We start from the raw sequence: 56466 nt of genomic DNA on the forward strand, positions 1-56466 counted from the left end.
ATCGAGCAAACATGGATCGAATTGTCGATATCCAGATGAGTCGCTTACAAAAACTTCTGGCAGACCGGAAAATCAAGATTGAGCTGGATGATAATGCACGTGCGTGGCTTGGTGATCATGGCTATGATCCCGTTTATGGCGCGCGGCCGTTAAAACGGGTCATACAGAAAAAACTGCAGGACCCTTTGGCTGAATTGCTACTAGCGGGTGAGGTTGTCGATGGTGAGGCGCTTTCCGTTTCCGTAGATGAAAACGGATTGACGATTAATGGTCAGCCAGTCGGTGGGCGTGATACATTTTCACTTAATGACGACGGAAAGTCGGCACCACCACCGGGTGCACTTTTAAACTAGGGGCGGGCGCTATGAGTGCTAAAAAAACTGAATGGAAACCGGATGAGGACGCAGCGTTGAAGGCCCTCATCCGGGCGACAATAACAAATATTGGTCCAATCGATTCAGCTTCTTTACCGTCGAAAATTCGTGAACGAATTAAAGGGCAGGTTTCGGGTGATTTCGATATTGATGCTTATGTCCGTGAAGTCTTGAAAGAAACACGTAAAAAGTAGCTTCACAATGACGGCGTTTACTTACTGGGCGGCGAAGTAAATAGGTTGAGTTCAGCTAACGCATCATCGAGTCGTTTTAGAGCGCTGTCCCACCCGAAATTTGAAACAGCATGGGCGCGCGCAATTTTTCCTGTTTGTTGAACAATGGTGGGGTTGCCTAGAAGGCTGATGATTTTCTCCGCCATCATCTGATCAGTGTCGGTTATAAAAACGGCCTCCGCTGGTGCGTCAATGCCGGTCATTGCTTCCGGGCTTGCTACTACTGATTTTCCAGCGGCCATGGCTTCAAGGACCTTGTTTTGCACGCCGCGGGCAACGCGCAATGGAGCAACAATCAGTGACGCATTTGTCAGCCAAGGGCGAACATCGTCCACTCTGCCAGTGACATTGATACCGTGAGTACCCTGCAACGCCGTAATTTCATTTGTTGGGTTTGAACCGACAATATGAAAACGCGCGGATGGGTGTTGATCGCGAATATGTGGCCAAACATTTTTCGTGAACTGAGTTACGCCTTCTATATTGGCGCGATAATCCATTGCGCCGATAAATGCGACTTCGCATTGCTTATTTTTGTCCGGTAAGATTTGGCTAGGGTCGAAATAATCAAGATCGACACCATTTGTGTACCAATTGACTTGTCGTTCTACTTCTTTGCGACAGTTGAAAAGGCTGGCTTCTTCGTTCGATACTGCGAACGAATGATCGGTCCAATTGGCGATTGTGTTTTCGGCCTGTGCTAATGCGTGTCCCTCACGGCCATAAATCCATGAGATCGGCGGCGTCGCTTTTTCTGCATATTGAATCCATTTCTCTGAATCTGCGTCACAGAAATCGACTATGCGTTTACGTGTTTCGATTTGCGGTTCGAGATAAGGTGCCATTGTCGAGGAAAAGGCGATTTCTGCGACGAGTGGTCTTGCTCGTAGTTTTTTAATTTCGTGGCGCATTTTTGGATGGTCATAAAATCGAAAACTCTGCGGTTGGCTTGTAAAGAGTGCTGGAACACTTTTTAACTTTGATAAAAATGGGTTGAGCGCAACAAAATGTGCGGATTCGCAAAAATCGCTTAGAAATTCAGTGTGCGCAAAATCCTGTGGGTCATCTACAAAACAAGCGAGGTGGACGCGAAAACGTGTCGTTAGAAATTTGAGTAAGTTCCAAGATCGAATTTTATCCCCTTTGTTGGGCGGATACGGAATTCGATGAGTAAGTAGAAGGATTTCATCCATAATGTTTACGGAAAGTTTGGCGCAAGTGCCGGGCCAATGCGATTGGCCAATGTAAGCGGCATTTTCGGCCAAAGTTTTACGAACATGGCGAATTTCGGGTTGTTCGCACTGACGTCAGGGAGTGCCTTCGCCCTAATAGGTTTTATCTGATAGCTGATGGGTTCCGGTTTGAATCCCCACAGTTTTTTATATGCGAAAGGTCCACTTTCAACTTTGCTACGCCCGAAGTCGAAATGAGTGAATCCCCGCGCGAACGCGCGGCGCATCGTAATCCAGTATAAATAATCGAATGCCCGTGCTTCACGTGCCTGATCGTTCGCCCCTACATAATAGGGCAGCACAGTGTCATTGTGATAAAAATTGACTAACGATGCTACTGGCGCACCACGGTAATGCAGGGTCAGAATTTCCGCAGCATCCTGAAATTCTTCCATCAATGTATACAGGAATGATTTCGGGAAGACGGGCGTGCCAAGACGGTGAAGGGACTCTGCATATAGGCGGTAAAAAGAATCTAGATCGCGGCGCTGGTCTAAGACCAAATCGCCAGCTTCCGTTAACGCGATGGCCTTTCTTACTTCAGCGCGTCTTTTTCGAGGAATTGCGGCGAGGGCATCTTTTTCGTTTGCGATGATTGGGGCCTTGAACCCTGCGTGAGTGCCTGTTTTTTTTTGCCACCCATCATCCGAAAATTCGCTCCGAAGCTCAATGTAATCGACCTTGCGTGCCGTGCCGATTGTTTCTGCGGTGTCAAGCAAACAGCGAAGTGTTTCTGCGTTGTCGGCTAAGGGGCCACCCCCAACAGAAAAGGCTGTTGAGACTAAAGACCGCCCAGTGAGCGCCGCTTTGGCATCGGATAGAGCTAGAATGCCGACTAAATCTCCATCGCGGCGGGCTGATATATATATCGGATCATATTTATAAACTGACCTGGCTGTTTCGCTCCAGCCAGATAGGTGGAAGAATGTTCCATCATGGTGGGTACGGACAAAATTGTCCCATTCGTTTCTGTTAATGTTGTTTGTCGTTGAAACAATCGTGTGCTGACCGCTATCTGCTTGCGTGTTCATTAGGCAGACTCCAGTCCTAGGCATTGATCAATTCGTTGCCATGGGTGTTTGGCTAATGTCTTCGCGAGTTTTGGTCGCATGTGTTGTAAATTTATATAATGCCGCAGTTTTGATTTTGCTGAAGCCCTGTTCAATCGTGGTTGTTCAGGGTCAATTTCCCAAGGGTGGAAATAGAAGATTACCGGGCCGCAGAGCGTATTTGCAGCGCGTTGAATGAGTGCGTTTGATACGAAAAGTGGGCTTGCGCGAAACCATCCGCCACCAGCGGTACTGATGCGTTTTCCGAGTATGTTCACCGTCGCTACGGGTGCTTCAAGAAAATCGGAGCCCGCTATCGGATGAAATGGTGTCTGCGCTGCATTTGCATCGCCATAGTGATCATGGGCAATGGGATGGCTGCTGGACGAATATTGGTGACCGGCTTCTGCGAGGGCATCATGCGCCCACGGCGTATCTTTATCGATTGAAAAACCTGCGGCACGATATCCACGAACGGGCCGGCCAGCAATGTTTTCAAGTATAGCCTTCGTTTTCCGTATGTCAGCTTCGAACTCTAAGCGAGTTTGTTGATTTACCTTGGTGTGGTCGTAACCATGGCTGGCGAGTTCATGACCGCCATTGATGATGTCGCGGATGAGTGAGGGGTCGCGTTCTGCGACCCATCCTAGCGTGAAAAATGTAGCCTTGACGTTGTGCTCTTCGAACAGGTCGAGACAGCGACGAGTTGTTTCCCCAACGCGTAATTTGTAACCGTCCCAAGATTCTCGTGCCACAACATCTGAGAACGCCCAGACCTGAAAGTAGTCTTCGACATCGACCGACATGCCGAAGCTGCCTTTTGAAAAGGCGGGTGCGCTTTTGGTTTTTATTTGATCAGCATGGGCCATAATATTGGGTAACCACCCACGCGATGCGGGTTAGTTGCGAGTCTCGTTAAGGGCGCTCAACAGTTCTTCCGCGCGTGTTAGGCTTTCGACAATTTTGCGTCGGCGATCTTTGCGCCGCTCATCTATCGTCACGACTGAACGGGTGAGCTTCATGATATTCGTATTTGCTGCCTTGAGTTCTTCGCGTGTTTCGTCGATGGAACTCACAAGGGCTTTGCGCCATTGTGGTGTGTCGTGGTCTCCCGCAGCTTTGATTGCTTCGGCTTCTGCGGTGGGAACAACCGCATCCACGGCATCACCGGACGCGGCTGCGATTGCCGAGGCGACGTCTGTCAGCGTCGCTTCATGCCGGTCTTCCGACTGAGGGCTAGATTCCTTTTTCGCGCGAAGGCGATCAAATACGCTTGCCGAAGAGGCGGGCAGTTCCGGTTTCGCAGGTGTTTCTGTCGTTTGGGTTTCGATAGGTGTCTTTGGTTCTGGCTCTGTCGCCTTGATGTCTTCTTTGGGTGCCGTTTTCACTTCCACTTTCGTCGTATCCTCACTTTCGACCTTTGAAACAGGCGGCATTGCGGCTGCGTGTTTACGCGCTTCAAGCTTTTCTTCGCGCAATTCGGCGCAAACAGTTTCGACAATTTCGGGAGTGATTTCGTGCTTCTTTTCGAGCGAGCAATATAGCATCAAACGGTTAGCGAGTGTATTGATGCGGCGGGGTAGGCCGGTTGTTTCCTCAAAGATTGCGGTAAATGCACCGTCAGAAAATACCGGGTCTTCCTGCCACCCGGCGACTGACAAACGATGAAGAATGTAATCGCGTGTTTCTTCTTCGGACAGGCTTTCCAGATGATATGAAGCAATAACCCGCTGGCGTAGCTGTTCCATTTCGCTCGATTCAATAATCGCCCGAAATTCTGGTTGTCCGACAAGAAATACCTGAAAGAGGGGGGTGCCTTCATAATCAAGATTCGACAGCATGCGTAGTTCTTCGAGAGTTTTGAACGGCAAATTTTGCGCTTCGTCGATAATCAGAAGAACCCGGCGACTACGGTTTAGCTGATCAAACAGGTAATCTTCAAAAGCTTCTATTTCGCCTGTGCGTCCTTCGCCTTCGGCTTCGATGCGGAAGGCGGAAAGAATTTGGCTGAGCAGCTCGGTTGGCTCGACATTGGATGTCAAAAGATTAGCAGCGACAACATTGGAAGAGTTAAGCTGATCCAGAAGGTGCCCAATGACCATTGACTTACCTGCGCCGACGGGGCCGGTAATAACGATGAAACCTTCGGCTTGTTTTAAGCCATAATGCAAATACGCCATGGCTTTGTTGTGGCTTCGGCTTCCGTAGAAAAATCGCGGATCAGGGTTTAGCCGGAATGGGGCATCTGATAGCTTGAAATACTCTTCATACATACTAAAAGTCCAAGGTTATCCCCGCGAGAATATTAGTCTCTCCATATTCGAGAAGCGGGTTGGGCGCGAAACGTTCTGTACGAGACGCCTCGACAAAGACGGATGCATTCTCAACGATCTGATATGAAGCACCCAATCGACCGATCAATGTATTGGTAACTCCATTGTCGGCCGCGAGATCATTACAGCTAAGAACCGGATCGAAAAGCGGGTCAGTCGTATCAAAGCCGAATATGAGCGGGTTTGCCTGACATGTTGCCGGGTCAAACGCCGTATCAGCATAGCGATATGTCACAGAGCCATAACCAGTCAGACGGCGTGACATGCGGCGGCGCAAATCAAGTCCGCCACCAATGGTTTCGATTTGGCGGTAGCCAAAATTGTCGTCAGAATAAAAGCCGTTAATTGAAAGTTCTGTCCGGCCATATGTGCCGGTCAGGGCCGCCGACGCGTTATCGGTGACGGATACACCAGATGTCTGAGCTTGTCCGAAGTTCAGACTATTCGCATACCAATTTGCAGATTCGATAACAGATCGTGCCGAGAGTTCGTCCCCTTCACGAAGACGGTCAGCAAAGTCCAAAGTTTGGCGTTGGTTCGTTCTGTATTGAGTAGAAATTGATTGTGCACGGGTGCGGAAAGAGCGACTGGCAGCGGCAGAAAACATTAAGCGTTCTGATATCTGATAACGCGCATCTGCGTCGATAAAGTCGTCTCCGTACCGCTCGCCATATTCAATTCGGATTGAGGAACGAGGACCAGGCTGAGCGGTAAAACCCGCGCGCCAGAAAAACCCGGACAATACATCATCGTTAAAGAACAACGCCGTTGCTGCGTTGGTTTCTAACTCATCATAACCAACAGCCCCTGAAAGGGCGAAATTTGATGTAAGCGCAAATTGAGCATCGGCAGAAAGTGAGCCTTGGCGATATTCAAAGTCCGGAAAGATATCGACACCGTCTTCGGTTGTGTCACTGCCATAGGCAGTAAAACGCATCCGCAAGCGTTCGTTCATCCGGCCTGTATCGTATCGCGCAATCACTTCATGGGTGAGAGAATCATTCAGCGAGTTACCGCGAAATAACGATGATAATGATTGCTCCCCGTCAACAAAGACTTGCGAAAACCGATAACGCAATTCCAAAGAGGAATCATCTGCAAACTGATGGAAGATATAAGGGCTGGCATTGTATGAATGCACATTGACGCGTTGTGACCGGCCCGCGTTGATGTTTCCTGAAAAACGGGCGTTATCGCCGGCGAGTTGGCGCGATGTGGAGCCGGACAGATCGAAATATATCCAGTTGTCGAGGCCGGTAAATGTACTTGTTGCTCCGATATTTTGGTTTACGGCAAGGTCACCTTGGTCAACCAAATAAGAAAGGTCGAGATCGCCCAGAACCATCGCAGTGACGCGCGGGGTCGAGTAAATAGCGCCACCCGTCAGTAAGGTAGAAAAGATAATTTCGTCGTCCTCAAGACCCTTACGCGCGAGATTTATGTTGTCGGAATATGAAGTCCGCGCTGATACACCGGCGGCATAACCAAAATAGTCCGTTTTTAATTTAAGTGGCGCTGCGGGTGCGGCCACTTGGGCGATTGCGGCACCTGCGAAAACGCTGATGGCGATGCCGCCAAGCAAAGCTTTTTTGATGGTTGCATTAAGTTGTGGATTTCCGAGCTGCCCCATTTGGATCATCCTTTATTTGGCTGTTTTGACGTCGCGGGCGATGCTTCGCTCTCGCTACGTTCGTAATACTCATAGGAACCGTAATGCGCTCCACCGGCACCAATCTGACACCGATTAAGCATGACACTGATATTTGGATTGATTTCCATCAACTCGTCTATAGCTGCAGCGACCGCTGGCTCTGGCGTTGAATTGGCTTCGACCACAAAAACGATCTCATCAACGTATTTTGCCAAGACGACTGCGTCTGTTGCGGCCAATACCGGCGGAGCGTCAAGGATGATCAGTCGGTCAGACTTTTCCATCGCGATCTCAGTCCACAGACGCTGTGCTTCGGGCGATCCAAAAAGGTCAGTTGGCCGTTCGTGGCGCGAACCTTCGGGCAGGATACTCAAAGGCGCTTGATTTAGGCGCCACCCCAAACCGCCGACGCTTAGGCGCGGATTATTCAGACGATCTGAAAGCCCGGGAATGGATGGTAGGTCGAGCCGATCACGAACCTTAGGACGAGCGAGATCCGCGTCCACCAATAGTGTTTCGATGTTGTCCTCAAGAGCAAGACTCAGGGCGAGATTTATCGCCGTAAAGGTTTTCCCTTCGCCAGCTCGGGTCGAGGTCACTAGAATCAAATTTCGTTGCTTGCCAGGTGTGCGATAGGCTTGGCGCTCACCGCTTGCGCGTAAATACCCGATCCGTCGCAATAACCGTCGTTTTACTGCGCGGAGTTCTAGCGCCAACTGGGTTGAACGGTCGTTATTGTTATAAAAGCCATTGCGGGCCAGTTCGTCAAAGTCGAGATCAAGGATTTCGGGACCGGCATTGGCGACTTCCTGCGGTGCGTTGTGTTCGACAACCTGATCTTTGTCTTTGTTCTTCTTCTTGTTTTTTTTGCCAAACGTAGTTTTCAAAATATTACTTCCGGCTTTCTCGACAACGCTCATGACGACGCCTCCGCTTCTACTGGCGATAACGCAGCGTTCTCTTGGCTGCCGACAGGGGCCGAAGGTAAGCGGTAAACCGTTAGATAGCTGTAAATTCCGGCGACGATAAAAAGGCCGAAACAGGCGATTGCTAATCGGGAGAGGTCGCGTTTTCTGCCTACTATAACACTTTCCGAAGGAACCTCGCTTAATGCGCCAAGAACGGGAAGTCCGAATGCTTCCTGAAGTTCGCTGGCTTGGGTGTAGCTTTTGTCAATTAATGCCAAGACCAGTGCGGCCGCTGTTCCGGTCCCGGCGGCGACAATGATGACGCCTAGAATCAGAAGAAAACGAGGTGGGTCGCTCGGTATAATTGTTTCCGTAGGGTGTTCGAAGACCTGATACTCAACACCGCGGCCTGCCGCACCTAGGTTACGGGTTAAGTTCAGTCGGTCACGCCGCGCCAAGAGTTCCTCATAGGTTTTTTGCGTTTGCTCGTATTCGCGCACGATTTGACGCAACGCTGCTTCGACGGCCGGTGCTTGACCCTGTGCGGTATCCAGCGTGTTCAGCTCTGAGATTAGCCGTGCTTCACGTGCTTCAAGACCTTGAACAGAGTCCCGGGCCACGCGGAGTTCAGATTGCAAGCGAATAAACTCTGGGTTTGCGGAAAGTGATGTGCCGTCTCGTTCCAATTCTTCGATGCGCGCTAACACACCACGAATGTCAGGATGGTTTTCTTCGTACTGACTGCGCAGTCCTGCAAGTTCCACCTTTAGCCGGTCTAGCTCGCCGCCGGATGCCCGCTGTGGTGTCGCAGACAAAAGATTTTGTAACGTCAGGACACGTCCTTTTGTACGTTCAAGTTCATCACTAGTGCGGGTAAGCTCGTTTTCTTTTTGCTCGCGCTGGCGGTTCGCCCCTAGTGTGGCACCCAATTCCATTGCGTGTTCACTACGAAATGCAGCAACTTTTCGTTCGTTATCCGTGAGTTTTTCTTCGTATTCCTCGACCTGGAGGTCGAGGCGCCGACGTGCGGCTTCACTTTCTGTCAAACTAGCACCGAGATCTTGCTCGATAAGCATATTTAAGACTGCATCGACAACGGCCCGTGCAACCTTTGGGTCACCGTTTTTATACGAGATAATAAAGTACATATCGCGAGGGCTTTGAATGTCGATCTCGCCCGCAACCCAATCAACCATGCCCTGCAATTTTGCACGACGTTCGATTGGTGTTTTTGCCTCAATCGTTTTGTCGAGACCAGAACGAAAAATGATTTCTTCGACGTTTGGTCTCGTTAATAGTTGAAGGCGCATGACTTCGACACGCTGAGAATAATCAGGGCGTGCCGTAAAGCCATTGAGGACCGGTTCAAGTATGGTTTCCGTTTGCACAAAAACTTGCGCACGGGATTCATACTTGTCGGGGATAAGCCATACCGCAAACCATCCGGCTAATGCTGCCATCCACGTGATGGCAACAATTAACCAACGTCGCCGCCAAAGCCCGTTCAGGCTTCGGAGAACCGGTTGCGGCAGTTCAGAAAACTTAAACAACTCACTCATCCCTCAAAGCCGGTGGCGCGTTTCGTTAAAACGCGCTTTCCGGGATCAAAATAACATCACCTGGAAGAACAGGAACATTCGCCGAGATGTTCCCTTTACGGAGTAGATCATCAAGGCGTAGGCGATAGGATTGGCGGTCTTCACCCTGTCCACGAATAAGAACAGATCGATTGCCTGCGGCAAACTCTGTCAGCCCGCCAACAGCGACCATCACGTCAAGTGTTGTCATGCCGGCCTGATAGGGAAGGGCAATCGGCTTTTGAGCTTCCCCAAGAACGCGGACCTGCTGGTCAAAAGTGGAGGAGAAGTTACTAACAATAACAGTTACCTCAGGTGCACGAACAAACTCGCGCAATACACCCTCAAGATCGGTTGCCAGAACTGACGGTGTTTTGCCGGACGCGACCATGTCTTCAACCAGTGGTGTCGAAATGCGACCATCAGGGCGGACGGTTACGTTGGTTGAAAGCTCAGGTGCGCGCCAAACAAAAATCTCGAGTTGGTCTAGCGGTCCAATCAGGTAATCTGGCGCGGTTGCCGCAGCAGTGCTCGCGTTGTTCGGTGCCGCTTCGAGCTTTTCGCCACTGATCGAGGAGCAGGCGGCCAAAAAGACAAATGCCGCGAGGGCAGCGAAAAGTCGTGTCGTTTCAATAATCTTGTTCATGTTCATAACCTTTATGGCGTCCAATGGGCTGTGGGCCGGCGCTGTAGCCCTGTTTGTCGCACAATAGTCTAAAGGCAACGCAAATTCTTTGCCATGCCCCCAAATTTAGCGCCGTGCCAAGTCGAAATCTGACCAGATCTAATGATCGGGCCGTTTACATCTGCGAGGTGTCGGCTGATTCCGCCGCAACTCGCACCCGCAAAAAGTCAGTTTAGCGACTTCCTAAGCCAAATAATGCCACCCGGATCGTCATAAATACGATCATTAGGTCCATGATTGGGGAAAAATGGCGCATATAATAAAGGTCGTAGCGCAGCTTATTGCGGGCACCTTCAACTGAGGCGGAATATTCATATTTGACTTGTGCCCAACCGGTAATGCCGGGTTTGATCAGGTGCCGACAATGGTAAAGCGGTATTTCCTGTTCCAATTCGAGAACAAATTCAGGCCGTTCTGGGCGTGGACCGACGAAACTCATTTCACCTCGTAACACGTTGATCGCTTGCGGAATTTCATCAATTCGGAATTTACGAATGAAACGACCGACGCGGGTTACGCGATTATCTTTAAGAGCCGCATATTGAGGGCCATTGGCCTCTGCGTTTGAGATCATCGACCGGAATTTATAAACCTCGAATACACGACCGCCGAAACCAACGCGTTTTTGGCGGTATAAGATGGTGCCGGGGCTATCTATTTTGATAATTATTGCCGTGAGCAATAAAATTGGCGCGAGGAATATCAACAGGCCAAGACTAAAGCAGATGTCTAGAACACGCTTGGTTCCTGCACTGATGGGTGTATTCATGCGCGCAGCGGCTTTTATCAACTCTTCTGATTGCGCCATTTCGTCGGGGCGTACGTGGGGCACGTCGCTGCCACCGGCAGAAAGCTCTGTCGCTCCTTCGCGATGAAAAATAGTACCGTTTTTGGGTTTGTAATCACCCACGTGAAGCAAGCGTGTTGTGGCTACGACGCACAGCGTCGCTAGCACAATCGCAAGCGCATATAGAACAAACATCCCCCACTCCAACCTCGCCACTAACCAGAATTCACATATTTGAATCCGCTAATGGCACTTCCACTGTACGAAAATGCAACAATCGAAGCTCTCTACCGCATAATACATGCCTAACAGAAAGTTAAGAAGGTAAATGAGGCAAGTGTATGTTTTCGGGAGAATGAAAGTAAAAAACTGTGTTGTTTAGTGGGAATTAATCGACCAGAGCAAAAATAACAGCCCAAATACTTCCAGCAGTTGCAAACCATGCAAGAACACACGCTAATGCGGGAAGCCGTTCGGTATTGGTACCCGTTGAAGCGTGCTGTCGTGTCGTTTGAGCTGTCGCTGTGGGCATTGCGTCTCACTTTCGCTGCGAATGCGGGAAGTCTATGGCGCGTTCGTTCAAGAATCTCTTAACGAATGTTCTGTCTACGTGTTTTTGTTAACGCCCGCCCGTTAAGTTTGTTCCATCATTGCGCGATTGAGCGCCTAAAAAACGCCGAGCTCTATGCGTATCCTTTTGTTTTCAACGCTTTTTCCGAATGCAGTATCGCCTTCACACGGCGTGTTTGTGGAAAACCGTATGAATGCTTATCGGCAAAAATATGATGCTGACGTCAAAGTCGTTGCGCCAGTGCCGTGGTTTCCATTCCGCCACCAAGCCTTTGGGGCGTATGCGGTGTCGGCGAGTGTTCCATTTCGGGAGGTGCGAAATGGAATCGACATTCTTCACCCGCGCTACTTAATCCCACCCAAAATTGCGATGCATGTGGCACCGAGCGCATTGACGCGTTGTCTCGACAAGGCAGTGCGTGACCTTCGCGCCGAGGGTTGGGAATTTGATTTTATTGATGCGCATTACTTCTACCCTGATGGCGTGGCTGCATCACGTATTGCCGCGCGATATGACAAACCTTTTGTCATTACCGGAAGGGGAACGGACATTAATTTGTTGCCGTCCTATAGCGGACCACGTCGAGCGATTATTGAAGCGGCGAGCAGGGCGGATTCAATTATTACTGTTGCGAGCGCATTGAAAGATGAGCTTGAGCGGATTGGTGTTGCAAAACCGAAAGTAACAGTTTTGCGCAACGGTGTTGATCTGAAGAAATTTAGGCCAGCAGAACGTGAAGTTGAAAGGCGGGCATTGGGCCTAAGCGGGTTAGTGCTTGCAAGCGTCGGTCATTTAATTGACCGCAAGGGCCACGATCTCGTCATTGAGGCACTGCAAGATATAAAAGACGCTACCTTGCTGATTGCCGGAGAGGGGCCAGAGCGCGGTTCGTTAGAGGAAAAAGCGATACGATTGGGTGTTTTTTCACGAGTGAATTTTCTCGGTCGTATAGAGCACGACGAGCTTTATCGAATTTACAACGCGGCAGATATTCTGGTTCTCGCATCCTCCCGAGAGGGGTGGCCCAATGTTCTGCTCGAATCGTTGGCTTGCGGAACGCCGTGTGTTGCAACAAATGTATGGGGTTCAGGTGAAGTAATTACTGCGCCCGCTGCAGGTCAACTTGCGAAGGGTAGGTCCGCCAAGGAAATTGCCGAAGCGACAAATAATTTGCGCAAATCTATGCCAACCCGCCAAGAGACAAGGGCGTATGCAGAGCAATATTCGTGGGAAGAAACTGCGGATGGAATGCATAACATTTTTTCTGATTTATTGGAAAAATCCAAAAGTCGAGCGGCGCTTCAAATAACGCCGATAAAGTTAGCTTCCAGAACTGAAAAACCAAAACTGATCGTGACCGTCGATACGGAAGAGCAGTTTGATTGGAACGAGTTTGATAATACTACATATTTAGTAAACGAAACCAGCGGTATAGAGCGTTTTCAGAATATCTGCGAAAGCACAGGCGCGACACCGCTATATTTTCTGACTTGGCCGCTTTTAGACAATGCGGAAATGACGAAATATTTTCGGTCCTTAAAAAATACGGGCGTTGCTGATTGTGGTATTCACCTTCATCAATGGGCGACGCCTCCCGGTGATTTTTCAAGCGAATATTTTTCGTATCAACAGAATCTTCCGCGCGAAGCGCTTCGCCAGAAGTTAAAAACTATGGCGGAAAAATTCGAAGCAACTTTTGGTGAGAGAGCGACAAGCCATCGGGCTGGACGTTATGGGATTGGTCGCGAAGATTATGCGTATCTATCTGAGATCGGCATCACCCATGATTTTAGCCCCAGCGCGAGTTTCGACTTTCATTCATCTGGTGGGCCTGATTTTTCCCTGATGACGAATATGCCTTTTGAAATCACAGATCAGGCATGGAAGATAAATGTAACGCCGGTGTGTGGCGCGAGAGCGATCCTGAAGACGCGAAAATTTTTGCAGCAAAATGTGCATGAAAATGGTTTTGTGCATTCCGATGGTGGTCGACGGGCGACTTTTACACGGGCAATGAGATTGTCACCCGAAGGGGCAAGTCTCGCGGACCTAAAGGCGTTGGCCAATCATCTTATTGACGATCAAACGCCGGTACTGAGTTACAGCCTGCATTCGACTTCGTTAGTGGTTGGCGGAAATGACTATGCGCGAGATGCGGCGGCAGTCGATGAAATCCTGCTCCAAACAGAAGTGTTTTTGAGGTGGTTCAAGGATAGTCTGGGCGGGGAGATTCTCTCGCTTCAAGACCTTGAAAAACTCTACGAAAACGGTTCGCCCACTTAACACCCCGTTAATCATAAACCGCGTATTTTCATTATATTGTAGATGCGAGGGATGCCGACATGTTGGCCTCTGAAATTTTTCGGCTTGTTTTTGGGTTCGTAGCTGTGCTCGGCATGATTGGACTTGCAGCTCTCGCGGCACAAAAGGCTGGTCTTGCATCGATGAATGGGGCCGGTGGGCGCAAACGCCGGTTGGCGTTGCGCGAAGTTCTGCCGATTGACGCCCGTAGGCGGATTGCCATCGTCAAATGTGACGATACGGAATATTTGATCTTGCTTGGGCCGACCGGCGAGACAGTCGTTGACAGTAATCTGAAATCGGTTCCGGGCAACGAGGTCAGCGAACTGGATCATGTCAATCCTTTTGCAAACTCAATGGACAGCATCTCAAATTTTGCGACGAAATTACGGTCTGCTGGAAAAAATGCAGCCTGATTGTCTTGTGTGCGCCGCAATACAATCGTGCCCGTAAACCTGCCGCTTGGCTTGCCCCGCAAGAAAAGGTAAACTCCTTCGGGCAAGGGTAATGGTAATGACGGGGAACCTACAATGATAAGAATAATTCTGCCGCTGGCGATTGTCGCGGCAATGTTTTTAGGGCCAATGTATGCGTATCCATCGGACAACCCTGTTAGTGGACGATCGGAACAATCGATTGTAACGGGGGATAAATTCATTGGCGGCGTGATCGATTGCGTACGCAAGCTTGAAGTTCCTTTGGGCAAGGAATGCGCTTCTGAAGCGGTGATCAATAATTCAAAACTCCCAAGTCAGGTTATGTCGCTAGCGGCGGTTATGTCGCTTGCTGCGGCGGTAATTGGTATTTTTGGGGTGTTGCCCTTTGTTGGTCGTTTAACCAGTGTTGTAACGATGATCGCCGGGTTGTCCGTATTGGGAGCGATGGGACTGTTCTTGGTGACTATGATGGGTACCAAGACTGGTTTGCCTGCGGTTCAATGGGGGGCTTACCTTACGGCAGGTGTCGCGCTGATTACGACGATAAGTGGTCTGTCGGGTATGCGCGGCCGATAAGCGTCGAACACATTTCACAAAAAAGGCCGCTCAAAAGAGCGGCCTTTTTTTGATTATGTATGAATTTTAGCGAAGCGGCGAGCGACCTGCGTTTAAGAATGATGGTGTTTCATTCGCGGCTGCTGGCCGATCTGACATTTCCGCAACTTCGTCGTTCGACGATGTTACTGGCCGCGGCGCGGGCGCTGGTGATGATGGACGTGCGCGGCGGAAGTCTTTCGCAGATGTTTCAGACAGAGGATCGTCAGAATGACGACAATTGCCCTCGAAATGTGCACCAGTTTCTACGGAAAGTGAACTATGGAGGATGTCACCTTGAATATGTGCGGTTGATGCTAGCGAAACTGATTTAGCGCGAATGCCGCCTTCGACACGCCCACGAACAGTTACTGTTTCACAGATGACTTCGCCTTTGACGGAGGCTTTTTCACCAATGATTAGAGAGCCAGCCTTAACATCGCCTTCTAGCGCGCCATCGAACTGGATCTCACCGGCAGAATTGATATTGCCGCGCATGACCACATCAGATGAAATGATTGACGGGACTCCAGCTGATTTCATTACGCCTGATCCTTTTCTCGACGGTTGTTGAACATTCGCTTGCTGAGCAACTGCATCTTTAGGTGCATTACTCTGCGATTTTGAGTCGAGAGACTTATTCGGTTTAGCTTTCGAAAACATATCTACCTGCCTCAATAAAACGGCGAGGATTGAGTGGTTTTCCTTTGAACAGCACCTCGTAATGGACGTGCGGTCCAGTCGATCTCCCACTTGATCCCAATTCCCCTACCTTGTCGTGAAGACTGACCTTCTGCCCCGTCTTCACCGAAATGCGGTTCATATGCGCATAACGTGTAACAAACCCGTTTCCGTGGTTGATTTCAACAAGTCGCCCAAAACCAGAGCGTGTACCCGCAAATTTAACCACACCGTCTGCTGTCGCCGTGATTGGCGATGCCCAGGGTGCTGCGAAATCTATGCCGTTGTGGCGTGAATATTTTCCGTTAATCGGGTCACGACGTATACCAAACGAGCTTGTGTATCTGCGGCCAACGATCAAAGGGGAGGAAAGTGGCACATTTAACATGGCTTTTTGGAGCGCGGCCAACTCGTCAACGGCCCCCGATGCGCGATTAGCATGTTGATAGAATTTTGCCGCGGCTTCGTCGCCGACAGCAATATCAATGAACGGCCCACCTTGTGCCAAAGTGATATTCGATATTTTGGCCGGTGTTACGACTGATTCAATCGGCACACCAGTCGTTTGGAGGATCATCCGAAGTTGATCCCGCTTGTTATTGGCTTTTTCCTCTAGTGAAGCGAGCAACAGCATCTGCTCGGTATAAAGGTCGGCTGCGGCCTTATTCATGGAATTGATCGCTTCAGACGCGGTACCATTGGTCGGGCCACCATCGCGCACCTGTTCGGCCCCTTGGCGACGGGTGGCTTCTATCCGTGACTGTCGTGGTGTTGGCTCGCCCGGATTAACGTCAATCATAATGCGATTGCCGTTTGTTGGGTGCTGGCCACTTGGTCCGCCAGCCTCTGCCAATCCGGTTGCAAGCGTATCAAGCCCTTGATCGACTGATGTTTTCCGCTCGACCATATTTTGCAGTAATTGATGCCGAGCAGAGATATCGGCCATAGTCTCGTCAAAGTTCTGCTTGATGATCTGATTTAGTTCGCTGACATCGTCATAAGCGCGCTGAGCATCGTGAATACGCTTGGAATAGGTGGTCTCCATGATCCGGCTGTCGCGGTCTTTTGCGACAATAATCTGCTCTTTGAAGACCACGTTAACGGATGCGTAAGCGACCCAGAGGAGGGCAGCACCAACTATTGTCGCCAGAGCGATCTGGCTCTTGCTCGACATAGAGATAAAATGAACGACGCCATCACTACGGTGATATATCTGCCGCTCTTTGAAGATACGGCTCAGTACGCGTCTTACTTTGCCGGAACGACGGCTCATTAAACAAACGCCCCTTGGAAGCGCGAACTCACGCTACGATGCCACCCCTGTCGGTATAGCAACCCAAAACTGACCATTACGCAATACTTATGTGATCGTGTAACGCCATTTTCCGCATTCTTTAGCACAGAAATTCTATTTACGCGGGTTTTGGTTTCAAATGGGTTCATAAAAATATTTATCGAGACCCGCTTTTTCCCGAGCATCATGGTTAAAGGGCGGTTTCAACTCGCCTGCGAAGTAGGTTTTACGCAGTTTATGGAACGTTTCCGTGACATCTAGGTTTTGCTCGGCGCAAATCGTATCAAACCAGAGTTTTCCACAAGCCACATGCCCCACTTCCTCCGCGTAAATAACAGCGAGAACGTCTGCGCTTTCGTTATCGCCAGCTGAGCGAAGCCGCTTCATCATTTCCGGGGTCACATCAAGCCCTCTCGCTTCCAAAATGAGTGGGGCAATGGCTAGGCGCGCAAGCACGTCATGCTTTGTTTTTTCTGCACTTTCCCACAGCCCATTATGGGCGAGGTGGTCGCCATACTTTGCCCCCAGCGCATTGAGCCGCGCCTCAATCATCTGAAAATGCCGTGCCTCTTCTCCGCCAATTCTGACCCAATCGCGGGCAAATGCCTTGGCATCCAGTCCCATTTTGGCGATTTCACCCGTAAATCGGGCTGCCATGTCAAATGCGAGATCGATGGCGTTGAATTCGATATGGGCGACCGCATGAAGAAGCGAAACCCGCCCCTCGACTGAACCAAAGCGCCGTTTGGGCATATCGCCGGGGTTGGCCAAAGCCGGCAATTTGGGCCGGGCTGGCTGGTTGGGCGGGGGCTCTGCTGTGTTTTCAAACCCACTTTGGAGCGTCACGTGGCGCAGCGCATCTGCCTTCGCTGCGGCAGATACTTTCTCAAAAGGCGCAGCGCTGGAAAGAACGTCAATGGCAGCATTCAAAATCATGGATTGATTATAGCTCTTTAACTGCCGCTAAGACGTCTTCGGCATGCCGGGCGACTTTGACTTTGCGCCAGATTTTTTGGATGACGCCTTTTTCGTCGATCAGAAAGGTCGAGCGCTCGATCCCCATATATTTACGGCCATACATGTTCTTTTCGACCCATACGCCGAACTTTTCTGTGACGGTGCCGGCTTCATCGGATGCTAGAACGACTTTAAGGTCGTGTTTATCAATGAACTTTTGGTGTTTCGCGACTGTATCGCGTGATACGCCAATGACCACTGCACCGGCGCGCTTGAATTTGGCGATATCTTCCGAAAAAGCGATTGCTTCTTTGGTACAGCCGGGGGTGTCATCTTTCGGGTAGAAGTAGAAAACAACTTTTTTGCCCAAATAATCCTTGAGACGTGCTGCATCGCCGTTGTCGAGTGTGAACGTGACCGCAGGTGCTTTTTTCCCCTCGGAAAGAGTAGTCGCCATAATGTATCCCTAATCTCGTGTTCATATGGTCGCGCACCATATCGGGTGGATACAAAATCGCCAGCCTTCGGTATCAACTAATCCATCATATCTTGCGGATATACCCATTGCTCTTTACCGGTATAATATTGCGACGTCCAAAAGGGGCTGGCATTGTGCAGCAGTTGATTAGTGTCGCGGGGTATGCGGCTGCATGAAAAAACGGGCCTTGAGAACGGCTATCATCTTCTTTGAGGTAATCGCGATTGCGATTGCGATTCTCGCTGCCGGTCTGTTTTTTTTATATTGGCGACTGGGCCAAGGGCCAGTTTCGTTGGACGTTTTCAAACGCAGTATCGAATATACAATTGAACAACGTAGCCCGGATGATTTTGACGCACAGATATCGTCGATTGAATTGCTTCGTGCAGAAGCCCGCGATGAATATTTTTTGCGCTTAAATGACACCAAGATTCTCGACGCAGATGATGAGCTTGCCGCAGCAGCACCGGAAATTTTGCTGACGTTTTCTCTAGGCGATATTTTGAAAGGCGGGATCGGCCCAAAAACCGTGGTCGCCGATGGTGCAAGTTTTCGTATCGTCCGGCATGAAACGTTGAATGTTGACATCCCGATTGTCAGCAAGACGTCGAACCAAAAAACCGGGATGGGTTTATCAAAGCTCCTTGAGCTTCGGATTCTCAAAAGCGCCTTTTCGTCAGCAACGATCAGTAATGCACAAATCACATTTCTCGACGAGGCCTCTGGGCGGGCGTGGGCGACCCGCAATGCCGAAGTCAGTCTAAAACGTGATGATCGCGGTCTTTCCGCATTGGTTCTTGGTTCCATTGATATGGACGGCCAGCGCGCGACTATAGATGCAGTTGCGGATTACCGGTCTGATGACGGTGTTGTTAATGTCGTTGTCGATGGAGTGAATTTTCCTGTCGGCGATATTCTTAGCACATTTTATGGCGACGGTGCCGGTTTTATTGATGCACCGGCCAGTGGTCGGGCCATTATGAAATTTACGGCGGATGGTCGCGTTTTAGCATCGCAATTCGATGCTAGGCTGGGTGCTGGTTTTCTAGAGATCGGCGGTAAACGCCGCGCTGTTTCCGTCATTGAATGGGAAACTGGTTTTGATCCCATACAGAACATTTTCACGATTGATAGTCTGAACTATGATGTCGAAGGCATGCGGGGGAAATTCCACGGTGACGTTGCTGTATCATTTGGCGAAGACATACGTAAGCCTGAGAGGGTCTCGTTTAATCTAATAACGCCGGAAACGGTCCTTGAATTGCCGAATGTATTTCCAGGACCATTAGGTCTTCAGTCCAGCAGTATCTCGGGGCAGTACCTGCTTGGGGAACGCCGTCTCACGGTAAAGTCGCTGAACGCCGAATTTGCCGAACTAAAAGCTGCCGGATCTTTGTCAGTTGTTCTTCCACGCAGACAAGGAAACGGAAAAGCACCGTCACCTGGAGTTATCGCAAATATTGATGTGGAGGGTTCGCTAAATCCGGAGCGATTATTATCAATTTGGCCCGCTACGATTGCGACAGGTGCGCGTGATTGGGTGGTCGATCGTTTAGTGGCAGCAACGATCGACAATATAGATTTCTCGATGAATTTGCTGCCGGGGGTTGTTGGTGAAGACGGTGGGCTTCCTGACGATTCCATGACGCTTACATTCGATGCACGCGAGGTGAAGGCAAATTATATCCGCGGTATGACACCACTCAGAAATGGGCGGGGGAGTGGAACCCTGCGCGGCAATTCATTCCTGTTGGATGTGCACTCAGCGCAAGTTGGCGATGTTGCTATTAAAAAAGGCGAAGTCTCGTTTCCTGTTTTTATTCCGAAGTGGGAACCAACTTATTATCGAATTACGGCGGAGGGCGAGGCAAGCTCGATGCTTTCGATTCTAGATGAAAAGCCGCTTTCACTATTGTCAAAAGCCGACTTTAAACCCGATCAGTTTTCTGGTGTAGCAATAGCCGACGTAGAAATTATGCGGCCCAATAAAAGGGACGTTGCGCCGGAGGAGTATGGGTATAAGGGCCTAGCGACATTTGAAGATATGCATATCGCTGAGTTAATTGGTGACACTCAAATTTTAAATGCAAAGGGGACAGTTGAATTAGCAACAAGATCGCTAATCGTTTCTGCGGACGCAAAACTCGCAGATGACGCACCAATCACAATGACATGGAAAAAGAATTTCTATCTTGAGGATGGCCCGTCGGGAATAAAGCTGACTGGCGAATTCGATAGCTCAACCGGCGATTTGTTTGGGGTAGCATCGCGGCAATATTTGCGTGGACCAGTGAAATTTGATGCTAATGCAAAGGGTGAAATCGGCGCGTTCAAAAGTATGGAACTTGCGGCCGATTTTTCGGCGGCTGCGCTTACATTTGATGCGCTGGGGTGGCGTAAGCCAGTGGGCGTTGCTGCCACTGGAACAGTTTCAATTAACTTTGGTGCGGATGAAGTTCTGGTTGAGAACCTTAACATCGAAGGGCCAAGCGTGAATGTTGGCGGAGAACTCGCATTCGCGCCCGATGGAGCCTTGCGGGCTGCGGTTTTAAAACAGTTTTATCTTGAAAATGCTGCTGATCTTGCGCTTACGGCTGAACGTGATCTGACCGGTGCTTTGGCGTTGACCGCTGTGGGTGATTTTCTCAATGCGGGCGCATTTATAGAAACGCTCTTGGGCGACACAAGCGGCCAAGGGAACGGCGAGTTGAGTTGGGGCCAAGGCATCAATGTTCAAGCTCGCATTGATCAAATCGCAATGCGAAATGATGTCGAATACCGCGTTGCCGCACTGGATCTAAGGCGGGACGAAAGCCGGCTGCAAGAACTCGATTTTTCTGCTTTTGATATGAATGGCACACCAATAAAGGCAACCATGGCGCTTACCGGCGCGGAAGAAGGATCACAACGAGCAATAGAAGCGGAGACCAGTGAAATTGGTGACTTGATGCGTGGGGTATTCGGTATTGAGTCTATCAATGGTGGTGAGGGTGTGATGAAGCTTGCGCTGCACCCATCAGGGAGTCCGGGGTTTTCTGGTGAACTAGAGGCTAGAAATCTGCAGGTCGTGAACACGCCGCTACTTGCGCGGATTTTTTCTGCGGGTTCTTTGGATGGCCTTGCGAACCTAATGAACGGTGCAGGAATTGATTTTTCATACGCCTATAGCAAGTTTGATTACGGCGGAGGTCGGTTACTAATTGATTCAATGCGCGCAACGGGGTCATCGGTTGGGATTAGTGCAGAAGGTCATGTTGAGCTTGGCGCTGATGGTCATGCAAACTTGACCGGCGCGGTCGCCCCAATTTATGCACTGAATTCAGCGCTCGGGAATGCACCCATCATCGGTGATATTCTTGTCGGTAAAAAAGGCGAGGGCATTCTCGCATTTTCATACCGTGTTAGCGGGGAAACCGGCAATCCTTCGGTTTTTGTAAACCCGCTTTCAGCATTGACGCCAGGCATTTTTCGGCAAATTTTCCAACCACAGCAACTCAACAATGCTGCGCCAGCGGAAACAGAAATACCGCTTCTTCCCGAGTTGGAACCGCTTGCGGCGGACCCTGTGCCAGAGCGTCCTTAAAGAGCTAAGAGATACGAATAATTGCGTGTTTCTTTTTTCCGACCGAAATCTTTACTGCTCCGTCACGAATATCATCCGTAGTCAGATTACGTTCTTGGTCAATGGGTTCATCGTTCAGTTTTAATGCGCGTGCTTTGATGTGACGACGAGCCTCCCCTTTCGAGGCGCAAAGACCAGCGGCAATGAATTGGTCGATTATTGGCGCGCCTGTATTGAGCGCTGCATTGGTAAGGTCGATGGTGGGCAAGTCACCACCCAAGCCGCCTTGTTCAAACGTGGTTTGCGCAGTCGCCGCAGCCCGGTCGGCAGCGTCGCGACCATGCAGCAAGGCTGTTGCTTCTGTCGCAAGCACTTTCTTGGCTTCGTTGATTTCCGCTCCTTCAAGGGCGGCCAGCCTGCGAACCTCATCCATGGGCAAGACCGTGTAGCGCGCGAGCAGCGTTTCAACATCTGCGTCTTCGGCATTGCGCCAGTATTGCCAATAATCGTATGGCGAGAACATATCTTCGTTCAGCCATACAGCGCCGCCGACGGTTTTGCCCATCTTGCCGCCAGATGCCGTGGTAAGAAGCGGGGTCGTCAGGCCAAAAACTTCTTTGCCGTCAGTGCGGCGACATAGTTCGACCCCGTTGATGATGTTCCCCCACTGATCAGAGCCGCCCATTTGAAGTGTGCAGTTCTGCCGGTTTAGCAATTCGTGGAAATCATATGCTTGCATCAACATATAGTTGAATTCGAGGAACGTCATTGGGCTTTCGCGTTCTAGACGTAACTTCACGCTGTCGAATGCAAGCATCCGGTTGATGGTGAAATGCACGCCGTAGTCGCGGAGAAATTCGATATAGCCGAGCTTCGATAACCAATCGTCATTGTTGACCATGACCGCATCAGTTGGCCCGTCACCAAATTTAAGAAATTTGGTGAACACCGATTTAATCGAGTTCATGTTGTCGGTGATGTCTTGATCAGTCAGCAGCTTACGCTGCTGATCTTTACCAGTCGGGTCACCCACTTTTGTGGTGCCGCCGCCCATCAGCGCAATGGGCCGGTGACCGGTTTGCTGCATCCAATAAAGCAGCATGATTTGAATGAGGCCGCCCGCGTGCAATGACTTTGCAGTCGCATCAAAGCCGATATAGCCCGTGACAATTCCCTTGCTGGCGGCGTTATCAAGACCCTCGAGATTGGTGCCTTGTGCGATAAAACCACGTTCATCAAGGATACGGAGAAATTCGGATTTGAAGTTGGTTTGGTCTGTCATCTATATCTCTGTCGTCGGGGCGAATTGCCTATATACCCGCCCCCTAGCATGATGGGCGCAGATTTCCAACGAATTGGGCACTGCAAGGCGAATTGGTTAAGAATGCTTTCAGGCTTTGTGGCGACTCTAGGTATTGTCATGGGGTAGAAATTAAAGAGGCACTATGAGCGATGTTTTGACCGCAATCGGATTGATGAGCGGTACTTCACTCGACGGTATTGATCTGGCGTTATTAAAAACTGACGGTGAGGATATCGTCGAAGCTGGGCCAGCGCTTCATGTGCCTTATAGCCGCGACTTAAAGGTTTGGGTTCGGCGGTCGATTAAAGCGGCGCTTGAAGGCCGGGACGGTGCGGCGGAGATCGGTAAGGCTGCCGGCGAGGTCACAGCCGCTCATGTTTCGGCGGTTGAGGCGTTTCTTGATCAAGTCGGTCTCAAACGAAAAGACGTTGATGTCATTGGTTTTCACGGCCAGACGATTTTACACCGTCCGCGTACCCAACCAGATAGTGTGGGCCGTACTTGGCAAATTGGTGATGGTGGCGTTTTGGCGGACGAAATCAGAATTGATGTCGTCAGCGAGTTTCGTTCGCAAGATATTGCCGCCGGAGGAGAGGGGGCACCGTTTGCCCCGATTTATCACCGCGCGCTTGTCGCGGGGATGGCAGAACGACCAGAATGTGCCGTGGGAGTCATCAACCTTGGTGGCGTATCCAATATAACTTATGTGCCCGAGAGTGCCGGTCCGATTAATCTCGTCGCGTTTGATTGCGGCCCGGGAAATGGGCTTGTTGATGAATGGTTGGAATTAAAAACCGGGGAGCCGATGGACAAAGACGGCGCATTGGCGCTGGCTGGGTCTGTCAACGAGGAAGCATTACGGATGATGCTGCTTTCGCCATATCTTCGCCGGAAGCCACCGAAGTCACTTGATCGATATGATTTCAAACTGGACCACGTGAAAGGTCTTATGCCGGAAGATGGCGCAGCAACGCTGACCGCGTTTACAGCTGCGTGTATCCAGCGGGCGGAGGAATTTTTTCCGGAGCTACCCGGCGGTTACATCGTTTGCGGTGGAGGCCGGCACAATCCGGCAATGATGCAGGCACTAAGAGAAAGATTAGATGCGCCCGTTGTTCCCGCAGAAGAAGCGGGATGGCGTGGCGATGATCTTGAGGCGGAATGTTTCGCCTATCTCGCTGTGCGCAGCTTGAAGAAATTACCGCTGAGCTATCCAATGACGACGCGGGTGCCGCGACCGATGCAAGGCGGTACGTTTCACCGCGCGCCGATTTAGGTTTTGGTTGGTGCCTCTTCACGCGGACGGCGTATTCGACCAAAAGCGAAAAACAACGTAGCCAACGCAAGAATTTCAAGCGCACTCGCAAAAATGAAGGGTGCACCCGGGAAATAGATTGGTGCGCCGTTCGGGAACAGCGTGACATTGAACAGCGTGAACGGTGTATTGGGCGATGAAAATGCCGAAAACGTTTGCGTCATCACCCAAGGGCCAATGACCATTGAAAGGCTCATGACCGCAGCGATCGCACCTTGCAGTTCACCTTGTGCATTCGCAGGCATTGTTCGCGACATGATCCCCTGCAAAGCGGGCTGAGCAAGGCCACCAAGCGCAGAAAAAGCGATCACTGCATAGACCATCCACCCCTGTGAGGCGAATGCGAATAGGACGTAAGATATAGCGGTAACAGACATGGCGGTGATCGCCGAAGCGCGCTCGCCAATTTTTGGAATCACAATCCTAGTGACACCCCCTTGAACGATCGCCGACATCAATCCCACAAACATGAGCGACAACCCAATAAGCGACGGGGTCCATGCGAACTTTTCCTCGGCGTAGTAAGACCATATGGAAGGGTAGGTCCAATGGGCGATTTGCCCAAAAAAGAGCACGAGTGCAATCGGTAACATAGCGGGGTATTTGGCAAATTGCTTAAAACTGCCGAAGGCGTTCGCGCGTTTCCATTCGAATTTCCGGCGGTTTTCGTTTGCTAGCGTTTCGGGAAGTACGAATAGTCCGAAAAGAAAATTTAACGCTCCGGTACATGCAACGAAATAAAATGGTGCTCGCGGACCATAATGGTCACCCAATAATCCACCAATGCCGGGTCCGATAATAAAGCCAAGACCAAACGCAGCCCCCATCAAGCCGAAATTCGCCGCTCGTTTTTCCGGAGCGGAGATGTCGGCAATATAAGCATTTGCGGTAGAGAACGTCGCGGCAAATGCGCCAGCTAACATTCGCGCAAAAACGATAATACCAATAACGGGCGCGACGGCCATTACGAGGAAATCGAGCGAATATGCTGCGAGAGAGGTGAGCAACACTGGCCGGCGTCCAAATCGGTCAGATAGACCGCCGATGATCGGCATCATGAGGAACTGCATCGCGGCATAGGCAACGGCGAGGTACCCGCCCCATTTGGCCGCCGACGAGAGACCTTCGCCCGTCACTTCCATAATGAGTTGCGGCATGACGGGCATGATCACGCCATAGCCGATCATATTGAGCATGACTGTGATGAAGATAAAAAACAGGGCGTTTCGACCCGGCGCTTTCGCCATTATAGGGTGACTTTCTTATGAAGCGGAATTGATAATGCGCGTAATTTTGAGAGCCGTAATTTGGTTGCGCCGTCGACGAAGAATTTTAAACCGAAATCCATGAAAAGAAAAAGTCTGCCCCACATCTGGAATTGATTGAGCGTCATGGATTACCAGCCCAGCGACCGTTACAGCTTCTGCGTCCGGAAGATTCCAATCCATAGCACGATTCAAATCCCGTATCGTGACATCACCATCAACATTTAGTGATCCGTCACCTTGAGGGCGAACCCCCAATACGGGGCTGTCATGCTCGTCTTCGATCTCGCCAACGATTTCTTCGAGAATATCCTCGAGTGTCACCAGGCCCATTAGGGCACCATATTCGTCTACAATCAATGCAACATGCTCTTGCTTGCGCTTGAAGGCATCAAGTTGTTCCTGAAGTGTTGTGGTTTCTGGCGCGAAATAAGGATCGCGAGCGAGTGCCTCGAAATCGATAGCGTTCGCATCGCCCTCTGCATCCCACAATGCGCGCAACAGATCTTTTGCGTGTAAGATTCCAATGACATTGTCCGGGTTTTCACGATAGAGCGGCAACCGCGTGTGGGCGCTTTTGAGCGCTTGTCGAATGATCGCGTCTTTCGGACTATCAAGGTCGAGCATCTCAATCGACTTGCGATGAACCATGATTTCTTCGGTGCGAATATCTTCGAGGTCCAGAGCCCCGCGAATAAGATCGCGTGCATCTTTATCGACGCGTCCTTCGGAGTGATGCAGATCGATTGCGCCACGCAATTCTTCTTGGGCCGTGAAAACAGCGCTATCTTTTGAAATATCAAGGCCAAAAACTTTGAACGCGGTGCGGACAACAAGCTGGATCAACCATGTGACTGGCGCGAATACGACCACGACCCATCGCATTAATGGTGCCACCAACATCGCAAAGGCATCAGGCCGTGCGATCGCCGCGGTCTTTGGTGAAACCTCCGCGAAGACAAGAACCAAGACAGTCATCGTAGCGGTCGCAAGGCCAGTTGCGAACAACGATGCCCCAAAAAGCGTTGTGAATACACTGGCAGCAATCACGGACGCGAGGATATTCACAAGGTTGTTGCCGAGTAAAATTGCACCAATTAAACGTTCGCGGTCCTTGATAAGGAGATTGACGCGGCGAGCATTTGCATTGCCATCACTCTCGAGCTTATGCATGCGCGCTTTAGATGTGGCCGTGAGTGCTGTCTCAGAGCCAGAGAAAAATGCCGAAAACGCCAACAGGAAAAAGATAATACCTATAGAGATGAAAAGAGATGGATCTATATCTGTCATGGTTTGATTCCGCTGACCTTAGTGGCCAGTTTTCTCCTTCAGAAAATCAGCGACATCTTCAATATCGGCGTCTTTTACGATTTTTCCGTCGCCAATCGTGTTTGCGAGGATAAGCGTAAGCGCGCCTTGCTCAACTTTTTTGTCTTGTTTCATGTATTCAATCAGTGTCGCGGCCGTTAGATTATTGCTTAGGGCTGACGCCTCTACGGGGAGGTCGCAAGCCGCTAAATGTGCTTTTACGCGTGTTGCTTGATCTGCGTTGCACATGCCTCGTCGCGCTGAATATTCAAAAGCCAACACCATCCCGAGTGCAACACCTTCGCCATGAAGTAATTTATCCGAAAATCCAAAGACTGCTTCAAAGGCATGGCCGAATGTGTGGCCGAGGTTTAATAACGCTCGCTTGCCGCGCTCATGTTCGTCAGCACTGACAATGGCGGCTTTGGCCTCACATGACTTTTTCACCGCGTAAATTCGAGCGGCTTGGTCGCCGGTTAATAAGGCTGCTCCGTTTTCTTCTAGCCAATCAAAGAAAGGCGCATCAGAAATCAAACCGTATTTCACAATCTCTGCATAACCCGCACGTAATTCACGAGGGGATAGTGTTTCTAGGCTAACTATATCGGCAATCACCACAGTAGGTTGATGAAAAGCGCCGATAAGGTTTTTGCCTTGGGGGGCGTTGATTGCTGTCTTGCCGCCGACGGCGCTATCGACTTGTGCTAAAAGGCTCGTTGGGATTTGAGCGAAGCGACATCCGCGCCGAAGGACTGCGCAGGCGAAGCCAGTCAGGTCACCAATCACTCCGCCGCCAAATGCGATAACAATATCGTCGCGTTCAACGCCCAGATTCAGGAGTCGACCGGTCAAGTCCTGAAAAACGTCGAATGATTTTGTTGCCTCTCCCGGTTTAAGGATAATGAATTCAGCGTTGATCCCGGATAGGCCGTTTTTTAACGCCTGGCCCTGAGCGGCGAACACATTTTCATCCGTGACAACGACTACGCGTTCGCGGTTAAGAAGCGGCGATAAGATCGTGCCAGCCGTTTCAAGCAGTCCCGCACCTATATGAATGTCATAGGCGCGATCACCGAGGGGCACGCGCACCGTTTCTGTCGTCATTATTCGTTTTCCTCACGAGGGCTTAAAAGCCAAGGGCTCGAATCAAGTTTCTCTAAGATTAGGGCGACGGTATTCGCGTGCGGGCCGGGTTGGCTTTGTATTTGTATATCGGCAGCGCGATAAAACTCTTCTCGTTCTTTTGAAAGGCGCAAAAGTGTCTCGCGGGGATCTCCGTCTTGCAGAAGCGGACGGGTGTCGCGGCGTCCCGCTCGCTTTATGATTGTCTCGATATCTGAATCGATCCAAATAGACAGGGTGTTCTCGGCGATCAGCGTTCTTGTCTCTTCGTTTGTTAAAGCCCCACCGCCTGTCGCCAGTACATGCGGCGGCCCCTCTAAGAGGCGCTTGATAACCCGGGCTTCACCTTCGCGAAAGCTAGCTTCGCCATGGGTCTTGAACAGGTCTGAAACGCTCATGCCTGCTGCTTTTTCAATTTCGTGATCAGCGTCATAGAATGGCAGGTCGAGTTGCGGGGCCAATCGTCGGCCAATCGTAGTTTTGCCGACCCCCATCATGCCAACGAGAACAACGGGGCGGGTACATTTTAAGTCGGGATATTTGCGAGATTGCATCATGACGGGTAGATGTAGGGGAGCACGCAAGTGGATGCTAGCCGGATTTCGGTATTTCCCTGAGGATCGGCGAAGTCTATCATTGCGTTTGGGGTTGATGCCAGACAAGGTCTGGCTGGGTATTTCTGGGGTTGAATATGGCCGGACGGCCTATCTGGCCATATAGGTTTATCAGAGGAGTATTGGTGTGCGTTTCGTAGCGATTCTATTTCTGTTGGCGCTGGCTGGCCTTGTGGGACTGTTTATCTATGGCCAAATGATGGAGCCTGAGGTTCGCGAGATCGAAGTGGATGCCAACTATGTTACGCAATAAACGCTCAGCAAATCTTTGGGGGCTCGGGGCAATATTCCTAGCGAGTACGATTACACCGTTCGCGGTGGCGCAGATCGCCGCACCTGAGACTGTTGAAAGCGCGCCAATCGCGACAGACGCCTTTGCTATTGGCGGTATTGGGCCCGCAGAGGGGGCACTTCCGACCTCGCTCTGGCATAATAGTGATCCTCAAACACTTGAATATCTGTTGGGCTACATGCCGACGCGGCCAATTTCTCCAAGCATCGGAAAGGCCATGCGCCGGACACTTTTGTCTTCCGGGACGAAACCAAGTGGTGCTAGCCCTTCGTTAGGCGGCCACAAACTTCTTGCGCTGGCGCGCGCTGGCTTTGTTGAAGAAGCCCGTGATGTTGCGAGTCTAGCAACCGCTGGTCGGTCTGACCTGACGGTTGCGGAAGCCGATGCGACAATCAGTTTGCTCAATGGCGATTCGGAGGCCGCATGTCGGCGCGGTTCATCGTTAAATGGTGGCCGCGAAGCGTTGTTCTGGGTCCGGCTACGTGCATTTTGTTATGCGCGCGCGGGCGAGCTTGATGCTTTTGACCTAACAATGAATTTGCTGCGCGAACGTGGTGCATTAGCCGGTGGTGACGAAGCGCTATTGCTGTCAGTTGCCGGCGCTGAACCCAAGGTTATTCCGCCTGTAACGACGGCAATTCAATATGCGGCGGCTAAATCGGCAGGGCTCGCGCTCGATGCTGGTGCTATTGCAAATGCTGAGGGCGGCGTTTTATCTGCAATTTTGAATGATGACGAGGCTGATACCGGCCTTCGTATCGAAGCGGCGGAGCAAGCTGTCGCGATGGGGGCCGTTGAAATTGCGTCACTTAAACGGTTGTTTGATGGGATCACTTTTGAGGTTGCAGAATTAGGCACCGCAGTAGATGTCGCCAAAGCGCGCCCACAAGACATTACCCTTGATGCGCTTTTATATCAGTCAATTACCGCAATGAGCGCACCAGAATTCATTCGTGATAAAGCACAGCGAATTTCATTTGCATTAGGCCGTGCAAAGAGCTTTCATCGAGCCTATAGTCTTTCTCTTCTTTATGCAGATGATATTGTCGCCCTTGAAGGTGTTTTGGTCACGCCAGAAGAAGCATCGAACTTTGCGCTCGCGCGCATGGCCGTTGGTGATAGTGTCGGGGCAGGTCGCTGGCTGTCTGCGATGATTGGTGCGAATGAAAGTGTTGCGGCATTGCCCGAGCCGCTGGGCTTAGACTTTATCGACCGCGTCAATTTATTGTCGCATCTCGATCCGCAGACTGCTGCAAGGATTGCGAGAGGCGCAGGCGTCTCGTTGTTAACTGATGAACCTACTCATGTGAGCAGCGTTTCTGCACATGAAGACCCATCGGTCACTGCCCGAATTCTTGTTGCGGCCTTTGATGCTGTTGCTGGTGAGAAGCCGGGTCAGGCTAGCCTTGCAGCACTTGCAGCTTCCGCCGGGAAAGCGCGCGCCAATGGCGAAGTTGAAATGGTGGTTGTTGGTGAAGGGCTTAACGCTGCGGGAATGCCAGAATTGCGACGCTTGCATGAGTTTGAGCGTGCTTGGGCAGCAACATTTTCGTCAACGGGAATGACCGATGAAGCTTCAAGCGGCGGTGCGAGCCAAGACGAAGCCGGAATGGTGCCGCGGGTTAAGCCGCGCGCTAATTGATGAGTGCGAATGAGTGATCGCAACGACATCAGGCAAACGAATGCGCGCCTGATAGAAGCATTTTTAGAAATGATGGCGGTGGAACGCGCCGCTGCCGCAAATACACTGAAAAATTATGGGCGTGATCTTGAGCGGTTTGCCGTTTTCACATTGCCTCGCGGGGAAGCGCTACAAACCGCTGGTGCGGACGATATAGCGGCATGGTTGGCTGTGATGGAGGCTGAGGGACTCGCTGCCTCAACAGCCGCTCTAAAGGTATCGGCGCTGCGGCAATTCTATCAATTTCTATATAGCGAGAATTACCGATCTGATAATCCGACCGCTTCGATTGATCGCCCAAAAACTCAACGCCCTTTGCCAAAAATTCTGTCTACTGATGAGGTTACAGCGCTATTTGAGGCAGCAGAGCAGGATGCTACGCCGAAGGGGCGGCGTATGATTGTTTTGCTTGAAGTGTTGTATGCTGCGGGGCTTCGCGTTTCAGAATTGGTCGGGTTGCCGTTGGCGGCGGTGAGGCGGGGTGAACGACTACTCATTATTCGCGGGAAGGGCGATAAAGAACGCCTTGCGCCGTTAACTGGCCGGGCGCTAGACGCCGTCGAGGTATATCTCGATTGCCGCGATGCGTTTTTCCCAAGCGATGAGAAGGATTCGCTATGGATGTTTCCCTCTCGCGGAAAGTCGGGCCACCTAACCTCTGCTCGATTTGGGCAAATGTTAAAGGATTTGGCCGTCAAAGCCGGCGTTCCTCCGTCAAAAGTCTCACCCCATGTGTTGCGGCATGCTTTCGCCACGCACCTATTGGAAGGGGGCGCAGACCTCCGCAGTGTCCAGCAAATGTTGGGTCATGCGGATATCACCACGACCCAAATTTATACCCATGTGGCTCAGGATAGGCTGAAAGATTTGGTGTTTTCGAAACATCCGTTAGCAAAGAAGCAGGGTAAATAAGGATAAGATCAGCGCGAAATCAGGCTGATTCCCGTTTGAAATCGCTCTCGGGCCTCTGTAGGGTCCCAAAAAAAGATGAGTCAGTAGAATTATGCGCACCTATCTCGATTTTGAAAAACCTATTGCAGAACTTGAAGGCCGGATTGCGGACCTACGCCAGATGGATGGCGAGGCCGGGGTCAATGTGGACGAGGAAATTGAGAAGCTTCAGTCCAAAGCTGATACGATGCTCGCGGATTCTTATTCCAAGCTTTCGCGCTGGCAAAAAGTGCAAGTTGCCCGTCATGCATCGCGGCCGCATTTTTCAGATTACGTGAGCCAGCTTGTCGATGATTTTACGCCGCTCGCGGGTGATCGCGCATTCGGCGAAGATTCTGCGATCCTCGGTGGCCCGGCGCGATTGCGTGGTCATTCCATTATGTTGATCGGACATGAGAAAGGCGCAGATACCGCTAGTCGCGTTGCTCATAATTTTGGGATGGCGCGCCCCGAGGGATATCGCAAAGCCATGCGTCTTATGGATATGGCAGAGCGTTTTAATCTACCGGTGGTGACCCTGGTTGATACATCTGGTGCTTACCCAGGGCGTGGTGCCGAAGAACGTGGGCAGGCCGAAGCCATTGCGTCGTGCACAGAGAAATGTCTCGGTCTCAGTTCGCCACTCATCTCTGTCGTCGTGGGCGAGGGTGGTTCTGGTGGTGCTGTCGCGCTTGCCGCGGGTAACCGCGTATTGATGCTTGAGCATTCAGTATATTCAGTAATTTCTCCAGAGGGCTGCGCTTCTATTCTTTGGAAAGACGCTGCGGGCAAAGGTGATAACAAAGCGCCTGACGCAGCAGAAGCCATGCGCATTTCGGCACAGGACCTCTTAGAATTGGGTGTGGTGGACAGCATCATTCCGGAGCCGGTTGGCGGCGCGCACCGTGATGCGCGGCTAACGATTGAACGCTTAGGCGATGCAGTAGAATCTTCATTGCGGGAATTGGAGCAGCTCTCACCCGAAGAGCTGAAGCGTCAACGGCGAGAAAAATTCCTTGCGATTGGCCGTGTTGGTTTGACTTAATAAGACCAAATCAGCAACGCGATAAGAAATAACGATCCTGCGCAAAGTAGAAAGAATGCGGGCGAAAAACGTGGCCCGATAGAAAGTTTTCTTGGCGGGCTAGTAACCTCGTCTGCGTCGTCTGGATGATCGTTTTCCATGAGGTGGTTTGTTCCGTTGCCGGTTGAATAGCGTAAATTGCGCGCTCATTTAACCGCGAGAGAGAACGCCAGTCAAAACAACGTCGCCATTTTGACGAATTTCTATTTGAGAACCTTCCCGGAAATCAGGAAGGGAATGGCCTTTGGCGGAGTTGAAACACTTTCCTGCGCGACCATCTTTGACAGCAATGGTTGCTGCTAGATGTCCGTCTATGATGATTTCTGCGGTTCGTCCTGCGATTCCGCGTAGAGCGACAGCCAGTCGTTTTGTGCCATTTTTCTTTTGAGTTAGTCCGACCATACCGCGACCGGTGAAGCCACTCACGCCAGTCAGCGTTGCCTTAAATCTGGAGCGTAAGCTCGGTATGAGCCCTAGAATATTATCAAGCATGCGTGTCCCCCCGGACCACTTTTCATCGCGCAACTATAGCGCAGAAAAGTTAATCCGGGGAAAAGCACTGAAAATAAGCGGTTAGTCTTATGATTCGCCGTGATATTCGCCCTCTGGCGTTTCATAGGCTAAGCGACGGTCGAGATAAGTCTCTGCGGCGGTGATGAAGTCTTCCGGGTGGTTGGTAAAAAAGTGATCCGCGCCCGGGACGACTTGAAACTCTACTTTCCGCCCTTTTTGTGTGCGGGTTCGCTCGACCATGCCGCTGGTTTCCTCCGGTGCACAAATACGGTCCATCTCGCCATGAATGACGACGCCTGATGATGGGCAAGGCGCAAGGAACGAAAAGTCGTAAAGGTTGGCTGGCGTTGATCCGGCAATAAAACCAACGATTTCCGGGCGACGCATCAGAAGTTGCATCGCAATCCAAGACCCGAACGAGAAGCCAGCGACCCAGCTGAACGGAGCATTTGGGTTGATCTGCTGCATGTAATCAAGCGCCGTTGCGGCATCGGCCAACTCGCCCTGTCCTTGGTCATATTCGCCTTGGCTGCGGCCAACGCCACGGAAGTTGAAGCGCATGGTTGAGAACCCACGGCGGACAAACATCTGATAAAGCTCGTAAGTGGCGCGATTGTTCATCGTGCCGCCAAACTGTGGATGCGGGTGGAGGACCAGCGCAACGGGCGGATTCTCGCCTTTTCCTTTTTGATAGCGGCCTTCAAGGCGTCCTTCCGGACCGGCGAAAATCACTTCTGGCATCGTTACCCTTCTCAATGTTCTTGGGCAGAGGGTTGAATACCCCAGCCTTTTACTTCGCTAATGACCCAAAGATTGTCGCAAACCGTATAAAAAACAGGTCACACCGCGCATTTTTTGGCCGTGTTAATGTTGACTGTTTTAGTCGGATTTCTTATCTCGGCTGCAAACGAGGTCCACTGGCGGGCGCGTATAGCATGTTTTTGCGATGGCGCCAGCCAAGCAATGTTTCAGATGAGTGTCCAAAGGCGGATTGCAAGAGTGAAGCTAACGACAAAAGGCAGATACGCAGTTGCTGCGATGACTGATATAGCGGCCACGGGCGCGGGTAGTGGCGCACTCGTGTCATTGTCGGATATCGCATTGCGTCAGGGAATTTCGCTTTCCTATCTCGAACAGCTTTTTGGGAAGCTTCGCCGTGCAGGACTGGTGGAAAGTGCGCGTGGTGTCGCTGGCGGTTATGCGTTAACTGCCGCTCCTGCTAATATCCGTATTGCTGAAATCGTCGCCGCAGTTGATGAAGAAATTCGAACGACAGCATGTATCCCGGGATCTTCGGTAGGGTGTAAAGGTACGTCGGCGCGCTGTTTGACCCATGACCTATGGGATGAACTGAGCCGCCACATCGAAATTTTTCTGAATGCAGTAACGCTTGAGGATATTTTAAAGAAACGCGTGCTCGGCATTGCGTCAGTCAATGCGCCGGGAGAGGGGGCGGATCGCCCCACTTTAAAGAACAATCCGATCGCGGAGGTGGTGCAATGACCCGTCATTACCTCGACCATAATGCGACATCGCCCGTTAGGCCCGAAGTGGTGGACGTTGTTGCTGAGACAATGCGTCTCGACGGTAATAATTCATCCGTACACGAAGAGGGCCGCCGGGCCAGTAAAGTTATCGAAGATGCGCGCAAAAAAGTGCGTGCCTTGGTCAATGCGCCGGTGAACGGCATTGTTTTCACAAGTGGCGGAACCGAGTCGATTCATTACGCGCTACATGGCGCGGTCAAGGCACAAGGTTTAAGTCGGATTTTTGTAAGTGCGATTGAACACCCCGCAGTGTTGGCCAATGCACAGACAACCGGTGCCGAGATTGAAATGATTCCTGTCACTGCGTCGGGCGTTTGTGATCTTGACTGGCTTGAAAGTCGGCTTGCTAATTATGATGTCGTGCGGGAAGGCAAGTTTTTGGCCTGCGTGATGTTTGCCAATAATGAAACGGGCGTGATTCAGCCAATCCCAGATGTTGCTGATCTGGTTCATGGCGCCGATGGATTATTATTTTGCGATGCTGCGCAAGCTGTAGGCAAAGTGCCTGTAAATTTTGTTATGTCTGGCGCCGATATTCTCAGCTTCACGGGGCACAAATTTGGTGGCCCGCTTGGGGTTGGTGCGGTGGTTGCGGGTCCTAACTTGGCGCTTGAACCCGTACTCCGGGGCGGTGGTCAGGAAATGAATCGCCGCGCGAGCACGACCAACACTCCAGGCATTGCTGGATTGGGTTGTGCATGTGAATTGGCGCATAAGTCCCTTGCGCGGGCAGCAGAAATAGCGGTCTTGCGCGACAAGATGGAATCTATTGCCATAGAAGTCGGTGCAAAAATTTGGGGCGGCGATGTATCACGTCTTCCCGGTACGTTATGTTTATCTGCACCCGGATTTTCTGGAGCAACACAATTAATGGCCATGGATTTGGCTGGTCTTGCAATATCTGCGGGATCTGCGTGTTCGTCCGGAAAAGCGAAACCAAGCCATGTTTTGACCGCGATGGGCGCTAACGAGGACGATGCGACCTCAGCCATACGCGTGTCGTTGGGATGGAATTCAACTGAGGTCGATGCGGATGCATTTATTCGCGAATGGCCAGCAGCGTATAATCGAATTAAAGCGAAGGCGGCGTAATGTCCGAAGTAAAAGAAACAATCAGTCGGGACACCGTAGCAACAGCCAAGTCGCTGGAAACGTACAAATATGGTTTCTCGACCAACATTGAGTCCGAAAAGGCCCCGAAAGGTCTTTCAGAGGATACCATTCGATACATCTCGGCAAAAAAAGAAGAGCCGGAATGGATGTTGAAGTGGCGTCTTGAGGCTTATCGTCGGTGGTTGACGATGGCGGAACCAAAATGGGCCATGGTTGATTATCCTGAAATTGATTATCAGGATGCGTATTATTACGCCGAGCCAAAATCCGGTGCAAAATACGAATCTATTGATGATGTCCCACCTGAAATTTTAGCGGATTTCGAAAAGCTCGGTATTCCATTGCGTGAAGCAGAGGTGTTGTTGGGTGTGGAAGGTGCGGGGGAAAGCCCGGCTGAGGCGCGCACGCATCCGGATGGTCAACAGCCAAGAGTGGCCGTTGACGCGGTTTTCGATAGTGTATCTGTTGCCACTACGTTCAAGAAGGAGCTTCAAAAAGCTGGCGTGATTTTCATGTCAATTTCGGAAGCCATACGCGAGCATCCAGATCTTGTCAGGAAATATATTGGTTCAGTTGTGCCGACTTCGGATAATTTTTTCGCGACGCTTAATTCCGCAGTGTTTTCTGATGGTACGTTTGTTTACGTTCCGGAAGGCGTTCGTTGCCCAATGGAGCTATCGACCTATTTTCGTATTAATGAGGCAAATACCGGTCAGTTTGAGCGCACGCTGATTATCGCAGCGCCGGGATCGTATGTGTCATATCTCGAAGGTTGCACTGCGCCAATGCGGGATGAAAACCAGCTTCACGCCGCTGTGGTTGAGCTAGTGATTGAAGATGACGCGGAGATCAAATACTCGACCGTTCAAAATTGGTACCCTGGCGACAAAGATGGCAAGGGCGGCATTTACAATTTTGTGACCAAGCGTGCGGATTGCCGCGGCGTCAATTCAAAGGTGTCGTGGACGCAGGTGGAAACGGGATCAGCGGTTACGTGGAAGTACCCCTCTTGCGTTCTCAAAGGTGATAATTCGCAAGGCGAATTTTATTCGATTGCAATTACAAATAACCACCAACAAGCTGATACGGGTACCAAGATGATCCATCTTGGTAAGAATACGAAATCGCGGATTATTTCCAAAGGGATTTCGGCGGGTAAATCGAATTCTACCTATCGCGGCCTTGTGGCTATTCACCGAAAGGCGGGCGGCGCGCGAAATTTCACCCAGTGTGATTCGCTTTTGATCGGCAATAATTGCGGGGCACATACGGTTCCTTATGTTGAAAGCAAGAACCCGGATGCGATCCTTGAACATGAAGCGACAACATCACGTCTTTCTGAGGATCAACTGTTTTACTGTCAGCAACGCGGTTTGTCAGAAGAAGAATCGGTTGCGCTTTTGGTGAATGGTTTCTGTAAAGAGGTTCTACAAGAGCTTCCGATGGAGTTTGCGGTTGAAGCACAGAAGCTAGTGAGCGTCAGCCTGGAGGGAAGTGTTGGCTAAGCGGCCAATTCAAATTCCCGGAGATGCTTGAAAAATTTTAAAATGAAATGAAGCTATACAATGTTGAAAATTGACAATCTCAAAGTTTCCGTCGGTGGAAATGAAATTTTGAAGGGCCTTTCGCTGGACGTTCCAGCTGGCGAAGTACACGCTATTATGGGCCCAAATGGATCGGGTAAATCAACGCTTTCATATACGATTGCTGGGCGCGATGACTATGAAGCAAACAGTGGTGAGGTTTTGCTCAACGGCGATCCTTTATTCGAAATGGATGCAAATGAGCGCGCTGCCAAGGGGTTATTCCTGTCGTTTCAGCACCCGATGGAAATTCCTGGCGTTCAGACAATGACCTTTATAAGGACGGCGTTAAACGCGCAGCGCAAAGCACGCGGCGAGGAAGATATTTCTGCGGCTGATTTCATCAAGCTGGTGCGTGAAAAAGCGAAGCTCGTCGGGCTTGATGACCAAAAACTCAAACGTCAATTCAACGTTGGATTTTCCGGTGGTGAGAAGAAGCGTATGGAAATGTTGCAGATGGCAATGTTTGAGCCGCATTTTGCAATAATGGATGAAACTGACTCAGGGCTTGATATTGACGCGTTGAAAATGGTTGGCGATGTGGTCAACGCTTTACGCGGACCGGAGCGCGGGTTTTTGGTGATCACTCATTATCAGCGGCTTTTGGATTATATAAAACCGGATGCTGTTCATGTGTTGGCGGGCGGGCAGATTGTTAAGTCCGGTGGGCCAGAACTAGCAATTGAATTAGAAAAGTCCGGTTACGAACAGTTTATTGAAGCGGCTTAAAACATGTCCAAGACAAATGTTGAAAATCCGACGGCGTTAGAGACGGCATTCGATGCGGCGTTCAAAAGCCGTTCGTCGATAAACGAGGCGCAAGCCGCAGCGTATGATCGTTTCACACAGCTGCGTCTACCGAACCGGCGTATTGAGAACTGGAAGTGGTCAGACTTTGCAACCACATTGCGCAATTTTGAGCCGGCGAATGACGTTACGGAGCTTCCGGTAGGGGCATCGCCATTTGACCATTTGAAGCCGCTTGAGTTTCGTTTGTACGATGGCCGGATTGAACTACCGCACGAGGATATGCCTGACGGAGTTCGCTACGGAATAATGGATGCGGTCGCGACCATCCCTGAATTAGAAAACAATGCGTTGGCCAATCTTAATGTGGCGCTGGCTCGAAAATCATTGGGCATCGAAATCGGTGAAAATGTTCAGCTCGATCGGCCAATTTTAATCAGACATATTATCTCTGGCAGTGGGTTTTCATTTGCGCAGACTATGATGCGTATTTCGGCGAATGCGCGTGTGCAGATAATTGAAACTTATGAGGGCCAGTCTGCTGGTCTATATTCGCATCTGTTTCATTTAGTGGTCCGTGACGAAGCAAAGTTTAATCGCGCCGTGCTCCAACAGACCGGACCGGAAAACACTACACATGCTATATGCGCCGCAAAAATAGAGGGAAATGCGGAGTTCAATCAGACGTCGCTATCGACTGGCGGGAGGCTCTGCCGACATGAAACTCATGCGCACTTCTGGTCGCCAAATTCAAAGGCGACAATTAATAGCGCTTCGTTATTGTCGGATGAACGTCATGCTGATTTTACTTCGGAAACTCGGCATCTTGCGCCGCATTGTCAAACTCGCCAGTTACATAAAGGTGTGGCGCGTAACCGTGGCCGAAATGTTTTTCAAGGCAAGTTCTACGTAGAGCGTGAAGCCCAAAAAACTGACGCGAAAATGACCGCGAATGCGCTGCTTTTGTCTGACACCGCGGAGGCTAATCACAAGCCGGAACTTGAGATCTATGCGGATGACGTTGAGTGCGCACACGGTTCGACGGTAGGAGCTTTAGACAAAGACGCATTGTTTTATTTGCAACAGCGCGGCCTATCAGAAGAAGAAGCACGTGCGTTGTTGGTTGATGCATTTGTGGGTGAAGTCATGAGCGAAATCGCGGATGAGAAATTGCGATCAGTGTTCGAGACCCAAGTACAAAATTGGCTGGCATCGTCATGAGTATTCATGAACTAGATGTCGAGGCGTTACGGGCCGAGTTTCCGATTTTGTCTCGTGAAGCTTACGGGAAACCGCTAGTCTATCTAGATAGTGCGGCATCTGCGCAAAAGCCGCGCGCTGTTATTGATGCGATGACCAATTCTATGGAACATTCCTACGCAAATGTTCATCGCGGTCTGCATTTGCTGTCAAACGAAACGACATCTGCTTATGAAGACGCGCGCAAAATTGTCGCGAGCTTTATCAACGCAGCATCGCCCGATGAGATCATTTTTACATCAGGCGGAACCGACGCGTTCAATTTGATTTCTTATGCTATGGGCGCAACAGTCGATGGTCATAGTGAAATCAATGAGGGTGATGAAATAATTCTCTCGGTCGCTGAGCATCACTCTAATATCGTACCGTGGCATTTTTTGCGGGAACGCAAAGGGGCGGTGCTGAAATGGCTCGACCTGTCCGATGACGGAATAATTGATCTTGATGCCTATCGGGCGCTTTTTACGGATCGAACAAAACTCGTGGCTATATCGCACATGTCGAATGTGCTGGGAGTCACAACGCCAGCCAAAGCACTAACCCGCATCGCGCATGAACATGGCGTAAAAATACTGTTCGATGGGTGCCAAGGTGCTGTTCACGGTAGTGTCGATGTCCGTGAAATTGATTGTGATTTTTATGTCATGACCGGCCATAAGCTATATGGTCCGTCTGGTGTTGGCGTTTTGTACGGTAAAAAATCGATAATGGATAAACTCCCCCCTTATAAGGGTGGTGGCGAGATGATCGATTTAGTGACGACGGAGGCGGTCACATACAACGAATCTCCACATCGTTTTGAAGCGGGCACGCCGCCAATTTTAGAGGCGATTGGGTTGGGTAAGGCGCTTGAATGGATGCAGGCCAAGGGTGTTTCCGCAATCGCCGCACATGAAGCAAATCTGCGTGAGCATGCGATTGAAGAGTTGTCGAAACTGAACTTCGTGCGCATCTATGGTAGAGCAGCAGAAAAAGCACCAATTATAGCATTCACGGTGGAGAGTGCGCATCCGCATGATATTTCGTCTATTTTGGATAGAACGGGCGTCGCGGTTCGTGCGGGACATCATTGTGCCCAACCACTTATGCAACGACTAGGCGTAGATGCTACGGCACGAGCATCGTTTGCCGCTTATAATACACACAAAGACGTGGAGGCGCTTATTACGGGTCTCCATAAGACATATGAAATGTTGGGCTAAGTTTAGTTTATGGAAAATCAAAGAGATATCATCGACGTAAATCCACCGGCACCAGAACGCGCGCCACAGGCGGAAACCTCTGGGGCTTCGTCTATTCCAGCCGAGGAACTTGAACGCATTACGGGCGATATCATTCGATCACTCAAGACGGTGTATGACCCAGAGATCCCGGTTGATATTTATGAATTGGGCCTCATCTATAAGGTAGATCTCAACGATGAGCGCCACCTTACGGTCGATATGACGCTAACGGCACCGGGGTGTCCTGTTGCTGGTGAAATGCCGGGCTGGGTAGAAGGCGCAGTGCGCGGGACCGAGGGCGTTGAAGATGTGACGGTGAATATGGTTTTTGAACCGCCATGGACACCTGAACGGATGTCGGATGAGGCGAAACTTGAATTAGGATGGCTATAATGGCTCGACCTAGACCAAAAGTGATAACGCTAACGGATGTCGCCGCAAGTCGTATGAGTGAAATTATGGCTGATGCGGCCGAAGATTTTATTGGCGTGAAAATTGGCGTTAAAAACGGTGGTTGCGCTGGTATGGAATACACCATGGACTATGCAACCGAGGCGGCACCACTTGACGAAGTCGTTGAAGAGAACGGTATCAAAATTTTGATCGACCCTAAGGCAATTCTTTTTTTAATAGGTACACAGATCGATTTTGTGACAGAGAAGCTATCTCAACGGTTTGTATTCAACAATCCCAACCAGACGGATGCGTGTGGTTGTGGGGAAAGCGTTACAATTATTCCGGCTAACGTAGACGCCTGATTGGATCGCGGGTGGTTAGGTATGGCAATTTCTTCCTCCTATCTTAGCCACCTCAAAGATTTGTTTTCTCCTTTTGGGCAAATCACCATTCGCAAAATGTTCGGCGGGGCTGGTGTCTATTGTGATGGGGCAATTTTTGCCATTACCGGTGATGAAGGATTATGGTTTAAAGTTGATGACATAACGCGAGCCGAATTCGAACAGGCTGGTTGTGCGCGCTTCACCTATGAATTCGATAACGGAAAAACCGGATCGATGTCTTATTACTCGGCACCGGATGAAATATACGACGATGCTGATGCACTAAAGCACTGGACGCAACTCGCACTTGGCGCCGCTTCTCGATCACAAAAGAAACCAAAGAAAACGGCGAAAAAGCCAACGAAGCGTTAGGCGAATAATTCTTCGAGGAATTCAATCGTTGACTGCCAGGATCTGCGATCCGCATCTGCATTATAAACGGTGCCAAAATCAGGGTCATTAGCCTTTGGGTTAGTGAAGGCATGCATTGTGTTGCCATAGGCATGAAGCTGCCAATCAGCGTTTGCTTTGGTCAACTCGGTACCCAGTGAAACAACGTCTGCGGGCGGTGCCATTGGGTCATCCCAGCCATGATGCACCAACAATTTAGGATCGATTTTATCAGCTGTTTTGTCCGGGCTTGTGAAAAGACCGTGATAAGAAATTACGCCCTTTACGGCAGCATTCGCACGAGCAACATCGATGGCGCAAAGACCACCAAAGCAATATCCCGCAACGGCGACGTTATCTGCGTCAACCTGATCTAACCATTTCATTTCTGTGATATTGGCCAATAATAGTTCACGAAGTTTCGCGCGATCTTCCATGAAGGGTGTCATTAACGCCTGACATTCTTCGGTCGACGTTCCAACTACATCGCTACCAAAAAGATCAATGGCAATGGCTGTATAGCCCAAAGCCGCGAACGCTTCGGCTTTTTGGTTTTCAAATTCTGTTCGTCCTGCCCACGCGTGACATATCAAAATAGTTGGTGCCGCTGCGTCATGACTAGCAATAAACGCTTTATATGACTTGCCGCTGATGTCGTAAGAATGTGTGCGTGTGGAAATCGTCATGACAAAACCCTTTGGCGGCTAAAATTTGACGTACCGCTAATTTTGCCAGTCTCATACGGTTTTGTCAGCCTCAGATGTCGGCGACTTTTCCTCAGCTTTATCCGTGGGATTGTCTGATGCTTTCGAGGGGGCCTGGGGGGCTTTGCCAAGGGTTTTTGATACAAATCGACGAAGCCGGTCTAGTGATGAATCATCTGTGTAATTTGAATCGTTGATTTTCATAGGTTCCTCCATGGGGAAGCGTTAGCGGCGCAAGATAATCCAAAGCGCGTGAATTATGCCCGGGATATAGCCGAGCAGCGTTAGAACCACGTTGATCCAAAACTGCGCTGTGAATCCGACCTCCATTGCGACGCCGACTGGCGGCAATAGAACGGACAGAATGACCTTGAGAATGTCACCTTCGGAACGAGCCATTGTCACTCCTCCTTTCTAGTGTTTTGTGTTGCGAATATTGGACATGAATTGTCCAACCGAGTTTACTGTTTCGGTGAGCGCCGATCGTAAATTGCGGGGACTTTCGGCAGATGAAGCTGACGCTGCCGGCATTTCTGATTGTGGAAATTGCCGATGCTTTTGAGGCTCTGCAACGAGAGCATTCATCTGATTATCGGCTGTGATAACGTAGAACTGCTGACCTGAAATTGGGGCGTCGTCTTGCATGATGCTCTCTCTCCAATCTACATGAGAGGAGAACAAGGCGGGCGGCGGTTAGTTCCCGGCCAAGAGTGTGCTTATTCTGGTGTACCGATCCGGCTAATTTTAAGTGTATTGGTCTTACCCGGACGGCCAAATGGATATCCAGCTAAGATAATGATCCGTTCGCCATCATGTCCCCCATTTTGCTTAGCGAGAGTGTCAGCTTTTTCGATCATTTCATGGAAATGCGAAATATCTTCGGTAACCACTGGGCGTACACCCCAAAACAGACCAAGTTTACGGGCGACATCTATATCTGGTGTTGCTGCAATAACAGGGCAGTGTGGACGGTCGCGCGAAAGCCGCCGTGCGGTTGACCCAGTCTTTGTATATGCGACCGCATATTTGCAATCGAGCACTTCTGCAATGCGCCGTGCGGAGAGGGTAATTGCGTCCGCGGTTGTGTAGCCATCTTCTTCGCGCGGAACATTTTTAAAACCATCCGAGTCAGCATCGCGTTCCGTGGCACCAATAATGCGGTCCATGATGGCAACGGCGGTGGGGGGGTGACGGCCAACCGCTGTCTCTGCCGATAACATTACAGCATCAGCCCCTTGATAAACTGCGGTAGAAACGTCTGATGCTTCGGCGCGCGTCGGCGAGATGGATTCGACCATCGATTCCAACATATGCGTTGCCACAATAACCGGTTTTCCTGCGCTGCGGCAGCTGCGGATGATGCGGCGTTGTATAAGTGGCACATCCTCAGGCGCGCATTCCACGCCTAAGTCGCCCCTCGCAACCATCACCCCGTCTGAAAGTGCAAGAATGTCATCAAACTGATCAACAGCAGAAGGCTTTTCAATTTTTGAAATGATGCCCGCACGCCCCTTAATAATATCGCGCGCTTCTTGAACATCATTGGCCTGCTGAACAAATGATAGCGCGATGTAGTCTACGCCGAGATCAAGTGCAAATGCGAGATCCTCCCGGTCTTTTTCGGTGAGCGCTGAGATAGGCAGACGGCGACCAGGTACATTGATGCCTTTTTTGTTTTTCAATTCTCCCGGCGTATCGGCTTTTGCGATGATATGGCGGTCGTTCCGTTCCGAAATAGTGATCTGTAACTTTCCGTCATCTAGCTTAAGAACGTCGCCCGGTTCTAAGACATCAAGAAGTTCACGATGCGGAATTGGGATGATGTTTTCGTCATTTGATTCGGCAGCGTGGGTGAGCTTATATTCAGCGCCGTAGCGTAGTTTAATCGATCCACCAGCAAATGAACCTGTGCGAATTTTCGGTCCCTGTAGGTCCGCGAAAATCGTCAGAGGCGTGCCGGTATCGCGTTCAATGTCGCGAATAGCCTTTGCCACAATCGTAAGCTTGTCATGCTCACCGTGACTCATATTCAAACGAAAAATATCGACTCCGGCATTGTGGATCAGACGGAGCATTGATGGCGAAGCGCTTGCTGGGCCGATTGTCGCGACGATTTTGCAAAGGCGGTTTCTCACAGCGTAACACTCCGGTTGATCATCTTTAGACCATTAGAGTTACGCGGTTTTGGTATAGCTTGGAACCTAACCGACTAAATTATTCCGTAGTAAATTGGTCTAGGGGAAAACTGATATCCTGACCGTATAAAGCAATCGTTGAAATGCCCATTTTGGCTGAACCTTCGACGGGGCGTCGACTGTATACGACATAGATCAGCGTTTTGTTTTCAGGGTCGAAAATCCGCCGTACCGCAATCGATTTAAAAACCAGGCTCATGCGTTGGGAAAAAACCTCTTCGCCATCCTTATCATAGTCAATCTCGCCAATGCTAATGGGCCCTGTTTGGCGACAAGCAATAGATGCGTTCGATGGGTCTTCAAACCAGTTGCCCTTGGAAACCCGGTCCCAAAAACCTCTGTCGAAGTGGGTTAAATGACAGGTCACCCCCTCTACCTTTGGGTCCGATAGGGCTTGAACCTTTATCTCGTTACCGATGAAGTCATTCTTGAATTCACCAACCTCATTTTCGCTATTTCTACCGCAAGAGGTTGCAGCAAGTACAGCCAAGCCAAGTGCAAAATAGCGACAGTAAGATGTTGTATTTTTCATAAGAGATAAATTGGCGATGAAGTGAGAGCCTGAAGGTTCCCCTATCGGTTACAAAGGCCGGCCTTCGCCGTTTCGTATTCGCGAGCCATTTTGTCGACGAAAGCGGCTGTGGACGTGATTTCTTTTATGGCACCGACGCCTTGTCCGCCGCCCCAAATGTCTTTCCAAACTTTTTTGGCATTATCGCCGCCAGATTTGAAATCCATTTTGGTGGGGTCGCTTACGGGCAAGTTGTCAGGGTCCATGCCTGATTTGGTAATAGAGCTTTTGATGTAATTGCCATGCACGCCAGAAAAGTAATTCGTATAGACGATATCATCAGCAAAGGCTTCGACAATACCATCCTTATAAGCCTGATCCGCATTTGCTTCTTCGGTGGCAATGAAGCCAGTACCCACATAACCAAAGTCAGCGCCCATCGCTTCAGCGGCAAGGACCGACTGGCCGCGTGTTATACAGCCTGAAAGGGCGAGGGGGCCATCGAACCATTCGCGAATTTCCTGAACCAATGCGAAAGGCGATTGAACGCCGGCATGCCCGCCCGCGCCAGCCGCGACGCAGATTAGTCCATCGGCACCTTTTTCAATTGCCTTTTTTGCGAATGTATTATTGATCACATCATGCAAAACAATTCCGCCATATGAATGGATCGCGTCGTAGACTTCTTCGCGTGCGCCAAGCGACGTGATTACGATCGGCACTTCATGTTTAACGCAAGCCTCAACATCGTGCATTAAGCGGTTATTTGTACGGTGAACAATTTGATTAACGGCAAATGGGGCGGAGGGTAAATTGGGTTGCTCTTCGTCATGTTGTGCGAGGGTCTCTTTGATTTCGATTAACCAATCATCGAGCTTTTCCTCTGGGCGTGCGTTTAGTGATGGAAAAGATCCAACGACCCCGGCCTTGCACTGTGCAATGACGAGCTTTGGCGTTGAAACAATAAACATGGGCGCGCCAATAACGGGGATGCGCATTTTCGATTTAATATCGTCGATGGACGTCATGAATGTCTCCTGAAAGGTTGCTTTAGGTACCCGCAGGGCGCGCCTCGCCGCAACCCACAAGTGCAGTTCTGTGTATTTGCCTTTTCCCGCCGACGGGTTCGAGGCATACTTTGGGAAAAACTAAGGTTAGGGAGCCGCATGAAGAACACAGAAATCCTCAATCCGCCCGTCATTGCCGATATCATTCGAATTCAAGCGACAAAACGACCTGATAAAATAGGGCTTTCGTTTGAAGGTCGGGATTTTACCTATGCTGAGATGAATGCCCGCGCCAGCCAAGCGGCTCAGGCGCTTCTCTCTTTGGGCATAAAACGCGGTGATCGGATAGGGTGGCTCGCGCGGAATGTAGCGAGTTTCTGGGATGTTTTGTTTGGTGCAGCAAAAATCGGTGCCGTGCTTACGCCGATAAATTGGCGCTTGGCCCCGCCGGAAGTTGCTCAAATTTTGGCCGATGCAGAACCTAAGCTTTTCGTCGGTGAGAAGATGTTTGTCGATGCACTGCCGTCGGGCGAGCAACAACCAAACTACCGCACAATGCTACTCGAAGAGGGCGGACCTGATTGCCTTGACGCACTGGTTGATAAACAGTCGGCCATTGAACCCGACCATAAAGGGTCAGTCGATGATGTGTTGGTGCAGTTATATACGAGCGGGACGACAGGCTTGCCGAAGGGCGTGATACTACCCAACCGTTGTTATTACGAAGTTGGTTTGGCTGGCCAAGAGGCTGGTATCATCATTCCGCAATCTGACGATGAAGCGGTGCTTCATGCGTTGCCCCACTTTCATGTAGCAGGTTTGAATTTTGGATTGATGGCGATGTGTCGTTCAATGCGAATTATTCAGCATCGCCAATTTGATCCCACGGCGATTGTAAAAGATGCTCAAGGTGATGTGCCGCTAAATTCATTTTTCGTCCCAGCGATGATCATGATGATCATCGAAACTGCGAAAACAATGGGGCTTTCATTAGAGCAGTTTGTTGGCATCAGTTATGGTGCTGCGCCGATGCCTGAACCACTTCTGGACGTTATCATGAAAGCGATGCCGAATGCGACGCTGGTGCAATTCTATGGAATGACAGAAACGACAGGCGGAGTGACAGTCCTTGACCATGACGACCACGCTCAAGGCAAGAAACAACGTGTTTCTGCCGGCAAACCATTGCCGGGGTGTGAGGTGAATATATGCGACCCGATATCAGGGCGAGAGGTTGCGCAGGGTGAGACCGGCGAAGTTATCGCTCGTGCCAAGTTTATTATGGATGGGTATTGGCAGAATCCAGAAGCAACCGCTGAGGTTATACGTGATGGTTGGTATTGGTCCGGCGATGCGGGGTATAAAGACGAAAACGGCTTTGTTTACATCGTTGATCGGATCAAAGACATGATCATTTCCGGCGGGGAGAATATATATCCGGCTGAGCTGGAGGCGGTGCTCGCAACGTGTCCGGGGATTGCCGATGTAGCTGTGATCGGTGTTCCGGACGAAAAATGGGGAGAGCGGATCAAGGTGGTAGCGGTTAAACGCGTCGGTGTAGAACTGGATGCCGACGGCGTTATTGCTTTTCTCAAAGGCAAGGTCGCAGATTTCAAATTGCCCAAAAGTGTCGCATTTATAGACATGTTACCGCGGAATCCGTCGGGCAAAATCCTGAAAACGGAACTGCGGAAGGGCGAATCAGGTGCTGGAGACGGATAAAATTATGGTTTATTTGCCCCCGAGAGTTGCGGTTTTTTGGCCAAACGACTGCGCGAACGGCTGTAATCCTTAGCTAATTTCCCGTTCAGGGTGTGTCGGGGAGTAAAACCGGCAAATTGATAAAGAAAATTGTTAAAATTGTTTGCGTTCTCCTTTCGGTTCGGCACCGAAATTGATAGTCTAGGCATGAATTATTGTTCAGGGGGAACAAATGAAAAAGATTTTGATATCAGCATTAGGGTTGGGTTTTTGCCTCGCCGCGAATGCAAATGCCGCTGAGATGACGCTTGGTGGCCTGACTTTCGACACCGATAACTCCGCTTCAACCGTGCTTTGGGCTCAAGGTGGTGTATTCGCAGGTAACCTAGATAACCGCCGCGAAGCATGTGTGGATCCGACAAATGCGTCTTCTACCGTGGGCGCAACCGGAGAGGAATGTCGTGCGCTAGAGGTGGTTGGATTTGATCTCGATACTGATGTCGAGCTTGATGAGAATAATACAGTCACACAAGACCCGGATGTTCTTTCGGTTTTCTTTGACGAAGATCTAATCAATGGCGACGGTTTCGATATCGTTGTGTTCGAGACTCAAGACCAGGATGATCCGCCCGCGATTACGATGATCCTTAATGGTACTCAGTTGATTGGCGAACGTATTGCGGTTGTCGATGTCGATGGCGATACATTTACAATGTGGGGTTTTGATTTTTCAGAACTTCCGTTCGACTTGGCAATGGGCGCAATTGTTAGCGCACCGCTTTACCTTCAAACTGCGCGCGACGATGAGAACACACCAGTTGGTTCTTCGGATATCGCGGCAATTGTCGGTATGAACTTTAACGTACCGACGCCTGAGGTTCCACTTCCAGCCGCGGCTTGGTTGTTTATCGCGGGCATGTCCGGGCTAGGATTTGCGGGTCGCGCTAAGCGCAAAGCTGCTTAAGGCAAACGCGTACTCCTTTGAACAGAAAGCCCGCTGTGTTTTACAGCGGGCTTTTTTGTGCGGGCAAAGCTAACGCGATGCCTTGGCGACAATATCAATCCATGCATCAATTACTGTTTCAATGCGTTCTTTGTCATCAAGAAGGCCATCATGAACCAACAGGCCGGTCATCATGCACCGGCCAATAGTCAGTAGCGCGTTAAGTTCATCTGCGTCGCGAGCAATGGGTGTTAACAGGTCTCGCATTTCACCTTCGATTGCCTCTCGCCAGTCCTCAAGCTTGGGGGCAATTCGGGTCTTGAGCGTTGCGTCGGTTCGTGACGCCACAAGGATTTGTAGAAGTGCTTCATATTCCTCTGTGGCGAACTGATCCGCCCAGGAACGCCGCGTGACTTTGCCAAAGGCGCTTCGATCTTTTTCCAGTTCTGCTTTTATCTGTGTGAACCATTTAATTGATCGGCGAAGAAGAAAGGCAGCAGTTGCGGTCACCAAATCTTCCTTTGACGGGAAGTGGTGCTGTAGCGCCCCTTGTGAAATGCCAGCGGCCTTTATGACCTGTTTGATAGATGTGCTGGGATAGCCCAGTGTTGCGAGGCAATGCGTGGTTGCTTCGCAGGTCCGTCGACGCATCTCCGCTGATTTTATCTGCTGACGAGAGGGAGCTGTGGTGGGTGCTTGACGTTGATCTACCATGATCATAAAACAGTACGAACATATTGTTTTGTCAAGCCTGCTACAGAGATGCCATGCCGATATTTGAAACTGACATTGATGTTCACTCCGAGGCATTTCGGAAAAATCGAAATGACCATCTCAAGTTGATCAAAGAGTTTCGCACGCTTGAGGAGAAGATCGTTGCGACGTCGGCGAGGGCAAAAGCAAAATTTGAAAAACGAGGACAACTTTTACCACGCGAACGTCTTGCGCTCGTGCTCGACCGTGGCGCGCCGTTTGTCGAACTTTCGACTTTGTGCGGGTACAAAATGCATGACGACGATGGCGATCAAACCATATCGGGGGGTGGAAGCATTTCCGGCATTGGTTTTGTTTCCGGTGTGCGTTGCGTAATCGCGGCGTCGGATAGTGGCATTAAAGGCGGTGCCGCGACGCCCATGGGCGTTCATAAAGCCCTTAGGGCGCAACAACTTGCGCTGGAAAATAAATTGCCGTTTGTTCAGCTTATTGAAAGTGCCGGTGCCAATTTGATGCGCCAAGCCGAGATGTTTGTGCCGGGCGGGCGTACATTTGCTAATCTTGCTCGGCTTTCGGCAGCGGGGTGTCCGGTAATTTCTGTCGTCCACGGATCATCGACCGCAGGTGGCGCTTATCAAACGGGCTTGTCTGACTATGTTGTCGCTGTGCGTGGGAAATCGAAAGTCTTTCTTGCCGGACCGCCGCTTTTGAAAGCTGCGACGGGCGAGATTGCGACCGATGAGGACCTTGGCGGTGCAGAGATGCATTACCACCTATCGGGTACAGCGGAATATATGGCGGAGAATGATGCAGATGGCGTGCGGATTGCGCGTGATATTGTGTCGAAACTCGGCTGGGGTGGTGGGGCGCAGGGGCGCGACTTTGCGCCCCCCAAATATGATGCAGAGGACTTGTTGGGGATTGTCCCTATTGATTACCGCCAGCCCTACAACTCGCGTGAGGTTATCGCTCGTCTTGTGGACGGCTCTGATATTCTTGGCTTCAAAGATGGGTTTGGGTCGGCGACAATTTGTTCTCAGGCTGCGATTGCAGGGCATCAAGTTGGGATCATTTCAAACAACGGTCCGATTGATGCTGATGGGGCGGCAAAAGTTGCACAGTTTATTCAGCTTATGGAGCAGGCAGGATCGCCCGTTATTTTCCTTCAGAATACGACGGGCTATCTCGTGGGCACCGATGCGGAACAGCGGGGCATCGTTAAGCACGGTTCGAAGATGATTCAGGCTGTCACCAACATGACAGTACCAAAGCTAACATTGCATATCGGTGCATCGTTTGGTGCGGGCAATTATGGCATGTGTGGCCGCGCGTTTGATCCTCGATTTATTTTTGCTTGGCCAAACAACCGCATCGCGGTGATGGGTGGTGAGCAAGCTGCAAAAACCATGCGGATCGTCGCCGAAGATGGCGCACGCCGAAAAGGACAGGAACCCAACGCGGAATTTCTCGATGGCATGGCGAAACATATTGTCGATACTTATGACGCGGAATCCCGCGCACTATTTGCGACAGCTCGGCTTTGGGATGATGGAATAATTGATCCGCGAGATAGCCGTAATATTTTGGCGTTTTGCCTTGATAGCCTTTCAGAAGCTGAAAACCGTCAGCTAAGACCAAATTTTTTTGGTGTTGCACGAATGTAGGAGCGCGAGATGAAACTTACTGCTGAACATGACCAAATTCGGGATACACTAAAGCGGTATATTGATGAACACATCAATCCGTATGTAGATGAATGGGAAGATGCTGGAATTTTTCCAGCGCACAAAGTCTATAAAGGTTTGGGTGATCTCGGCTTGTTGGGTGTCACAAAGCCGGTTGAATATGGTGGAATGGGCCTCGACTGGTCTTATGGAGCGGTCGTCGCAGAGACTTTAGGCCACATTAATTGTGGCGGTATCCCCATGGCGATTGGCGTGCAGACGGATATGGCAACACCTGCGCTTGCCAAATTCGGCACTGAAGCCGCCAAAGAAGATATTTTGAGGCCGACAATCGCGGGCGATTTTGTTGCGTGCCTTGGTGTTTCCGAAGTTGGAGCCGGTTCGGATGTGGCCTCCATCAAAACTACGGCAAAAAAAGATGGGGACGACTACGTCATTAACGGCGGCAAGATGTGGACGACGAGTGGCACACAGGCTGACTGGATGTGTCTATTGGCGAATACATCTGACGATGGGGTGCATCGCAACAAAACGTTGATTGCTTTGCCGCTCAAAGATGAAAATGGCAAGCTCCGTAAAGGTATTTCGATCGCACGGAAATTGAAAAAACTTGGTATGCGAAGTTCTGATACTGCCGAGTTTTTCTTTGAAGATGTTCGTGTACCCCAACGCTATCGGATCGGCGAAGAGGGCGCTGGTTTCATGTACCAAATGCTCCAGTTCCAGGAGGAGCGGCTTTGGGCGGCTTTATCGAGCCTTGTAAGCCTCGATAACACGATTGATGCGACGATAGATTATACGCGCCAGCGCAAGGCATTTGGCAAATCGATTTTGGATAATCAAGTGGTTCATTTCCGTATGGCGGAGTTGAAAACTGAAGTTCAAGCTTTGCGATCACTGACTTGGGATGCGGTTGAGAAAATGATGGCAGGTGAAGACGCGACAATGTTGGCGTCCATGGCGAAGCTAAAAGTTGGAAGGCTCGCGCGTGAGGTAAATGATTCTTGCCTGCAATATTGGGGCGGCATGGGCTTTATGGAAGAGACTCTCGTTTCGCGCTCCTATCGTGATGGACGATTGGGGTCGATCGGTGGCGGTGCCGACGAAGTGATGCTCTCCATCATTTGCAAATATATGGGTACGTTGCCGGGTAAGTCCTGATTTTATCGGCGAAATGGAAATAAACCTATGACAACAATACGCAGACTGTTGATTGCGAATAGAGGCGAAATCGCGTGTCGAATTATTGATACGGCGCGCGGGCGAGGTATCGAAACCATCGCTGTTTACGCTGATGCGGATGTGAATGCGCGACATGTTCGACTTGCGGATCAAGCGGAATATATCGGGCCTTCGGAAGCCGCAAAAAGCTATTTGAATATTGAAGCGATTATCGCGGCAGCGAGGCGGTCTGGGGCAGACGCGATTCATCCTGGTTATGGTTTCTTATCCGAGCGAGCAGATTTTGCACGGGAATGTGTTCAAGCTGGTATAATATTTGTGGGGCCGCCCGCCGATGCAATTAGTGCGATGGGCGATAAGGCGAGCGCGAAAGAGCGTATGCTCGCCGCTGACGTTCCTTGTATCCCGGGGTATCAGGGGGCTGATCAATCGGAAAGTAGTTTGAAGACTCAAGCAGACGCCATCGGTTATCCCGTGATGGTAAAAGCCTCAGCGGGCGGTGGTGGGCGTGGTATGCGTATTGTTCGCACCCCTCAAGACCTATCGGCTGCGATTCAATCAGCACGCGTCGAGGCTGAAAATGCGTTTGGTGATGGGCGGTTGTTGCTTGAGCGCGCAGTCATTGGGGCGCGTCATATCGAAATTCAAATATTTGCGGATCAACACGGTAACTGCGTCTATCTCGGTGAGCGTGATTGCTCTCTCCAGCGGCGCAATCAAAAGGTAATCGAAGAAGCCCCTTCTCCAGTATTGTCAGATGACCAGCGCAAGGCGATGGGCGAGGCGGCGGTAAAAGCGGCCATGGCTGTCGGCTATATGGGCGCGGGGACAGTTGAATTTCTGTATGATCCTGCACGGGGCGAGTTTTATTTTCTAGAGATGAATACGCGATTGCAAGTTGAACATCCTGTGACGGAGATGGTCACGGGACTTGATTTAGTCGCTATGCAGATCGACGTCGCTGAAGGGCGCGCATTAACGGTTCACCAACCAGATATTCAATCAAATGGTTGGTCTATTGAAGCGCGACTTTACGCAGAAGATCCGTCAAACAACTTTACGCCCCATTCAGGTGAAGTTCGTTTTTTTCAACTGCCTGAAAATACCCGATGCGACTCTGGGATTGACCAAGGCGATGATATTTCAAGTTACTATGACCCAATGGTTGCCAAGGTCATTGCCCATGGGCAAAGCCGCGATGAGGCGAGGGCAAAGCTTATTCGCGCGTTGAATTCGACGACGATGTTCGGCGTTGCCAATAACCGGGATTTTCTAGTTTCACTTTTGTCTGATGAAACCTTTGCCAAAGGTGAGGCGGCGACGAACTATATTGAGGAAAACCTTGATCGCCTGGGCGCGCGAAGTCATCACCCCTTGGCGATTGCGCTGGTGGGGGCGGCGCTTCTTGATACCGATTTTAGTGCTGAATTGTCAGGTTGGAATTCGCGTGGTTCAGCGGGTTTCCCTTTGTTGTTGCGCAGTATTGATGGGGTGACAGTCAACGCAAATTTATCGCTTTGCGGGCAGGAGATCACGGTAGCGTGTGCAGACAATGAAGCGAAAATTACAGTCACGTCCAAGGGTGATAATCAAATTCATTTCGTAGCGGATGGGCGTAAAGTGATCGCAAAATATTTTCGCGATGGTAATGTCGTTGAGTTGGATGTTGAGGGCCATTGGCATCGCTTTAGCGATATTACGTTGGCACCGGCGTCGGGTGCTGCGGGCGGCGACGGCGTTGTTAAAGCACCGATGGCCGGAATGGTCGCTAATGTTTCGGTAAATGTAGGAGATACTGTCTCAAAGGGACAGGTTGTCGCCACTATCGAGGCCATGAAAATGGAACACCAGTTAAAAGCAGCACGCGACGGAATAGTGTTGGAAGTCAATGTTAAGTCAGGTGACCAGGTTGCCATTCGCACGAAATTGGTTGTTCTGAAGACGGAGGAATGATGAGCGATAAGGCAATAATAACATGTTCGTTGACAGGTGTTCTGACAAACCCTGAACAACATCCCGTTCCGGTGACCCCACAACAAATGGCTGATGAGGCAAAGCGAGCCTATGATGCTGGTGCGACGATTATGCATGTGCATTATCGGCAACAGGAAAAGGGCAAGGGGCACTTGCCGACATGGGACCCGGTGATTTGCAATGAAATAAATGACGCAATTCGGTCACTTTGTCCGGATGTCGTGATTAACATGACCACCGGCGTTGTTGGACCAGAATATCAATATGTTCTTGATTATCTTCGCGCTTGTAAACCAGAAATGGCGGCGTGTAATGCAGGTACACTGAATTATCTAAAAACGCGGAAAGATGGATCATGGGCGTGGCCGCCAATGGTGTTCGATAATCCCGCATCGAAGGTAAAAGCGTTTATTGATGTGATGACCGAATGCAATATCATTCCAGAGTTTGAATGTTTTGATATTGGTATTGTTCGTTCGGTGGGGCTTTATATCGAAAATGGCATGACTGACCATGCTGATTATAATTTTGTGATGGGCGTTGCGAGTGGAATGCCGGCAGATCCGGATTTGTTACCGCTGTTGGTCAAGTATAAAAAAGACAGGATGCCGTGGCAGGCGACTGTTATTGGGCGTGACGATGTTTGGGCGGTTCATGAGCGCGTCGCGGCATTGGGCGGCAACCTGCGGACCGGGTTGGAAGACTGTTTCTATCTACCAGATGGTTCAAAGGCGTCGTCAAACGGTCCAATGATTGAGGCGCTTGCAAACTGCGCGAAAAAAGCGGGGCGCGCTATCACGAGCCCCGCAGAAACTAGACAGATGCTTAAGCTGAATTAATCAGCCATAGCTTCTTCGGCGGCCAGCAGTTTTTCCGCTTCTAGGGCGGCCATACACCCCATTCCCGCAGCGGTCACCGCTTGGCGATATATATCGTCGGTGACGTCGCCGGCGGCGAATACGCCTGAAATATCTGTTGCGGTCGAATCCGGCTTGGTAACAAGATAGCCATGATCTTTCATGGACAGCTTACCCGCAAAAAGCTCTGTGGACGGTTTGTGGCCGATTGCGACGAATACGCCATCAGTTTGGATGTCACGGGTATCGCCAGTCTTTGTATTCTTAATCCGCGCGCCGGTAACACCCAATGGATTCTCATCGCCAAGAATTTCTTCGAGCGAATGATCCCAAACCACGTCAATATTTTCTTTTGCAAATAGGCGCGCCTGTAGAATTTTTTCAGCACGTAATTCATCGCGGCGGTGAATAAGGGTTACTTTCTTGGCGAGACCCGAAAGATATAAAGCTTCTTCAACAGCGGTATTACCGCCCCCGACAACAACAACATCTTTATTGCGATAGAAAAATCCGTCGCAAGTCGCGCATGCAGAAACACCGAAGCCTTGGAATTTTTCTTCGGAGGGAAGGCCGAGCCATTTTGCCTGGGCACCAGTCGCAATAATCAAAGTATCGGTTTCATATATTTCGCCGCCATCGCCCGTTAGCGTGAATGGGCGTTTGGATAGGTCAACATCTGTGATCAGATCATTGACGAATTCTGTACCAACATGTTCGGCTTGTTTTTGCATCTGCTCCATCAGCCACGGGCCTTGGATTACGTCGGCGAACCCTGGGTAATTCTCGACATCGGTCGTAATGGTCATTTGGCCGCCCGGCTGAAGGCCATGGACGAGGATCGGTTTAAGGCCGGCGCGTGCGGCATAAATCGCGGCGGTAAGGCCGGCAGGGCCAGAGCCCAAAATCAACAAACGTGTTTTTTTCACTTCTCGTCCTCGTTCTCGGTTTCGGACTGCGCATTGGGCGCAGAATTCATCAGATGGCCAGCCCGCCAATCGAGTTCAACCTCGCGGCAGGGCAGGCTCGCGCAGGCGTTACCAAACCACACGACTAAGGACCAGCCCCAGAACGATAAGGAGAGATGTTGGCGTTTTCTTTTCTCAGAGATAGCGTTGACTATTGCGAGGGGTGGGTCAAAATGGTAACAAATGTTACTAATAAGGATCTAGCCAAGATCCGAATCGGACGAGGAGCGCCTAATGTCAAAAAAATGGATTACT

General features: G+C 50.5%; 57 protein-coding genes (2 of these 57 running past the window's edge). 28 read left to right on the forward strand and 29 right to left on the reverse strand.

Annotation, left to right across the window (positions count from 1 at the left end; translation table 11 throughout):
• Together clpB and ABFZ84_RS08545 are read left to right on the forward strand one after the other, a co-directional pair.
• Positions 1-353, forward strand: the end of a protein-coding gene (clpB, locus tag ABFZ84_RS08540; protein ID WP_369313573.1) for an ATP-dependent chaperone ClpB. Its footprint begins 2305 nt before the window's first position; only the last 353 of its 2658 coding nucleotides appear in the window; its start codon lies beyond the left edge, outside the window; it ends in the stop codon at positions 351-353.
• An 11-nt stretch (positions 354-364) separates the two neighbouring features.
• Positions 365-568 carry a hypothetical protein gene (locus ABFZ84_RS08545; protein WP_369313574.1) on the forward strand — a complete coding sequence of 68 codons (204 nt, stop codon included), beginning with the start codon at positions 365-367 and terminating at the stop codon, positions 566-568.
• A 17-nt stretch (positions 569-585) separates the two neighbouring features.
• Here the strand turns inward: ABFZ84_RS08545 and ABFZ84_RS08550 are convergent, their stop codons facing one another.
• The 9 genes from ABFZ84_RS08550 to ABFZ84_RS08590 form a co-directional block, all read right to left on the reverse strand.
• On the reverse strand, positions 586-1800 hold the full coding sequence (locus ABFZ84_RS08550; RefSeq protein ID WP_369313575.1) for a TIGR03087 family PEP-CTERM/XrtA system glycosyltransferase: 1215 nt from the start codon (positions 1798-1800) through the stop codon (positions 586-588).
• 5 nt (positions 1801-1805) lie between these two features.
• Complete coding sequence (locus tag ABFZ84_RS08555) at positions 1806-2870, reverse strand: FemAB family XrtA/PEP-CTERM system-associated protein (RefSeq protein WP_369313576.1); 1065 nt, start codon at positions 2868-2870, stop codon at positions 1806-1808.
• On the reverse strand, positions 2870-3694 hold the full coding sequence (locus ABFZ84_RS08560; RefSeq protein ID WP_369313578.1) for an XrtA system polysaccharide deacetylase: 825 nt from the start codon (positions 3692-3694) through the stop codon (positions 2870-2872). The genes ABFZ84_RS08555 and ABFZ84_RS08560 overlap by 1 nt, the downstream gene beginning before the upstream one ends.
• Before the next feature lie 93 nt (positions 3695-3787).
• The gene (locus ABFZ84_RS08565) at positions 3788-5161 is read right to left on the reverse strand and encodes an XrtA/PEP-CTERM system-associated ATPase (RefSeq protein WP_369313579.1); all 1374 of its coding nucleotides are present in this window, start codon (positions 5159-5161) and stop codon (positions 3788-3790) included.
• Position 5162: 1 nt separating this feature from the next.
• The gene (locus ABFZ84_RS08570; RefSeq protein WP_369313580.1) at positions 5163-6851 is read right to left on the reverse strand and encodes a porin family protein; all 1689 of its coding nucleotides are present in this window, start codon (positions 6849-6851) and stop codon (positions 5163-5165) included.
• Between the two features lie 5 nt (positions 6852-6856).
• A complete protein-coding gene (locus ABFZ84_RS08575; RefSeq protein ID WP_369313581.1) occupies positions 6857-7792 on the reverse strand; it encodes a nucleotide-binding protein in 936 nt (311 codons plus the stop codon).
• Positions 7789-9339 (reverse strand): XrtA system polysaccharide chain length determinant, encoded by a 1551-nt coding sequence (locus tag ABFZ84_RS08580; RefSeq protein ID WP_369313582.1) that lies wholly within the window; start codon positions 9337-9339, stop codon positions 7789-7791. Before ABFZ84_RS08580 ends, ABFZ84_RS08575 begins: the two co-directional genes overlap by 4 nt.
• A gap of 25 nt (positions 9340-9364) precedes the next feature.
• On the reverse strand, positions 9365-10003 hold the full coding sequence (locus ABFZ84_RS08585) for an XrtA/PEP-CTERM system exopolysaccharide export protein (RefSeq protein ID WP_369313583.1): 639 nt from the start codon (positions 10001-10003) through the stop codon (positions 9365-9367).
• Between the two features lie 211 nt (positions 10004-10214).
• Positions 10215-11024: a sugar transferase gene (locus tag ABFZ84_RS08590; RefSeq protein ID WP_369313584.1), complete on the reverse strand. Its 810-nt coding sequence runs from the start codon at positions 11022-11024 to the stop codon at positions 10215-10217.
• Positions 11025-11514: 490 nt separating this feature from the next.
• Between ABFZ84_RS08590 and ABFZ84_RS08595 the strand changes: the two genes are divergently transcribed.
• The 3 genes from ABFZ84_RS08595 to ABFZ84_RS08605 all read left to right on the forward strand — a co-directional run bounded on the left by ABFZ84_RS08595 (position 11515) and on the right by ABFZ84_RS08605 (position 14714).
• Positions 11515-13683 (forward strand): glycosyltransferase, encoded by a 2169-nt coding sequence (locus ABFZ84_RS08595; protein ID WP_369313585.1) that lies wholly within the window; start codon positions 11515-11517, stop codon positions 13681-13683.
• Positions 13684-13742: 59 nt separating this feature from the next.
• The gene (locus ABFZ84_RS08600; RefSeq protein ID WP_369313586.1) at positions 13743-14117 is read left to right on the forward strand and encodes a flagellar biosynthetic protein FliO; all 375 of its coding nucleotides are present in this window, start codon (positions 13743-13745) and stop codon (positions 14115-14117) included.
• Positions 14118-14231: 114 nt separating this feature from the next.
• Entirely contained in the window at positions 14232-14714 is a 483-nt protein-coding gene (locus ABFZ84_RS08605) for a hypothetical protein (protein WP_369313588.1), read from the forward strand.
• 66 nt (positions 14715-14780) lie between these two features.
• On the opposite strand, the gene ABFZ84_RS08610 is transcribed toward ABFZ84_RS08605, so the two are convergent.
• From ABFZ84_RS08610 to bcp, 4 genes are all read right to left on the reverse strand, one after another.
• A complete protein-coding gene (locus tag ABFZ84_RS08610; RefSeq protein WP_369313589.1) occupies positions 14781-15275 on the reverse strand; it encodes a bactofilin family protein in 495 nt (164 codons plus the stop codon).
• 103 nt (positions 15276-15378) lie between these two features.
• Positions 15379-16686, reverse strand: coding sequence for a M23 family metallopeptidase (locus tag ABFZ84_RS08615; protein ID WP_369313590.1), 1308 nt, complete (start codon positions 16684-16686; stop codon positions 15379-15381).
• Between the two features lie 156 nt (positions 16687-16842).
• On the reverse strand, positions 16843-17643 hold the full coding sequence (locus ABFZ84_RS08620) for a ferritin-like domain-containing protein (RefSeq protein ID WP_369313591.1): 801 nt from the start codon (positions 17641-17643) through the stop codon (positions 16843-16845).
• A 7-nt stretch (positions 17644-17650) separates the two neighbouring features.
• The gene (gene bcp, locus ABFZ84_RS08625) at positions 17651-18121 is read right to left on the reverse strand and encodes a thioredoxin-dependent thiol peroxidase (protein ID WP_369313592.1); all 471 of its coding nucleotides are present in this window, start codon (positions 18119-18121) and stop codon (positions 17651-17653) included.
• 193 nt (positions 18122-18314) lie between these two features.
• Here bcp and ABFZ84_RS08630 point away from each other — a divergent pair, with 193 nt between their 5' ends.
• Entirely contained in the window at positions 18315-21725 is a 3411-nt protein-coding gene (locus ABFZ84_RS08630; RefSeq protein ID WP_369313593.1) for a YhdP family protein, read from the forward strand.
• Between the two features lie 4 nt (positions 21726-21729).
• On the opposite strand, the gene tyrS is transcribed toward ABFZ84_RS08630, so the two are convergent.
• Positions 21730-22986, reverse strand: coding sequence for a tyrosine--tRNA ligase (gene tyrS / locus ABFZ84_RS08635; protein ID WP_369313594.1), 1257 nt, complete (start codon positions 22984-22986; stop codon positions 21730-21732).
• A gap of 163 nt (positions 22987-23149) precedes the next feature.
• Between tyrS and ABFZ84_RS08640 the strand changes: the two genes are divergently transcribed.
• Positions 23150-24283, forward strand: coding sequence for an anhydro-N-acetylmuramic acid kinase (locus tag ABFZ84_RS08640; RefSeq protein WP_369313595.1), 1134 nt, complete (start codon positions 23150-23152; stop codon positions 24281-24283).
• On the opposite strand, the gene ABFZ84_RS08645 is transcribed toward ABFZ84_RS08640, so the two are convergent.
• From ABFZ84_RS08645 to ABFZ84_RS08660, 4 genes are read right to left on the reverse strand one after another with little or no spacing between them, the layout of a single operon-like run.
• A complete protein-coding gene (locus ABFZ84_RS08645) occupies positions 24280-25569 on the reverse strand; it encodes a TCR/Tet family MFS transporter (RefSeq protein WP_369313596.1) in 1290 nt (429 codons plus the stop codon). The genes ABFZ84_RS08640 and ABFZ84_RS08645 overlap by 4 nt on opposite strands.
• 15 nt (positions 25570-25584) lie before the next feature.
• Positions 25585-26877 (reverse strand): HlyC/CorC family transporter, encoded by a 1293-nt coding sequence (locus ABFZ84_RS08650; RefSeq protein WP_369313597.1) that lies wholly within the window; start codon positions 26875-26877, stop codon positions 25585-25587.
• An 18-nt stretch (positions 26878-26895) separates the two neighbouring features.
• On the reverse strand, positions 26896-27999 hold the full coding sequence (gene aroB / locus ABFZ84_RS08655; protein ID WP_369313598.1) for a 3-dehydroquinate synthase: 1104 nt from the start codon (positions 27997-27999) through the stop codon (positions 26896-26898).
• Complete coding sequence (locus tag ABFZ84_RS08660) at positions 27999-28574, reverse strand: shikimate kinase (RefSeq protein ID WP_369313599.1); 576 nt, start codon at positions 28572-28574, stop codon at positions 27999-28001. The genes aroB and ABFZ84_RS08660 overlap by 1 nt, the downstream gene beginning before the upstream one ends.
• Here ABFZ84_RS08660 and ABFZ84_RS08665 point away from each other — a divergent pair.
• From ABFZ84_RS08665 to ABFZ84_RS08685, 5 genes are all read left to right on the forward strand, one after another.
• Positions 28573-28737, forward strand: coding sequence for a hypothetical protein (locus ABFZ84_RS08665; protein WP_369313600.1), 165 nt, complete (start codon positions 28573-28575; stop codon positions 28735-28737). The genes ABFZ84_RS08660 and ABFZ84_RS08665 overlap by 2 nt on opposite strands.
• A 21-nt stretch (positions 28738-28758) precedes the next feature.
• A complete protein-coding gene (locus ABFZ84_RS08670; protein WP_369313601.1) occupies positions 28759-28884 on the forward strand; it encodes a hypothetical protein in 126 nt (41 codons plus the stop codon).
• Positions 28871-30565 (forward strand): hypothetical protein, encoded by a 1695-nt coding sequence (locus ABFZ84_RS08675; RefSeq protein WP_369313602.1) that lies wholly within the window; start codon positions 28871-28873, stop codon positions 30563-30565. Before ABFZ84_RS08670 ends, ABFZ84_RS08675 begins: the two co-directional genes overlap by 14 nt.
• Positions 30566-30574: 9 nt before the next feature.
• Entirely contained in the window at positions 30575-31516 is a 942-nt protein-coding gene (locus ABFZ84_RS08680) for a site-specific tyrosine recombinase XerD (protein ID WP_369313603.1), read from the forward strand.
• 91 nt (positions 31517-31607) lie between these two features.
• Positions 31608-32579, forward strand: a complete 972-nt coding sequence (locus ABFZ84_RS08685; RefSeq protein WP_369313605.1) for an acetyl-CoA carboxylase carboxyltransferase subunit alpha — start codon at positions 31608-31610, stop codon at positions 32577-32579.
• Positions 32580-32768: 189 nt separating this feature from the next.
• Here the strand turns inward: ABFZ84_RS08685 and ABFZ84_RS08690 are convergent, their stop codons facing one another.
• Together ABFZ84_RS08690 and ABFZ84_RS08695 are read right to left on the reverse strand one after the other, a co-directional pair.
• Complete coding sequence (locus tag ABFZ84_RS08690) at positions 32769-33110, reverse strand: hypothetical protein (protein WP_369313606.1); 342 nt, start codon at positions 33108-33110, stop codon at positions 32769-32771.
• An 87-nt stretch (positions 33111-33197) separates the two neighbouring features.
• Positions 33198-33872 carry an alpha/beta hydrolase gene (locus ABFZ84_RS08695; protein WP_369313607.1) on the reverse strand — a complete coding sequence of 225 codons (675 nt, stop codon included), beginning with the start codon at positions 33870-33872 and terminating at the stop codon, positions 33198-33200.
• Positions 33873-34130: 258 nt separating this feature from the next.
• On the opposite strand from ABFZ84_RS08695, the gene ABFZ84_RS08700 reads away from it, so the two are divergent.
• From ABFZ84_RS08700 to ABFZ84_RS08740, 9 genes are read left to right on the forward strand one after another with little or no spacing between them, the layout of a single operon-like run.
• Positions 34131-34634, forward strand: a complete 504-nt coding sequence (locus tag ABFZ84_RS08700) for an Rrf2 family transcriptional regulator (RefSeq protein WP_369313608.1) — start codon at positions 34131-34133, stop codon at positions 34632-34634.
• Complete coding sequence (locus ABFZ84_RS08705; protein WP_369313609.1) at positions 34631-35770, forward strand: cysteine desulfurase family protein; 1140 nt, start codon at positions 34631-34633, stop codon at positions 35768-35770. The genes ABFZ84_RS08700 and ABFZ84_RS08705 overlap by 4 nt, the downstream gene beginning before the upstream one ends.
• On the forward strand, positions 35770-37296 hold the full coding sequence (sufB, locus tag ABFZ84_RS08710) for a Fe-S cluster assembly protein SufB (protein WP_369313610.1): 1527 nt from the start codon (positions 35770-35772) through the stop codon (positions 37294-37296). The genes ABFZ84_RS08705 and sufB overlap by 1 nt, the downstream gene beginning before the upstream one ends.
• A gap of 60 nt (positions 37297-37356) precedes the next feature.
• Positions 37357-38103, forward strand: a complete 747-nt coding sequence (gene sufC / locus ABFZ84_RS08715; RefSeq protein WP_369313611.1) for a Fe-S cluster assembly ATPase SufC — start codon at positions 37357-37359, stop codon at positions 38101-38103.
• 3 nt (positions 38104-38106) lie between these two features.
• A complete protein-coding gene (gene sufD, locus ABFZ84_RS08720) occupies positions 38107-39342 on the forward strand; it encodes a Fe-S cluster assembly protein SufD (RefSeq protein WP_369313612.1) in 1236 nt (411 codons plus the stop codon).
• Entirely contained in the window at positions 39339-40583 is a 1245-nt protein-coding gene (locus ABFZ84_RS08725; protein ID WP_369313613.1) for a cysteine desulfurase, read from the forward strand. The genes sufD and ABFZ84_RS08725 overlap by 4 nt, the downstream gene beginning before the upstream one ends.
• Positions 40584-40592: 9 nt before the next feature.
• Positions 40593-40997, forward strand: coding sequence for an SUF system Fe-S cluster assembly protein (locus ABFZ84_RS08730; RefSeq protein WP_369313614.1), 405 nt, complete (start codon positions 40593-40595; stop codon positions 40995-40997).
• Positions 40997-41362 (forward strand): HesB/IscA family protein, encoded by a 366-nt coding sequence (locus ABFZ84_RS08735; protein ID WP_369313615.1) that lies wholly within the window; start codon positions 40997-40999, stop codon positions 41360-41362. The genes ABFZ84_RS08730 and ABFZ84_RS08735 overlap by 1 nt, the downstream gene beginning before the upstream one ends.
• Before the next feature lie 21 nt (positions 41363-41383).
• Entirely contained in the window at positions 41384-41755 is a 372-nt protein-coding gene (locus ABFZ84_RS08740) for a TfoX/Sxy family protein (RefSeq protein WP_369313616.1), read from the forward strand.
• Here ABFZ84_RS08740 and ABFZ84_RS08745 read toward each other — a convergent pair.
• The 7 genes from ABFZ84_RS08745 to ABFZ84_RS08775 form a co-directional block, all read right to left on the reverse strand.
• Complete coding sequence (locus ABFZ84_RS08745; RefSeq protein ID WP_369313617.1) at positions 41752-42459, reverse strand: dienelactone hydrolase family protein; 708 nt, start codon at positions 42457-42459, stop codon at positions 41752-41754. The two genes, ABFZ84_RS08740 and ABFZ84_RS08745, sit on opposite strands and share 4 nt — an antisense overlap.
• Before the next feature lie 51 nt (positions 42460-42510).
• The gene (locus tag ABFZ84_RS08750; protein ID WP_369313618.1) at positions 42511-42681 is read right to left on the reverse strand and encodes a hypothetical protein; all 171 of its coding nucleotides are present in this window, start codon (positions 42679-42681) and stop codon (positions 42511-42513) included.
• A gap of 21 nt (positions 42682-42702) precedes the next feature.
• Entirely contained in the window at positions 42703-42876 is a 174-nt protein-coding gene (locus ABFZ84_RS08755; protein ID WP_369313619.1) for a YqaE/Pmp3 family membrane protein, read from the reverse strand.
• 15 nt (positions 42877-42891) lie between these two features.
• A complete protein-coding gene (locus ABFZ84_RS08760) occupies positions 42892-43122 on the reverse strand; it encodes a hypothetical protein (protein ID WP_369313620.1) in 231 nt (76 codons plus the stop codon).
• A gap of 71 nt (positions 43123-43193) precedes the next feature.
• Complete coding sequence (pyk, locus tag ABFZ84_RS08765; RefSeq protein ID WP_369313621.1) at positions 43194-44612, reverse strand: pyruvate kinase; 1419 nt, start codon at positions 44610-44612, stop codon at positions 43194-43196.
• 79 nt (positions 44613-44691) lie between these two features.
• A complete protein-coding gene (locus tag ABFZ84_RS08770) occupies positions 44692-45204 on the reverse strand; it encodes a CreA family protein (protein ID WP_369313622.1) in 513 nt (170 codons plus the stop codon).
• A gap of 41 nt (positions 45205-45245) precedes the next feature.
• Complete coding sequence (locus ABFZ84_RS08775) at positions 45246-46211, reverse strand: NAD(P)H-dependent flavin oxidoreductase (protein WP_369313623.1); 966 nt, start codon at positions 46209-46211, stop codon at positions 45246-45248.
• 138 nt (positions 46212-46349) lie between these two features.
• On the opposite strand from ABFZ84_RS08775, the gene ABFZ84_RS08780 reads away from it, so the two are divergent.
• Both ABFZ84_RS08780 and ABFZ84_RS08785 read left to right on the forward strand, forming a co-directional pair.
• Positions 46350-47912: a long-chain-fatty-acid--CoA ligase gene (locus tag ABFZ84_RS08780; protein ID WP_369313624.1), complete on the forward strand. Its 1563-nt coding sequence runs from the start codon at positions 46350-46352 to the stop codon at positions 47910-47912.
• A gap of 211 nt (positions 47913-48123) precedes the next feature.
• A complete protein-coding gene (locus ABFZ84_RS08785; RefSeq protein WP_369313625.1) occupies positions 48124-48855 on the forward strand; it encodes a VPLPA-CTERM sorting domain-containing protein in 732 nt (243 codons plus the stop codon).
• A 69-nt stretch (positions 48856-48924) separates the two neighbouring features.
• Here ABFZ84_RS08785 and ABFZ84_RS08790 read toward each other — a convergent pair whose 3' ends face one another.
• Positions 48925-49548 (reverse strand): TetR/AcrR family transcriptional regulator, encoded by a 624-nt coding sequence (locus ABFZ84_RS08790; protein ID WP_369313626.1) that lies wholly within the window; start codon positions 49546-49548, stop codon positions 48925-48927.
• Positions 49549-49601: 53 nt separating this feature from the next.
• On the opposite strand from ABFZ84_RS08790, the gene ABFZ84_RS08795 reads away from it, so the two are divergent.
• The 4 genes from ABFZ84_RS08795 to ABFZ84_RS08810 are packed head-to-tail and all read left to right on the forward strand — an operon-like array spanning position 49602 to position 55228.
• On the forward strand, positions 49602-51212 hold the full coding sequence (locus ABFZ84_RS08795) for an acyl-CoA carboxylase subunit beta (RefSeq protein ID WP_369313627.1): 1611 nt from the start codon (positions 49602-49604) through the stop codon (positions 51210-51212).
• Positions 51213-51221: 9 nt separating this feature from the next.
• Positions 51222-52394 (forward strand): acyl-CoA dehydrogenase family protein, encoded by a 1173-nt coding sequence (locus ABFZ84_RS08800; protein ID WP_369313628.1) that lies wholly within the window; start codon positions 51222-51224, stop codon positions 52392-52394.
• Between the two features lie 27 nt (positions 52395-52421).
• Positions 52422-54368, forward strand: coding sequence for an acetyl/propionyl/methylcrotonyl-CoA carboxylase subunit alpha (locus ABFZ84_RS08805; protein WP_369313629.1), 1947 nt, complete (start codon positions 52422-52424; stop codon positions 54366-54368).
• Positions 54368-55228 (forward strand): BKACE family enzyme, encoded by an 861-nt coding sequence (locus tag ABFZ84_RS08810; protein ID WP_369314558.1) that lies wholly within the window; start codon positions 54368-54370, stop codon positions 55226-55228. Before ABFZ84_RS08805 ends, ABFZ84_RS08810 begins: the two co-directional genes overlap by 1 nt.
• Here ABFZ84_RS08810 and trxB read toward each other — a convergent pair.
• Positions 55225-56172 (reverse strand): thioredoxin-disulfide reductase, encoded by a 948-nt coding sequence (trxB, locus tag ABFZ84_RS08815; protein ID WP_369313630.1) that lies wholly within the window; start codon positions 56170-56172, stop codon positions 55225-55227. The genes ABFZ84_RS08810 and trxB overlap by 4 nt on opposite strands.
• A gap of 273 nt (positions 56173-56445) precedes the next feature.
• Between trxB and ABFZ84_RS08820 the strand changes: the two genes are divergently transcribed.
• On the forward strand, positions 56446-56466 hold the 5' portion of the coding sequence (locus tag ABFZ84_RS08820; RefSeq protein WP_369313631.1) for a homogentisate 1,2-dioxygenase. Its footprint extends 1113 nt past the window's final position; the window shows 21 of its 1134 coding nt (coding positions 1-21); the start codon lies at positions 56446-56448; the stop codon falls past the right edge of the window.

This window comes from Hyphococcus lacteus (assembly GCF_041058985.1).
GTDB classification, from domain to species: Bacteria; Pseudomonadota; Alphaproteobacteria; order Caulobacterales; family Parvularculaceae; genus Hyphococcus; species Hyphococcus lacteus.

Excerpts from the sequence above, each read along its gene's own strand:
- ABFZ84_RS08545 (WP_369313574.1), top strand. The coding sequence starts at position 365 with ATGAGTGCTAAAAAAACTGAATGGAAACCGGATGAGGACGCAGCGTTG.
- ABFZ84_RS08550 (WP_369313575.1), bottom strand. The coding sequence starts at position 1,800 with ATGGATGAAATCCTTCTACTTACTCATCGAATTCCGTATCCGCCCAAC.
- ABFZ84_RS08555 (WP_369313576.1), bottom strand. The coding sequence starts at position 2,870 with ATGAACACGCAAGCAGATAGCGGTCAGCACACGATTGTTTCAACGACA.
- ABFZ84_RS08560 (WP_369313578.1), bottom strand. The coding sequence starts at position 3,694 with ATGTCGGTCGATGTCGAAGACTACTTTCAGGTCTGGGCGTTCTCAGAT.
- ABFZ84_RS08565 (WP_369313579.1), bottom strand. The coding sequence starts at position 5,161 with ATGTATGAAGAGTATTTCAAGCTATCAGATGCCCCATTCCGGCTAAAC.
- ABFZ84_RS08570 (WP_369313580.1), bottom strand. The coding sequence starts at position 6,851 with ATGGGGCAGCTCGGAAATCCACAACTTAATGCAACCATCAAAAAAGCT.
- ABFZ84_RS08575 (WP_369313581.1), bottom strand. The coding sequence starts at position 7,792 with ATGAGCGTTGTCGAGAAAGCCGGAAGTAATATTTTGAAAACTACGTTT.
- ABFZ84_RS08580 (WP_369313582.1), bottom strand. The coding sequence starts at position 9,339 with ATGAGTGAGTTGTTTAAGTTTTCTGAACTGCCGCAACCGGTTCTCCGA.
- ABFZ84_RS08585 (WP_369313583.1), bottom strand. The coding sequence starts at position 10,003 with ATGAACAAGATTATTGAAACGACACGACTTTTCGCTGCCCTCGCGGCA.
- ABFZ84_RS08590 (WP_369313584.1), bottom strand. The coding sequence starts at position 11,024 with ATGTTTGTTCTATATGCGCTTGCGATTGTGCTAGCGACGCTGTGCGTC.
- ABFZ84_RS08595 (WP_369313585.1), top strand. The coding sequence starts at position 11,515 with ATGCGTATCCTTTTGTTTTCAACGCTTTTTCCGAATGCAGTATCGCCT.
- ABFZ84_RS08600 (WP_369313586.1), top strand. The coding sequence starts at position 13,743 with ATGTTGGCCTCTGAAATTTTTCGGCTTGTTTTTGGGTTCGTAGCTGTG.
- ABFZ84_RS08605 (WP_369313588.1), top strand. The coding sequence starts at position 14,232 with ATGATAAGAATAATTCTGCCGCTGGCGATTGTCGCGGCAATGTTTTTA.
- ABFZ84_RS08610 (WP_369313589.1), bottom strand. The coding sequence starts at position 15,275 with ATGAAATCAGCTGGAGTCCCGTCAATCATTTCATCTGATGTGGTCATG.
- ABFZ84_RS08615 (WP_369313590.1), bottom strand. The coding sequence starts at position 16,686 with ATGAGCCGTCGTTCCGGCAAAGTAAGACGCGTACTGAGCCGTATCTTC.
- ABFZ84_RS08620 (WP_369313591.1), bottom strand. The coding sequence starts at position 17,643 with ATGATTTTGAATGCTGCCATTGACGTTCTTTCCAGCGCTGCGCCTTTT.
- bcp (WP_369313592.1), bottom strand. The coding sequence starts at position 18,121 with ATGGCGACTACTCTTTCCGAGGGGAAAAAAGCACCTGCGGTCACGTTC.
- ABFZ84_RS08630 (WP_369313593.1), top strand. The coding sequence starts at position 18,315 with ATGAAAAAACGGGCCTTGAGAACGGCTATCATCTTCTTTGAGGTAATC.
- tyrS (WP_369313594.1), bottom strand. The coding sequence starts at position 22,986 with ATGACAGACCAAACCAACTTCAAATCCGAATTTCTCCGTATCCTTGAT.
- ABFZ84_RS08640 (WP_369313595.1), top strand. The coding sequence starts at position 23,150 with ATGAGCGATGTTTTGACCGCAATCGGATTGATGAGCGGTACTTCACTC.
- ABFZ84_RS08645 (WP_369313596.1), bottom strand. The coding sequence starts at position 25,569 with ATGGCGAAAGCGCCGGGTCGAAACGCCCTGTTTTTTATCTTCATCACA.
- ABFZ84_RS08650 (WP_369313597.1), bottom strand. The coding sequence starts at position 26,877 with ATGACAGATATAGATCCATCTCTTTTCATCTCTATAGGTATTATCTTT.
- aroB (WP_369313598.1), bottom strand. The coding sequence starts at position 27,999 with ATGACGACAGAAACGGTGCGCGTGCCCCTCGGTGATCGCGCCTATGAC.
- ABFZ84_RS08665 (WP_369313600.1), top strand. The coding sequence starts at position 28,573 with ATGACGGGTAGATGTAGGGGAGCACGCAAGTGGATGCTAGCCGGATTT.
- ABFZ84_RS08660 (WP_369313599.1), bottom strand. The coding sequence starts at position 28,574 with ATGATGCAATCTCGCAAATATCCCGACTTAAAATGTACCCGCCCCGTT.
- ABFZ84_RS08675 (WP_369313602.1), top strand. The coding sequence starts at position 28,871 with ATGTTACGCAATAAACGCTCAGCAAATCTTTGGGGGCTCGGGGCAATA.
- ABFZ84_RS08680 (WP_369313603.1), top strand. The coding sequence starts at position 30,575 with ATGAGTGATCGCAACGACATCAGGCAAACGAATGCGCGCCTGATAGAA.
- ABFZ84_RS08685 (WP_369313605.1), top strand. The coding sequence starts at position 31,608 with ATGCGCACCTATCTCGATTTTGAAAAACCTATTGCAGAACTTGAAGGC.
- ABFZ84_RS08690 (WP_369313606.1), bottom strand. The coding sequence starts at position 33,110 with ATGCTTGATAATATTCTAGGGCTCATACCGAGCTTACGCTCCAGATTT.
- ABFZ84_RS08695 (WP_369313607.1), bottom strand. The coding sequence starts at position 33,872 with ATGCCAGAAGTGATTTTCGCCGGTCCGGAAGGACGCCTTGAAGGCCGC.
- ABFZ84_RS08705 (WP_369313609.1), top strand. The coding sequence starts at position 34,631 with ATGACCCGTCATTACCTCGACCATAATGCGACATCGCCCGTTAGGCCC.
- sufB (WP_369313610.1), top strand. The coding sequence starts at position 35,770 with ATGTCCGAAGTAAAAGAAACAATCAGTCGGGACACCGTAGCAACAGCC.
- sufC (WP_369313611.1), top strand. The coding sequence starts at position 37,357 with ATGTTGAAAATTGACAATCTCAAAGTTTCCGTCGGTGGAAATGAAATT.
- sufD (WP_369313612.1), top strand. The coding sequence starts at position 38,107 with ATGTCCAAGACAAATGTTGAAAATCCGACGGCGTTAGAGACGGCATTC.
- ABFZ84_RS08725 (WP_369313613.1), top strand. The coding sequence starts at position 39,339 with ATGAGTATTCATGAACTAGATGTCGAGGCGTTACGGGCCGAGTTTCCG.
- ABFZ84_RS08730 (WP_369313614.1), top strand. The coding sequence starts at position 40,593 with ATGGAAAATCAAAGAGATATCATCGACGTAAATCCACCGGCACCAGAA.
- ABFZ84_RS08735 (WP_369313615.1), top strand. The coding sequence starts at position 40,997 with ATGGCTCGACCTAGACCAAAAGTGATAACGCTAACGGATGTCGCCGCA.
- ABFZ84_RS08740 (WP_369313616.1), top strand. The coding sequence starts at position 41,384 with ATGGCAATTTCTTCCTCCTATCTTAGCCACCTCAAAGATTTGTTTTCT.
- ABFZ84_RS08745 (WP_369313617.1), bottom strand. The coding sequence starts at position 42,459 with ATGACGATTTCCACACGCACACATTCTTACGACATCAGCGGCAAGTCA.
- ABFZ84_RS08750 (WP_369313618.1), bottom strand. The coding sequence starts at position 42,681 with ATGAAAATCAACGATTCAAATTACACAGATGATTCATCACTAGACCGG.
- ABFZ84_RS08755 (WP_369313619.1), bottom strand. The coding sequence starts at position 42,876 with ATGGCTCGTTCCGAAGGTGACATTCTCAAGGTCATTCTGTCCGTTCTA.
- ABFZ84_RS08760 (WP_369313620.1), bottom strand. The coding sequence starts at position 43,122 with ATGCAAGACGACGCCCCAATTTCAGGTCAGCAGTTCTACGTTATCACA.
- ABFZ84_RS08770 (WP_369313622.1), bottom strand. The coding sequence starts at position 45,204 with ATGAAAAATACAACATCTTACTGTCGCTATTTTGCACTTGGCTTGGCT.
- ABFZ84_RS08775 (WP_369313623.1), bottom strand. The coding sequence starts at position 46,211 with ATGACGTCCATCGACGATATTAAATCGAAAATGCGCATCCCCGTTATT.
- ABFZ84_RS08780 (WP_369313624.1), top strand. The coding sequence starts at position 46,350 with ATGAAGAACACAGAAATCCTCAATCCGCCCGTCATTGCCGATATCATT.
- ABFZ84_RS08785 (WP_369313625.1), top strand. The coding sequence starts at position 48,124 with ATGAAAAAGATTTTGATATCAGCATTAGGGTTGGGTTTTTGCCTCGCC.
- ABFZ84_RS08790 (WP_369313626.1), bottom strand. The coding sequence starts at position 49,548 with ATGGTAGATCAACGTCAAGCACCCACCACAGCTCCCTCTCGTCAGCAG.
- ABFZ84_RS08795 (WP_369313627.1), top strand. The coding sequence starts at position 49,602 with ATGCCGATATTTGAAACTGACATTGATGTTCACTCCGAGGCATTTCGG.
- ABFZ84_RS08800 (WP_369313628.1), top strand. The coding sequence starts at position 51,222 with ATGAAACTTACTGCTGAACATGACCAAATTCGGGATACACTAAAGCGG.
- ABFZ84_RS08805 (WP_369313629.1), top strand. The coding sequence starts at position 52,422 with ATGACAACAATACGCAGACTGTTGATTGCGAATAGAGGCGAAATCGCG.
- ABFZ84_RS08810 (WP_369314558.1), top strand. The coding sequence starts at position 54,368 with ATGAGCGATAAGGCAATAATAACATGTTCGTTGACAGGTGTTCTGACA.